The sequence below is a fragment of the Jatrophihabitans sp. genome, from assembly GCF_036388195.1.
In the GTDB taxonomy this organism is placed as follows: Bacteria; Actinomycetota; Actinomycetes; order Mycobacteriales; family Jatrophihabitantaceae; genus Jatrophihabitans_A.
In genome coordinates this window covers 1-45,133 of the sequence record NZ_DASVSG010000133.1, presented here as the reverse complement: position 1 = coordinate 45,133, position 45,133 = coordinate 1, and the positions used below count along the sequence as shown (strand labels likewise).

General features: G+C 70.3%; 39 protein-coding genes, 1 pseudogene and 1 riboswitch. Of the genes and pseudogenes, 23 read left to right on the top strand and 17 right to left on the bottom strand.

The features are described 5' to 3' along the window. The 3 genes from nadA to VF612_RS13630 all read left to right on the top strand — a co-directional run. Nucleotides 1-1,148 (top strand): quinolinate synthase NadA (gene nadA, locus VF612_RS13640; RefSeq protein ID WP_408660398.1); only part of this gene is annotated, 1,148 nt, incomplete at its 5' end. 47 nt (nt 1,149-1,195) lie between these two features. Beyond that, nucleotides 1,196-1,804 (top strand): DUF3043 domain-containing protein, encoded by a 609-nt coding sequence (locus VF612_RS13635; RefSeq protein WP_408660397.1) that lies wholly within the window; start codon nt 1,196-1,198, stop codon nt 1,802-1,804. Nucleotides 1,805-1,908: 104 nt separating this feature from the next. Then, nucleotides 1,909-2,283, top strand: a complete 375-nt coding sequence (locus VF612_RS13630) for a DUF2384 domain-containing protein (RefSeq protein WP_408660396.1) — start codon at nt 1,909-1,911, stop codon at nt 2,281-2,283. A 192-nt stretch (nt 2,284-2,475) separates the two neighbouring features. Here the strand turns inward: VF612_RS13630 and VF612_RS13625 are convergent, their stop codons facing one another. The 4 genes from VF612_RS13625 to VF612_RS13610 all read right to left on the bottom strand — a co-directional run bounded on the left by VF612_RS13625 (nt 2,476) and on the right by VF612_RS13610 (nt 4,405). Further along, complete coding sequence (locus tag VF612_RS13625) at nt 2,476-3,486, bottom strand: aldo/keto reductase family protein (RefSeq protein ID WP_408660395.1); 1,011 nt, start codon at nt 3,484-3,486, stop codon at nt 2,476-2,478. Between the two features lie 89 nt (nt 3,487-3,575). Then, nucleotides 3,576-3,914 (bottom strand): sigma-70 family RNA polymerase sigma factor, encoded by a 339-nt coding sequence (locus VF612_RS13620; RefSeq protein ID WP_408660394.1) that lies wholly within the window; start codon nt 3,912-3,914, stop codon nt 3,576-3,578. A gap of 12 nt (nt 3,915-3,926) precedes the next feature. Further along, a complete protein-coding gene (locus VF612_RS13615; RefSeq protein ID WP_408660393.1) occupies nt 3,927-4,163 on the bottom strand; it encodes a hypothetical protein in 237 nt (78 codons plus the stop codon). 53 nt (nt 4,164-4,216) lie between these two features. Next, nucleotides 4,217-4,405, bottom strand: coding sequence for a hypothetical protein (locus tag VF612_RS13610; RefSeq protein WP_408660392.1), 189 nt, complete (start codon nt 4,403-4,405; stop codon nt 4,217-4,219). Between the two features lie 206 nt (nt 4,406-4,611). Between VF612_RS13610 and VF612_RS13605 the strand changes: the two genes are divergently transcribed. The 3 genes from VF612_RS13605 to VF612_RS13595 are packed head-to-tail and all read left to right on the top strand — an operon-like array spanning nt 4,612 to nt 7,042. Continuing rightward, nucleotides 4,612-5,181 carry a bifunctional adenosylcobinamide kinase/adenosylcobinamide-phosphate guanylyltransferase gene (locus tag VF612_RS13605; protein WP_408660391.1) on the top strand — a complete coding sequence of 190 codons (570 nt, stop codon included), beginning with the start codon at nt 4,612-4,614 and terminating at the stop codon, nt 5,179-5,181. Next, the gene (gene cobT, locus VF612_RS13600; protein ID WP_408660390.1) at nt 5,178-6,254 is read left to right on the top strand and encodes a nicotinate-nucleotide--dimethylbenzimidazole phosphoribosyltransferase; all 1,077 of its coding nucleotides are present in this window, start codon (nt 5,178-5,180) and stop codon (nt 6,252-6,254) included. Before VF612_RS13605 ends, cobT begins: the two co-directional genes overlap by 4 nt. After that, entirely contained in the window at nt 6,251-7,042 is a 792-nt protein-coding gene (locus tag VF612_RS13595; RefSeq protein WP_408660389.1) for an adenosylcobinamide-GDP ribazoletransferase, read from the top strand. Before cobT ends, VF612_RS13595 begins: the two co-directional genes overlap by 4 nt. A 5-nt stretch (nt 7,043-7,047) precedes the next feature. Here the strand turns inward: VF612_RS13595 and gcvT are convergent, their stop codons facing one another. Further along, a complete protein-coding gene (gene gcvT, locus VF612_RS13590; RefSeq protein ID WP_408660388.1) occupies nt 7,048-8,157 on the bottom strand; it encodes a glycine cleavage system aminomethyltransferase GcvT in 1,110 nt (369 codons plus the stop codon). Between the two features lie 103 nt (nt 8,158-8,260). Between gcvT and VF612_RS13585 the strand changes: the two genes are divergently transcribed. From VF612_RS13585 to VF612_RS13565, 5 genes are all read left to right on the top strand, one after another. After that, on the top strand, nt 8,261-9,745 hold the full coding sequence (locus VF612_RS13585; RefSeq protein ID WP_408660387.1) for a leucyl aminopeptidase: 1,485 nt from the start codon (nt 8,261-8,263) through the stop codon (nt 9,743-9,745). A 218-nt stretch (nt 9,746-9,963) separates the two neighbouring features. After that, on the top strand, nt 9,964-11,367 hold the full coding sequence (gene lpdA / locus VF612_RS13580; RefSeq protein ID WP_408660386.1) for a dihydrolipoyl dehydrogenase: 1,404 nt from the start codon (nt 9,964-9,966) through the stop codon (nt 11,365-11,367). 62 nt (nt 11,368-11,429) lie between these two features. After that, nucleotides 11,430-13,223, top strand: coding sequence for a 2-oxoglutarate dehydrogenase, E2 component, dihydrolipoamide succinyltransferase (gene sucB / locus VF612_RS13575; protein ID WP_408660385.1), 1,794 nt, complete (start codon nt 11,430-11,432; stop codon nt 13,221-13,223). A 71-nt stretch (nt 13,224-13,294) separates the two neighbouring features. After that, a complete protein-coding gene (locus VF612_RS13570) occupies nt 13,295-14,197 on the top strand; it encodes a TIGR01777 family oxidoreductase (protein ID WP_408660384.1) in 903 nt (300 codons plus the stop codon). A 236-nt stretch (nt 14,198-14,433) separates the two neighbouring features. Further along, entirely contained in the window at nt 14,434-14,793 is a 360-nt protein-coding gene (locus VF612_RS13565; protein ID WP_408660383.1) for a hypothetical protein, read from the top strand. Between the two features lie 15 nt (nt 14,794-14,808). On the opposite strand, the gene VF612_RS13560 is transcribed toward VF612_RS13565, so the two are convergent. Then, complete coding sequence (locus tag VF612_RS13560) at nt 14,809-16,473, bottom strand: serine/threonine-protein kinase (protein ID WP_408660382.1); 1,665 nt, start codon at nt 16,471-16,473, stop codon at nt 14,809-14,811. Nucleotides 16,474-16,609: 136 nt separating this feature from the next. After that, nucleotides 16,610-18,829: an MMPL family transporter gene (locus VF612_RS13555; protein ID WP_408660381.1), complete on the bottom strand. Its 2,220-nt coding sequence runs from the start codon at nt 18,827-18,829 to the stop codon at nt 16,610-16,612. A gap of 226 nt (nt 18,830-19,055) precedes the next feature. On the opposite strand from VF612_RS13555, the gene lipB reads away from it, so the two are divergent. Both lipB and lipA read left to right on the top strand, forming a co-directional pair. Further along, nucleotides 19,056-19,703: a lipoyl(octanoyl) transferase LipB gene (gene lipB / locus VF612_RS13550; RefSeq protein ID WP_408660380.1), complete on the top strand. Its 648-nt coding sequence runs from the start codon at nt 19,056-19,058 to the stop codon at nt 19,701-19,703. Further along, entirely contained in the window at nt 19,636-20,661 is a 1,026-nt protein-coding gene (lipA, locus tag VF612_RS13545; protein WP_408660379.1) for a lipoyl synthase, read from the top strand. The genes lipB and lipA overlap by 68 nt, the downstream gene beginning before the upstream one ends. Before the next feature lie 119 nt (nt 20,662-20,780). Here the strand turns inward: lipA and VF612_RS13540 are convergent, their stop codons facing one another. Further along, on the bottom strand, nt 20,781-22,103 hold the full coding sequence (locus VF612_RS13540; protein WP_408660378.1) for a hypothetical protein: 1,323 nt from the start codon (nt 22,101-22,103) through the stop codon (nt 20,781-20,783). Between the two features lie 129 nt (nt 22,104-22,232). Between VF612_RS13540 and VF612_RS13535 the strand changes: the two genes are divergently transcribed. The 4 genes from VF612_RS13535 to VF612_RS13520 all read left to right on the top strand — a co-directional run bounded on the left by VF612_RS13535 (nt 22,233) and on the right by VF612_RS13520 (nt 26,547). Next, entirely contained in the window at nt 22,233-22,997 is a 765-nt protein-coding gene (locus VF612_RS13535) for a DUF4191 domain-containing protein (RefSeq protein ID WP_408660377.1), read from the top strand. A gap of 5 nt (nt 22,998-23,002) precedes the next feature. Next, nucleotides 23,003-23,440 carry an RDD family protein gene (locus VF612_RS13530; RefSeq protein ID WP_408660376.1) on the top strand — a complete coding sequence of 146 codons (438 nt, stop codon included), beginning with the start codon at nt 23,003-23,005 and terminating at the stop codon, nt 23,438-23,440. Between the two features lie 153 nt (nt 23,441-23,593). Continuing rightward, nucleotides 23,594-25,018, top strand: coding sequence for a type I glutamate--ammonia ligase (gene glnA, locus VF612_RS13525; RefSeq protein WP_408660375.1), 1,425 nt, complete (start codon nt 23,594-23,596; stop codon nt 25,016-25,018). A gap of 257 nt (nt 25,019-25,275) precedes the next feature. Further along, complete coding sequence (locus tag VF612_RS13520; RefSeq protein WP_408660374.1) at nt 25,276-26,547, top strand: MFS transporter; 1,272 nt, start codon at nt 25,276-25,278, stop codon at nt 26,545-26,547. Between the two features lie 10 nt (nt 26,548-26,557). On the opposite strand, the gene VF612_RS13515 is transcribed toward VF612_RS13520, so the two are convergent. The 5 genes from VF612_RS13515 to VF612_RS13495 all read right to left on the bottom strand — a co-directional run bounded on the left by VF612_RS13515 (nt 26,558) and on the right by VF612_RS13495 (nt 31,424). Continuing rightward, complete coding sequence (locus VF612_RS13515; protein WP_408660373.1) at nt 26,558-27,361, bottom strand: ABC transporter permease subunit; 804 nt, start codon at nt 27,359-27,361, stop codon at nt 26,558-26,560. After that, entirely contained in the window at nt 27,358-28,281 is a 924-nt protein-coding gene (locus VF612_RS13510; protein WP_408660372.1) for an ABC transporter ATP-binding protein, read from the bottom strand. The genes VF612_RS13515 and VF612_RS13510 overlap by 4 nt, the downstream gene beginning before the upstream one ends. Beyond that, nucleotides 28,278-28,508: a hypothetical protein gene (locus VF612_RS13505; RefSeq protein WP_408660371.1), complete on the bottom strand. Its 231-nt coding sequence runs from the start codon at nt 28,506-28,508 to the stop codon at nt 28,278-28,280. The genes VF612_RS13510 and VF612_RS13505 overlap by 4 nt, the downstream gene beginning before the upstream one ends. A 79-nt stretch (nt 28,509-28,587) precedes the next feature. Then, complete coding sequence (locus VF612_RS13500; protein ID WP_408660370.1) at nt 28,588-31,296, bottom strand: LuxR C-terminal-related transcriptional regulator; 2,709 nt, start codon at nt 31,294-31,296, stop codon at nt 28,588-28,590. Then, nucleotides 31,293-31,424, bottom strand: coding sequence for a hypothetical protein (locus tag VF612_RS13495; protein ID WP_408660369.1), 132 nt, complete (start codon nt 31,422-31,424; stop codon nt 31,293-31,295). Before VF612_RS13495 ends, VF612_RS13500 begins: the two co-directional genes overlap by 4 nt. A gap of 388 nt (nt 31,425-31,812) precedes the next feature. Between VF612_RS13495 and VF612_RS13490 the strand changes: the two genes are divergently transcribed. Further along, a complete protein-coding gene (locus VF612_RS13490) occupies nt 31,813-33,930 on the top strand; it encodes an MMPL family transporter (RefSeq protein ID WP_408660368.1) in 2,118 nt (705 codons plus the stop codon). Nucleotides 33,931-34,442: 512 nt separating this feature from the next. On the opposite strand, the gene VF612_RS13485 is transcribed toward VF612_RS13490, so the two are convergent. Both VF612_RS13485 and VF612_RS13480 read right to left on the bottom strand, forming a co-directional pair. Continuing rightward, complete coding sequence (locus VF612_RS13485; RefSeq protein ID WP_408660367.1) at nt 34,443-34,853, bottom strand: DUF4260 domain-containing protein; 411 nt, start codon at nt 34,851-34,853, stop codon at nt 34,443-34,445. Between the two features lie 647 nt (nt 34,854-35,500). Next, nucleotides 35,501-35,683 (bottom strand): annotated as a pseudogene (locus VF612_RS13480) (BldC family transcriptional regulator); the annotation flags it as partial. A gap of 277 nt (nt 35,684-35,960) precedes the next feature. On the opposite strand from VF612_RS13480, the gene VF612_RS13475 reads away from it, so the two are divergent. The 5 genes from VF612_RS13475 to VF612_RS13455 all read left to right on the top strand — a co-directional run bounded on the left by VF612_RS13475 (nt 35,961) and on the right by VF612_RS13455 (nt 42,799). Next, nucleotides 35,961-38,126: an MMPL family transporter gene (locus tag VF612_RS13475; RefSeq protein WP_408660366.1), complete on the top strand. Its 2,166-nt coding sequence runs from the start codon at nt 35,961-35,963 to the stop codon at nt 38,124-38,126. A gap of 37 nt (nt 38,127-38,163) precedes the next feature. Further along, complete coding sequence (locus VF612_RS13470) at nt 38,164-39,063, top strand: ABC transporter ATP-binding protein (RefSeq protein ID WP_408660365.1); 900 nt, start codon at nt 38,164-38,166, stop codon at nt 39,061-39,063. Beyond that, nucleotides 39,060-39,866 carry an ABC transporter permease gene (locus VF612_RS13465; RefSeq protein WP_408660364.1) on the top strand — a complete coding sequence of 269 codons (807 nt, stop codon included), beginning with the start codon at nt 39,060-39,062 and terminating at the stop codon, nt 39,864-39,866. Before VF612_RS13470 ends, VF612_RS13465 begins: the two co-directional genes overlap by 4 nt. 69 nt (nt 39,867-39,935) lie before the next feature. Then, complete coding sequence (locus VF612_RS13460) at nt 39,936-42,215, top strand: MMPL family transporter (RefSeq protein WP_408660363.1); 2,280 nt, start codon at nt 39,936-39,938, stop codon at nt 42,213-42,215. Between the two features lie 5 nt (nt 42,216-42,220). Then, nucleotides 42,221-42,799, top strand: coding sequence for a hypothetical protein (locus VF612_RS13455; RefSeq protein WP_408660362.1), 579 nt, complete (start codon nt 42,221-42,223; stop codon nt 42,797-42,799). A 187-nt stretch (nt 42,800-42,986) separates the two neighbouring features. On the opposite strand, the gene VF612_RS13450 is transcribed toward VF612_RS13455, so the two are convergent. Together VF612_RS13450 and VF612_RS13445 are read right to left on the bottom strand one after the other, a co-directional pair. After that, nucleotides 42,987-44,522 carry a glycosyl hydrolase gene (locus VF612_RS13450; protein ID WP_408660361.1) on the bottom strand — a complete coding sequence of 512 codons (1,536 nt, stop codon included), beginning with the start codon at nt 44,520-44,522 and terminating at the stop codon, nt 42,987-42,989. 135 nt (nt 44,523-44,657) lie between these two features. Next, nucleotides 44,658-44,797: riboswitch (cyclic di-AMP (ydaO/yuaA leader) on the bottom strand. Nucleotides 44,798-45,008: 211 nt separating this feature from the next. Then, on the bottom strand, nt 45,009-45,133 hold a 125-nt coding region (locus VF612_RS13445), incomplete at its 5' end, for an integrase core domain-containing protein (protein ID WP_408660399.1).

Below are 45,133 nucleotides of genomic sequence, written 5' to 3'. Positions count from 1 at the left end.
GCGGGGTGGACTGCCCCGGCGATCTCCCGCTGCCCAGCGATCCCGATCTGGTCGCCCGCGCGACCGCCGCCAAGGCCGCTCTGGGCTCCCGGGTCTTCGTACTCGGGCACCACTACCAGCGCGATGAGGTCATCCAGTTCGCCGACGTCACCGGCGACTCCTTCAAGCTCGCCCGGGACGCCGCGGCCCGCCCGGAAGCCGACTACATCGTCTTCTGCGGGGTGCACTTCATGGCCGAGTCGGCCGACATCCTGGCCGGGCCGCACCAGCGGGTGCTGCTGCCCGACCTCGCGGCCGGCTGCTCGATGGCCGACATGGCCCGCGACTTCCAGGTGCTTGACTGCTGGGACGCCCTCGCCGACGCGGGCATCGCCGAGCAGACCGTGCCGGTCACCTACATGAACTCCTCGGCCGCCATCAAGGCCTTCACCGGCGAGCACGGCGGGCTGGTCTGCACCTCGTCCAACGCCGAGCGGGCGCTGCGCTGGGCCTTCGATCAGAAACAGCGCAGCGCCACTGGGTCCGGTTCTGGCACCAAGGTCTTGTTCCTGCCAGACCAGCACCTCGGGCGCAACACCGCGGTCCGCCAGCTGGGCCTGAGCCTGGACGACTGCGTGGTCTACAACCCGCTCAAGCCCAACGGCGGCCTGAGCGTCGAGGAGCTGCGCCGGGCCCGGATGATCCTGTGGCGCGGGCACTGCTCGGTGCACGGCCGGTTCACCGCGACCCAGGTCGCCCAGGTGCGCGAGCGGGTGCCCGGTGTGCAGGTGCTGGTGCATCCGGAGTGCACCTACGAGGTGGTCAGCGCGGCGGATCTGGTCGGCTCCACCGAATTCATCATCCGGACGATCGAAGCGGCCCCGGCGGGCTCGGCGTGGGCGATCGGCACCGAGCTGAACCTGGTACGCCGGCTGGCCGAGGCGCATCCGGACAAGACCATCACGTTCCTGGAGTCCACGGTCTGCTACTGCGCCACCATGAACCGGATCGACCTGCCGCACCTGGTGCACTGCCTGGAGGCGCTGGTGCGCGGCGAGGTGGTCAACGAGATCATCGTCGAGCCGACGGTGGCCGCCCACGCCCGGCTCGCGCTGGACCGGATGCTGGCGCTGCCCGAGCTGCCTGCGGTGCCCGCGCCCAAGGCCTGACCTTCCGGATCCTCATCCATCCGGCCGCCCCGAACAGGAAGCCCACCGTGAAATTGCGTCGCAAGGAAGCCACCGCCGAGACCGTCGCCGAAGTGCCGGCCGTGCCGGAGCCCATGACCGGGCCCGCGTCGGCGCGCGCCCCGAAGGGACGTCCGACCCCCAAGCGCCGGACCAACTCCACGCCGCCACCGCCGGCTCCCAAGACCCGCAAGGAAGCCGCCGCCTGGCAGAAGCAGCAGGGCGGCAAGGCCAAGGTCGCCGGCCAGAAGAAGCTGTCGCCCACCGAGTACCGCGAGGCGATGAAGTCCGGTGACCCGCGGGTGCTGCCCCGCCGCGAACAGGGCCCGGTGCGCGCGCTGGCCCGCGACTGGGTCGACTCCCGCCGGATGGCGTCGAACTACCTGTTGCTGCTGTTCCCCCTGATGCTGATGGGGTACACCTACCCGCCGCTGCAGATCATCACCCTCGCGCTGTTCGCGCTGCTGCTGATCGAGTGGATCTACACCGGCTCGCGGATCCGCCAGCTCGCCCGGTCCCGCGGCCTGGAGGTCCGGGAATCGGCGATCGCGCTCGGCTTCTACGCGGGCAGCCGGGCCTACTTCCGACGCAGCTGGCGGCGGCCGCTACCCCGGGTGGAACTCGGCGACGAGATCTAAGACCGTCTGAGCTGCCGCGGGCTTGTGCTCGTAGAGGTACGAAGTTTGACACGCAGTCTCTTACGAACCAGAATATGTAGCATGGCCCGTAGGAGAAGCGCGAGATGAGCAAGGCCCGCCCCGCGCGCACGCAGGCGGCACAGGCGCCGGACGCGTTGACCTACCTGCGCATTGTCGATGACATCACCCGTTCTGGAATCACCCAAACCGAGCTCAGCCACGCCGTGGGGGCGAGCTTGCGGACGGTACAGAACTGGGCCGCAGGCAACGGCATACCGGCTGGCGCGAAGGTCCGGCGCCTCCTCGACGTCCAGTACATCGTCCGCGAGCTCCGCGAGGTCTACACCGAGGAAGGCGTCCAGATCTGGCTGCATGCCCGCAACCGGAACCTCGGCAGCCAGCGGCCCATCGAGCTGCTCGCCACCGGCCAGTACGACGAAGTCCTCGCCGAAGCCGAACGCGTCGCGGGAGCCATGTAGCCAGTGGACTCCCTCGCTGACCTCGTCGCCGCCTGCCCGCGAGCCGAGGTCAGCGGAACCTGGCAACGGCACGTCGCCGCGCGCCACGCGGTCCAGGCCCTTGACGGGCGGCGCGGCACCGGCCGGTGGAGCACGAAGGATGGATGTCCCGTTCTCTACCTCGGCCGTCCTACCGACTCGGCTGCCGCTCGCTCAGCTGGGACGGCGGGCCGGGGAGTTCTCGGCGGTCTTGGCCGGATCCCGCACCACCACGTCACCCAGCGCCTCGTCGATCCGCTTCATCGCCTCATCTCCGATGACGACGCCGGCAGCCTTGACGTTCTCCTGAACCTGCTCCGGCCGGGAGGCGCCGACCAGGGCGGCGGAGACGTTGTCGTTCTGCAGCACCCAGGCCACCGCCAGCTGGGCCATGGTCAGCTCCAGCTCCTCGGCGATCGGCTTGAGCGCCTGCACCCTGGTGAGCACGTCGTCGTTCATGAAGCGCCGGATCATGTCCGCGCCGCCGTTGGTGTCGGTGGCCCGCGAGCCCTCCGGCGGCTGCTGGCCGGGGATGTACTTGCCGCTCAGCACGCCCTGCGCGATCGGCGACCAGACGATCTGGCCGACGCCCAGCTCGCGGGAGGCCGGCACCACCTCGTCCTCGATGACCCGCCACAGCATCGAGTACTGCGGCTGGCTGGAGATCAGGCCGATGCCCAGCTCCTTCGCCAGCGCGTGACCGGCCCGCAGCTGGTCGGCGGTCCACTCGCTGACCCCGATGTAGAGCGCCTTGCCCGCCCGCACCACGTCCGCGAAGGCCTGCATGGTCTCTTCCAGCGGCGTCTCGGTGTCGAAGCGGTGCGCCTGGTACAGGTCGACGTAGTCGGTCTGCAGCCGGCTGAGCGAGCCGTCGATCGACTCCATGATGTGCTTGCGGGACAGCCCCGAGTCGTTCGGGCCCTTGGGCCCGGTCGGCCAGTACACCTTGGTGAAGATCTCCAGTGACTGCCGGCGCTCGCCCTTGAGCGCCTCGCCCAGCACTGTCTCGGCCTTGGTGTTGGCGTAGACGTCGGCGGTGTCGAAGGTGGTGATCCCGCAGTCCAGAGCGGCCTGGACGCACTGCTTGGCCACGTCGTTCTCCACCTGGGAGCGGTGGGTCAGCCAGTTGCCGTAGGTGACGGCCGAGATCTTGAGTCCGCTGTTTCCGAGGTATCGAAATTCCATGGTTTCGACATTAGGCCGTGAATCCGATCGCCGTTTCACTCGGGTGGCGGCGGGGCATCAGGAGGACTCCTGCCTCCCGCGCTGCTGGATCACCCGGCCCGACGTGCCGCATCAGGGTGAGGGCCGGCCTGGCGAACGTGGGAGCGCGCGGACTCCAGGTGAGCATCGAAGCGCTGCCGCGCTGCCTGCCGCGAGACGCCCAGCACATTGGCGATATCCGTCCAGGACCGCCCGCCTGCCTTCGCGTCGGCGACAGCGGTGATCAGGGACTGCTCGGCTGCCTCGATCGCCAGCAGCGCGACACCGATCTGCCGCAGATCCTTGCGATCGTCGACGGCGTCGCTGGGAAGGCTCGCCGGATCGGCGGCGTCCATCCAGGCGTCGCTCTCAGCGACCGCCTTGGCGATCTCCTCTTCCGAGCGTGCCATCTCATCACCCCTCTACAGCAACGGGTAGAACTTCTTGCGCAACTCCATGGCGTGGATGACGCATGGCGGTTCGTGCTCGGTGGCGTCGAGGATCACGATCTCCAGCAGGCGGCCCGTCCGGTCGGCGCCGATGATCAATTCGCGGTTGCTGCTCTGTCGTATCGCCCGAAACTGCATGCGGATCGCGTGACGCATGTCCGCGTCGGCGATCCCGTGCTTACGGGCTGCCTCAGCGACCTCGCACTCCACCTGACAACTTTACCTTGTCAAGGTAGGTCGACAACCGCACCTTGTCAATTGCCTCACTCCGACAGCGGCATCGGGCCGTAGACGCGCTCGCCGTCGTGCATCAGGCTGACCCCGGCCACCCCGGCTTCAGCGAGCGTCCGCCACGCCTCGCCCAGCCAGCTCTCGGCGTCGGACTGGCTCGGAAAGTCACCCGGCTGCTCGGCGTCCGGGCTGTCGGGCTCGTAGGTCCAGGTCCATGCCATCGTGTGCCACCCGTCTGCTCGGAGGACAGCCGGCTTGAGGGATGCGCTGCCCCGCTGTGCGATTTCTACCACCAGCCCCGTCGAACCGGCCGGTTGCTCGCCACTCACGCTAGCGTCCCGGCTGAGCCGCCCCGCCGGGGCTGTCCTAGGCTGCGGTCCTCAGCAGCAGGTCTGCGGTGAGCCTCCTCAGCGAAAGGTGTTTCCGATTGGCGGCGCGACGGCGGACCCTGGTGCTCGGCGGCGTGCGATCGGGCAAGTCGCGCTGGGCCGAGCAGCAGCTGGCCGGACAGGCCCGGGTCGACTACCTCGCCACCGCGGCCGAGCTCGATGACGCCGACTGGGCCCAGCGGATCGCCGAGCACCGGCAGCGCCGGCCCGCGCACTGGCGCACCGTCCAGACCCTGGACATCGCTGCTGCCCTGGCCGCGCCGGCAGCGGCGCTGCTGGTGGAGGATCTGGGCAACTGGCTGGCCCGCACCATCGACCGGACCGGCGGCTGGGACGGCGACCTGGCGGGCCTGCGCACCGCGGCTGCCGAGCTGGCCAGCGCCTGGCGCGAGTGTCCGGGACGGGTGGTGCTGGTGAGCAGCGAGGTCGGCAGTGGCATCCACCCGGAATCCAGGGCGGGCCGGATCTTCGCCGACGAGCTGGGCCGGCTGAACACCGAGCTGGCCGCCCACGCCGACGAGGTGGTGCTGGTGGTGGCCGGCCTGCCGCTGTGGCTGCGCAGGCCACCGGAGCAACACCCGGACGAGCAGTCAGGAGAACGGCTATGACCGCGAGCAGCGGAGTGCAGGCGGCGCTGGCCGGCATCGACTACCCCGACGGCGATGCCGCCCAGGCGGCCAGGCTCCGCCAGGACGAGCTGACCAAGCCGGCCGGCGCGCTCGGCGTGCTGGAGGAGCTGTCCATCTGGGCGTGCGGCGTGCAGGGGCAGTGCCCGCCGCACGCCTTCGAGCGCGCCCGGGTGGTGGTCTTCGCCGGGGACCACGGCATCACCGCGGCGGGAGTGTCGGCCTATCCGGCCGAGGTGACCGCGCAGATGGTGGCCAACATCGCCGCCGGCGGCGCGGCGGTCAACGTGCTGGCCCGGGCGGCCGGCGCCGGCGTCCGGGTGCTGGACCTGTCGGTGGCCGTCGACACCGACCCGGCGGCGTCGAAGTTCAAGGTCCGCCGCTCCAGCGGCCGGATCGACCGGGAGGACGCCCTCGCCATCGACGAGGCGGAGCGGGCGCTGGCCGCCGGCGTCGCCATCGCCGACGAGGAGATCGACAGCGGCGCGCAGTTGCTCATCGCCGGCGACCTGGGCATCGGCAACACCACCCCGGCGTCGGTGCTGGTCTCCGTCCTCACCGGCGTCGAGCCGATCAAGGTGGTGGGCCGGGGCACCGGCATCGACGACGCCGGCTGGATTCGCAAGTGCGCCGCGATCAGGGACGCCCGGCGCCGGGCCTGGCCGCACCGGGAGGACCTGGTCCGGCTGCTGGCGGCCGCCGGCGGCGCGGATCTGGCGGCGATGGCCGGCTTTCTGCTGCAGGCCGCGCACCGCCGGACGCCGGTGCTGCTGGACGGCCTGGTCGTCAGCGCCGCGGCGCTGGCCGCCCAGCTCGGCAACCCCCGGGTGGTGCACTGGCTGCAGGCGGCGCACCTGTCGGCAGAGCCCGCCCACGAGCTCGCCCTGAAGCGACTGGAGCTGACCCCGATCCTGCGGCTGGGGATGCGGCTCGGCGAGGGCACCGGAGCGCTGGTGGCCCTGCCGGTGCTGCGGGCCGGCGTGCTGAGCCTGGCCGAGATGGCCACCTTCGCCGAGGCCGCGGTGGCGACCCGCCAGCCTGGCCCCCTGGAATGACCGGTCGTCGGCCGGTGTCCGCCGGCCTGCGGCTGTCGCTGACCACGCTGACGGTGCTGCCGCTGCGGCCCGGCCCGGTGGATCGACGGACCGGGGCGCTGGCGATGGCGTGGGCGCCGGCGGTCGGGCTGGCGCTCGGCGCGGCGCTGGCCGCAGCGGCCTGGGGGCTGACCGGGCTGGGGCTCGCCCCGCTGCCGTGCGCCGCCGTCCTGGTGGTGCTGCTGGCGCTGCTGACCCGGGGCCTGCACCTGGACGGGCTCGCCGACACCTTCGACGCGCTGGGCTCCTACACCGCCGCCGACCGGGCGCTGGCCATCATGAAGTCACCGGAGACCGGGCCGCTCGGCGTAAGCGCCATCGCGGCGGTGCTGCTGGTGGACGCCGCTGCCCTGTCGGCGCTGGTGGCCCGGCACGGCTGGCTGCTGATCGCCGCCGCGGTGGCGGTGGGCCGGCTCGGCATCACGCTCTGCTGCGCGCGGCCGGTCCCGCCGGCCCGTCCGGACGGCCTCGGCGCGCTGGTGGCGGGCACCGTCCCGCTGGCGGGCTGCGCGGCCTGGGCGGTCGGGATGGTCGCGATCGGCGGGTTCGCCGGCCAGCTGGCGCCGGGCTCGGACTGGCCGTGGTCGCACTGGATCAGGGCGGGGCTGGCGGTGCTGCTGGCCGCCGGCGCGGTGCTGCTGCTGGCCCGGCAGTGCGTGCGCCGCTTCGGCGGCATCACCGGCGACGTGCTGGGAGCAGCGTGCGAGCTGGCGACCGCGGTGGCGCTGCTGGCGCTCAGCACCGCCTGACCCGGCTACCGGACGTGCGAGGGCACGAACGGCAGCTTCACCACCCGGGCGGCCAGCGTGCGTCCGCGAACCTCGATCGACACCTCGCCGGACTCGCCCAGGTCGGCTCCGGAATCGATCAGCGCCAGCGCGATGCCCTGCTTCAGGGTCGGTGAGAACGTCCCCGAAGTGGTCTGCCCGATCACGGCGCCGTTGCCGTCCAGGACGTTCATGTGCCCGCGCGGCACGCCGCGGTCGGTGACCAGCAGGCCGCGCAGCCGCCGGGCCGGGCCGGCCGCCTTCTCCGCCTGCAGCGCCTCGCGTCCCCAGAATGCCGGCTTCTGCCAGCCGACCGCCCACGAGGAGCCGGCCTGCACCGGGCTGATCTGGCGGGTCAGGTCCTGGCCGTGCAGCGGGTAGCCCATCTCGGTCCGCAGCGTGTCCCGTGCGCCCAGACCGGCCGGCATGCCGCCGAGGCCACGCGCGGCCTCGACCAGGGCGTCCCAGAGCGCGGGCGCGTCGTTCCAGGACGGGATCAGCTCGTAGCCGTGCTCGCCGGTGTAGCCGGTCCGGCAGACCCGCACCGGCCGGCCGTCGAAGTCGGTGTCGACGAAGCTGACGTAGTCGAGCTCCACCGGCAGGCGCAGCGCCTGCAACACCTCCGGCGACTTCGGGCCCTGCACCGCTAGCACCGCGAAGTCCTCGTGCTGGTTGGTCACCGTCACCCCGTCGGGCGCGGCGGCGGCCAGCAGCCCCACCACCTCGTCGGCATTGGCCGCGTTCGGCATCAGGAACACCTGCTCGTCGCTGACCAGGTAGCTGAAGACGTCGTCGATCACGCCGCCGTCCTCGGCGCAGCACAAGGTGTACTGGGCCTGGCCCGGGCCGATCTTGCCCAGGTCGGCGGTCAGGCAGGAGTTCACGAAGTCCCGGGCGCCGGGGCCGGCCACGGTGGCCTTGCCGAGATGGGAGACGTCGAAGATGCCCACCGCGGTCCGGACGGCGGTGTGCTCGTTGATCACGCCGCCGCCGGAGGCGCCGTACTCGATGGGCATCTGCCAGCCGCCGAAATCGGCCATCTTGGCTCGGAGATCGACGTGGCGGTCGTGCAACGGCGAACGGCGCAGCTCAGTCATGGCGCAACGGTACCGAGCCCGGCAGGCAGGCATGATCCATACCGGGTCAACCAGTGCCGGACGGGCTGGCCAGGCGCGGCAGCGGTTAACATAGAGTTACGGCATGGTTTCGGTTTCCTTGGTTGACAGCGCTGCGCCCCTGACAGCCGACGTGATCGTGGTGGCGACGGTCTCCACCGGGGACGGCGTAGCGCTTGCCGACGGCGCGGGCGCGGTCGATGCCGCGCTGGGCGGTGCCCTGCCGGATGCGCTGCGGGCCGTCGAGGCCACCGGCAAGGCCGACGAGGCGATCAAGATCCCGACGCTGGGCAGGGCCGGCGCGCCGCTGATCATCGCGTCCGGCCTCGGCAAGGCAGCGCCCGGCACGCTCGACCCCGAAGCGGTGCGGCGGGCCGTCGGAACAGCGCTGCGCGGCGTCCAGTCGGCCAGGCGGGTCGCGGTGGCGATCGGCTCCGGCTCCGACCCGGAGCTGGTGGGCGCGATCTGCGACGGCGCGCTGCTGGGCAGCTACCGGTTCACCAAGTACAAGCCCACCGCCCAGCAGAACGCGCTGCGCCGGGTCGACATCGCCGTCCCCGACCCGGCCCATGCCGGCGCCAGGGCCGCGATCCGGCGGTCCCGGATCGTCATCGACGCCGTCAACAACACCCGCGATCTGGTCAACACCCCCGCCAACCACCTGAACCCGGTGACCTTCGCCGCCTACGCCCGCGAGCAGGGCGAGGCGGCCGGGCTGGCCGTCGAGGTGCTCGACGAGCGAGCGCTCAAGCGCGGCGGCTTCGGGGGCATCCTCGCGGTCGGGGGCGGCTCCGGCACCCCGCCGAGGCTGGTCCGGTTGAGCTACGCGCCGGCCCGCAGCCGCGCCCGGGTGGCGCTGGTGGGCAAGGGGATCACCTTCGACACCGGCGGCCTGGACCTCAAGCAGGCCGCCATGGGGGACATGAAGTCCGACATGGCCGGGGCGGCGGCGGTCATCGAATCCGTCATCGCGGCGGCCAGGCTCAGGTTGCCGATCTCGGTCACCGCCACCGTCCCGATGGCGGAGAACGCCGTGTCCGGCTCGTCCTACCGGCCCTCCGACATCCTGGTGATGCGGGACGGGCGCACCGTCGAGGTGGACAACACCGATGCCGAGGGACGGCTGATCCTGGCCGACGCGATCCTGCGGGCCTGCGAGGACTCCCCCGACTACCTGATCGAGACGGCCACCCTGACCGGCGGCCAGGTGATAGCGCTGGGCCACGGGACCACCGGGGTGATGGGCAGCGACGCCTTCCGGGACCGGGTCGTGGCAGCCGGCTCCGCCGCCGGCGAGTCACTGTGGCCGATGCCCTTGCCGCCGCGGCTGCGCACCGTGCTGGAGTCCCCGGTGGCCGATGTGGTGAACCTGCCCAAGGACCGCGCGGCCTCGATGCTGGTGGCCGGCACGTTCCTGGCCGGCTTCGTCCCGGACGGGCTGGACTGGGTCCACCTGGACATCGCGGGGCCCGCGTTCCTGAAGTCGGCGTCGGGTTACAACCCCCAGGGCGGCACCGGCGCCATCGTCCGGACGATCGTGGCCAGCCTGACCGACCTCGCCGAGAACTGAGCCAGCAGGCTGAGCCGAGGCCCGAGCCGGAGCTGAGCTGAGAGCTGAGCCGCAGCCTGACCGGCCGGCCAGGACGGCACGCGGCCGGCAGCGCCCGCCCGGCTGCCCAGGTATCCAGGCGAAGTGACAAGATGGAACCCGGCTCGGCAGTGCGCCGGGCCGGCTGGACTCACTGGTGACGATCGGGGCAGCCAAGCCCCGAGCTGGGAGACATTTTCGTGGCAGCCGAAGGGGCCGGGAACAACGTCGACATCGTGATCCTCGGTGGTGGCAGCGGCGGTTATGCAGCCGCGCTGCGCGCCGCCGAGCTGGGCAAGTCGGTGGTGCTGATCGAGAAGGACAAGGTCGGCGGCACCTGCCTGCATCGTGGGTGTATCCCCACCAAGGCGTTGCTGCACGCCGGCGAGGTCGCCGACGCGGCCCGCGAGAGCTCGCAGTTCGGGGTGAACGCCACCTTCGACGGCATCGACATGGCCGGCGTCCACAAGTACATGGACGGGGTCATCTCCAAGAACTGGAAGGGCCTGCAGGGGCTCATCCGCAGCCGTGGCATCACCATCGTCGAGGGTGAGGGCCGGCTCACCGGCCCCAAGCAGGTGACCGTCGGCGACCAGACCTATACCGGGACCAACGTCGTCCTGGCCACCGGCTCGTACTCCAAGACGCTGCCCGGGCTGGAGCTGGACGGGCGGCGGGTCATCGCCAGCGAGCACGCGCTCGGCCTGGACCACGTGCCGGCCAGCGCGATCGTGCTCGGCGGCGGGGTGATCGGGGTCGAGTTCGCCAGCGCCTGGAAGTCCTTCGGCGCCGACGTGACCATCGTCGAGGCGCTGCCGCACCTGGTGCCGCTGGAGGACGAGGCCAACTCCAAGATGCTCGAGCGCGCCTTCCGGCGGCGCGGCATCGGTTTCAAGCTCGGCGCCCGGTTCGAGCGCGTCGAGCACACCGACAGCGGTGTGAAGGTGCACCTGGCCGACGGCTCGACGCTGGAGGCCGAGCTGCTGCTGGTGGCCGTCGGGCGCGGCCCCGTCTCGGCCGACCTCGGCTACGAGCAGGCCGGGGTGGCGATGGACCGCGGCTTCGTCACCGTCGACGAGTACTGCCGGACCAGCGTCGAGGGCGTCTACGCCGTCGGTGACCTGATCCCGACCCTGCAGCTGGCCCACGTCGGCTTCGCCGAGGGCATCCTGGTGGCCGAGCACATCGCCGGCCTGCCGGTGGTGCCGATCGACTACGCCGGCGTCCCGCGGATCACCTACTCCAGCCCGGAGGTCGCCGCCGTCGGGCTGACCGAGGCGCAGGCGGTCGAGAGGTTCGGCGCCGACAACGTCAAGACCGTCACCTACGACCTGTCCGGCAACGGCCGCAGCGCGATCCTGAACACCAAGGGCGCGGTGAAGCTGGTGGCCGAGAAGTCCGACGGAGCGGTGGGCCGGGTGCTGGGCGTGCACATCGTCGGCGACCGGGTCGGTGAGCTGATCGCCGAGGCGCAGCTGATCTACAACTGGGAGGCGCTGCCCAGCGAGGTCGCCCAGCTGATCCACCCGCATCCGACCCAGTCCGAGGCGATCGGCGAGGCTCACCTGCTGCTCGCCGGCAAGCCGCTGCACGTGCACGACTGACGAGCCGAAGACGGCGGGCCGGTGTCCGTCACGCCTTGATCCGACGATAGGAGCCAGAAGACATGCCGGTCTCAGTGACCATGCCGCGCCTCGGCGAGAGCGTGACCGAAGGAACCGTTACGCGCTGGCTGAAGCAGGAAGGCGATCAGGTAGCCGCGGACGAGCCGCTGCTGGAGGTGTCGACGGACAAGGTCGACACCGAGGTCCCTTCGCCGGCCTCCGGAATCCTGACCTCGATCAAGGTCGCCGAGGACGAGACGGTCGAGATCGGCGTCGAGCTGGCGGTCATCAGCGACGCCAGCGAGGCATCGAGCGGTTCCGGGCAGCAGTCCGAGGGCCAGGGTCAGGCGGACGGTGGCCAGACTGACCAGTCCGATGATCAGGACGAGGCTGCTCAGTCCGACGAGCAGGGCGAGGCTGCGCAGTCCGGCCAGGCTGACAGCGGCCAGGCTGAGACCGGCCAGGCCGAGGCTGAGAGCGCGCAGGCTGAGGCTGCCCGGGCGAAGCCCGCTGACGAGCAGACCACCGACGAGCAGGCTCCGGACGAGCCGATCAGCGAGGCCGCCCCCGAGGCCGGGTCGGCTGGCCCCTCCACCGAGCAACCGGCTCCGGCTGCCGCACCCACTCCTGCCCCGGCTGCTGCACCCGCTCCCGCAGCTCAGGCGCCCGCCGCAGCTCAGGCGCCCGCCGCAGCTCAGGCGCCGGCCGCCGCTCAAGCGCCCGCCGCCGCTCAGGCACCCGCCGCCGCTCAAGCGCCCGCCGCCGCTCAGGCACCCGCCGCTGCTCAAGCGCCGGGCGCGTCCGCGGACTCGGCTCCGGCGTCGGACTACTCGGGCCGGGAGACCAGCTCGCCCCCGCCCCCCGTCGATGACGACGAGGTCGCCGGCACCTACGTGACCCCGCTGGTCCGCAAGCTGGCGAGCGAGCACGGGGTCGACCTGAACTCGCTGACCGGCACCGGTGTGGGTGGCCGGATCCGCAAGTCCGACGTGCTGTCAGCGGCCCAGGCCGCTGCCGAGCGCCGGGCCGAGGCCGAGGCTGCTGCGGCAGCTCCGCCGGCCGCGGCAGCTGCTCCGGCCGCACCGGCTCCGGCGGCCGCCCAGACGGCGGCGCCCACCGTCGACAACGCGCTGCGGGGACAGACCGTCAAGCTGTCCCGGCTGCGCCAGGTGATCGCGGCACGGATGGTGGAATCGCTGCAGACATCGGCGCAGCTCACCACCGTGGTCGAGGTCGACATCACCCCGATCGCCCGGCTGCGCGAGGTGGCCAAGGCTGACTTCGAGAAGCGGGAGGGCGTCAAGCTGTCGTTCCTGCCGTTCTTCGCGGTGGCGGCGGTCGAAGCCCTCAAGGCCCACCCGAACGTGAACTGCTCGGTCGACACCGAGGCCGGCACGGTCACCTACCACGAGGCCGAGCACCTGGGCATCGCGGTGGACACCGAGCGCGGCCTGCTCGTTCCGGTGATCCACAATGCCGGTGATTTCAACCTGGCCGGCATCGCCCGCAAGATCGCCGACCTGGCCGAGCGCACCCGGACCAACAAGGTGTCCCCGGACGAGCTCGGCGGCGGGACCTTCACCCTGACCAACACCGGCAGCCGCGGCGCCCTGTTCGACACCCCGATCATCAACCAGCCCCAGGTCGCGATCCTGGGCACCGGCTCGGTGGTCAAGCGCCCGGTGGTGATCTCGGACCAGAAGCTCGGTGAGATCATCGCGATCCGGTCGATGGTGTACCTGGCGCTGTCCTATGACCACCGGATCGTCGACGGGGCCGACGCGGCCCGGTTCCTCACCACCATGAAGACCCGGCTGGAGGCCGGCGCCTTCGAACGCGCGCTCGGGCTGAGCTGACGCCGCGCCGGCCGGGGTCGTACCCGGCCGGCCATGGGGTGGGCGCCGAGCACTGACGGGGAGTGTGCGCTGTGAAGGTGGTCATCGCCGGGGCGTCCGGTTTCATCGGCAGGTCCCTGGTCATCGACCTGCGGGGCTGCGGGCACCAGGTGACCACCCTGGTGCGGCGCAGCCCGGTGTCGGAGTCCGAAGCCGAATGGCATCCCGACCGTGGCGAGCTGGATCCGGCGGCGCTGGCGGGGGCCGACGCGGTGATCAGCCTCTCCGGCGCGGGGATAGCTGACAAGCGGTGGACGCCGGCGTACCAGCAGGTGCTGGTGGAGAGCCGGTTGCAGCCCACCTCGACGATCGCCGGGGCTGTGGCGGGCATGTCCGCCGAGCTGCGGCCGAAGTCGTTCCTGTCCTCCTCGGCGATCGGCTACTACGGCGAGCGCGGGGACGAGCCGCTGACCGAGTCCGCCCCACCCGGCACGGGGTTTCTGGCCGACCTGGTGCGCCGTTGGGAAGCAGCCACCGAGCCCGCCTCCCAGGCCGGGGTGCGGGTAGTGACGCTGCGCACCGGGTTGGTGCTCAGCGCTGCCGGCGGATTGCTGAAGCGCATGGCGCCGCTGTTCAAGATGGGCGCCGGCGGAAAGCTCGGGTCCGGCCGGCAGTACCAGTCCTGGATCACCCTTGCCGACGAGATCGGCGCCATCCGGCACCTCCTCGCGACCGAGGAGGTGGACGGCCCGGTGAACCTGGTCGGGCCGGCCCCGGTCACCAACGCGCAGTTCACCGCCGAGCTGGCCCGGGCGCTGCACCGGCCGGCGTTGCTGCCGGCGCCGCCCTGGGGGCTCCGGCTGGCGCTGGGCGGGTTCGCCGAGGAGGGCGTGCTGGCCAGCCAGCGGGTGCTTCCGGAGAAGCTGACCAGCAGCGGCTACCGGTTCGAGCACGCCGATCTGCCGAGCGCGCTGGCCTGGTCCCTTACCCACTAGCGGTACGGCTCTCCCCCGGCTAGCGGTACGGCTCTCCCCCGGCCCAGGCCGGCATGATCCTGCGCTGGATCGCCTTGCCGTGCATCGGCAGACGCCCTTCTTGCCCCCCATAAACGCTTTTGCGGTGAATTCCGGCATCTTTCGCCATTGCTCGGAAAGCACTGAGAGGTGGATTCTTACGCAGCCTGCTGCCGAGCTGATTCCAGCCAGCATCCCAGTCCCTGCATGGAGGTCACATGTTCAACGCACGCCGCATTCGGTCGCTGATTGTCGCCGCTCTGGCTGTTCTGGGCCTTGGAGTCAGCAGCCCTGCTCCGGCTTTCGCCTCCACGCTCACCATCACCGGCCTCGGCTGCGAGACTGTGCTACAGGGCTTCTTCTGTGACGCTGACGTCAGTGGAGGTACCGGCGCCGGTACCTACACCTACACGTGGAACCAGAGCTACTACTCCCGCTCCGACTTTGCCAGCGGCTCGATGATCCACGTGTATTGCGAGAGGGGTACCAGCCGCACTGTCACCTTCACGGTGACCGATGGCAGCTACGCGACCGCTTCGAAGACCGTGTATGTGTACTGCTCGGGTTCCACCCCCTGACCCAGCAATAGCTCACTAGCGCGGGAGCACGGCCCCACCCGGCCGTTGTGAGGTGATCCGGAACTCAGCACCCACCCGCACCAGGCTCAGCGCCAGCCGGGTCGGAGCCGCGGGCAGGGTGCGGCTGCGCACCGTTCCGGCGCAGACCAGAGATGCTGGCGGTTGGCTGGCAGTGACCTGCAACTCCAGGCGCTGCGGGCTCGCGCTGGTGACGGCGATGTCCTGATACTCGGTTCGCAGCCCCGTTAGGCCGCAGCCGACCGGGATGCGCGTGCGAAGCTGGCCGAGATCCTGGGCCAGCAGGGTTGGTGACTCATAGATCGCCGCCAGCAACTCGGGACGGCCCCGCGCGAATGCTTCGGCGCGCAGGTCGGCCAGCTTGCGCAACACTGTTTCGGGATCGATCGGAGCCGGTGCGGTTGGCAGGGTGGATCGAGCAGGAGTGGCAGCCAGGCCGGGCACGGCAGGAGCCACAGGCGCTGCCGAGCTGGCCTGGGCGGCTGAGGTCGCCGGCGCTGCCGAGCTGGCATGGGCGGCTGAGGTCGCCGGCGGACCGGCGGCCAGGGTCGGCCGGCCATGGCTTCGCACGGCAACCAACGCCAGGACGGCGATGGCCGCGACCGCGACGCACAGGACCGCCACAACCAGGGGCGCCGTCGTCCGGGCTGCCGTCCGGGATGCCAGGCGATGCAGTAGCCGGCGCCGCGGTGCTGGCTCGGCGGGCTCGGGCCTGACCTGCAGCCGTGCCACATGGGTCAGATCGGCTGGCACGACACCCGCGGCAACCGGATCATGGCGCTCGGCTGAGTGCCGGCCGATGCCGGGCAGCACCCGGCCGGCGGCCAGCACCACCGGCGCGGACGGCACGCTGGCGCCCAGGTCCAACGCGAACTCGGCAGCCGAGCCTCTGCGGGACGGCTCCGGATCCAGCGCTCGGCTGACTACCGCGGCCATCGCGGCAGGGCAGCCCGCCAGCTTGCCGGGCAGGTCGTCGATCACGCCGGTGGCTGCCCGGTCCAGCACGGCGCGCAGGTCGGCGGGGTCAGCTGAGTGCCACGGCCCGGAACCGGTCAGGCAATGCAACGCCACGGCGGCGAGGGAGAACACGTCGCTGGCGGTACCCGCGGCGCCGCCGGCCGCAACCACCGGGTCCAGGTAGGCCGGGGTGCCCAGCGCCCGGTCGGGCTCGGCGTGCCCGATCAGCATCCTGGCGACCCCGAGGTCGGCCAACTTCGGCTGCCCGGCGGCGCTGAACAGGATGTTGCCCGCGCTGACGTCGCCGTGCAACACGCCCTCGCCATGCGCGAAGGCCAACGCGGCGGCGACCGGGCTCAGCGCCGCGGCGACCTCGGCCGGGCTGAGCCGGTCCCGGCGGCGCAGCAGCTGCGCCAGCGACCCGCCCTCGGCCAGCTCCATCACCAGCACCACCGCGGCCGGCGTCTGGACGTACCGGCGCAACCGGATCAGGCTGGGATGCTCCAGGGCGGTGAGCAACGCGGCCTCGCACCGAGCCGACCGGATCAGTTCGGCCGCCCGATCCGGATCGCCGTGTGCGGGCACGATGATCCGTTTCAGGGCCACCGCCTCGTCGGTGCCGGCAGCGCGGCCGGACCACACCTCGGCGTGGCTGCCGTAGCCGATGAGCTGATCGACCTGATAACCCGGAACGCTGAACGCCATCGGGCCACCGTAGGAGAAACGGCGGCTGCCTCGACAAAGTTATCCACAGGCGGCAGTCGCACCGGCGGCCGGGTGAAGCCAGACTCCGATGGCCCCACCCAGGCCGCCCCGCCAACCAGGCCGGATCAGCCCCGGATCAGTCCTCGGCGTTCGCCAGCTTGGACGGCCACCAGATCTTCTTGCCGATGTCGGCCGACAGCGCCGGCACCAGCACGCTGCGCACCAGGATGGTGTCCATCAGCACACCTACCGCGACGGCGAAGCCGAGTTCGGCCAGGAACACGATGGGCAGCACCCCGAGCACCGCGAACGTGGCGGCCAGCACCAGGCCTGCTGAGGTGATCACGCCCCCGGTCACCGTCAGCCCGCGGGAGATCCCCGCCCGGGTGCCGTGCTGAAGGCTCTCCTCCCTGATCCGGGTCATCAGGAAGATGTTGTAGTCGATCCCCAGCGCGACCAGGAACACGAAGGTGAACAGCGGGAAGGACGGGTCCGCGCCCGCGAAGTGGAACAGATGCTCGAACGCCAGCGCCGAGATTCCCAGCGCGGCGCCGAAGGAGAGCACCACCGTCAGGATGAGCAGCACCGGGGCGACGATCGACCGCAGCAACAGCGCCAGCACCACGAAGATGACCACCAGCACGATCGGGATGATCAGGTTGCGGTCATGCACCGAGGCGTTCTGGACGTCCAAGGTCGCCGCGGAAGCGCCCCCGACCATGGCATCGGCGCCCGCGACGCCATGGACGGCGTCCCGCAGCCGGTTCACCGTGTCATACGCGGCGCGTGAGTCGAAGGCGTCGGCCAGCGTCGCGGTCACGATCGTCCGGCCGTCGATCGGCTCGATCTGCAGCGCCGCCGGAGCGCAGCCCGCGGCGGGTGGCACGGCGCCGGACTTAGCCGCGGCGGCCAGCTTCGGGTAGTCGACCTGAACGCATACCGCGCCCGGCTTGGTGTCCACCCCGCGCACCTTCGAGACCGCGCCGATGACGGCGTCCACGGAGCCGGCGTTGGTGGTGATCACCGCGGGGGTGCTGGTGTCCTGGCCGAACTTGCTGACGTAGAGATCCTGGCCGATGACCGCGTCTGGGGTGTCGGTGAAACCCTCCGCGGTGTTCAGGCCCTGCGCGTTCAACGAGCCCAGGCCGATCAGGCAGATGCCCAACACCAGCACGACACCGATCCAGGCCGGCCGGCGGCTGCTGTCGACCTTGCTGGCCACCCGGGCCCAGAAACCGTGGCTGGCCAGGTCGACCTGCTGGTCGACCTTCGGCTTGCGGGGCCAGAACACCCAGCGGCCGGCCAGCGACAGCGCGACCGGCAGGAAGCTCATGGACAGGATCAGGGTGCAGGCGATGCTGATCGCGCCCACCGGGCCCAGGCTCTTGTCGGACTCCAGGCTGGAGAAGGTCAGGCACAGCAGGCCGAGGATGACGGTGACCGCCGAGGCCACGATCGCCGGCGCCGATCCGCGCCAGGCCCTGATCATCGCGTCGAAGCGGTTGGGATAGAAGTGCAATTCCTCGCGATAGCGCGCGGTCAGCAGCAGCGCGTAGTCGGTGCCGGCGCCGAGCACCAGCACCGGCATGATGCCCGCGCTCTGCCCGTTCAGGGTCACGACCTCGTGCTTGGCGAGGAAGTAGATGACGATCGAGGACAGGCCCAGGGCCAGCACCGCCGACAGGGTCGGAAAGATCCACAACACCGGGGAGCGGTAGACGAACAGCAGGATGACGATCACCACTGCCAGCGCGGCGAGCAGCAGCGTGCTGTCGGCCCCCGCGAAGGCGTCCGAGAACGCCAGGAAGAGCCCGGACTGCCCCGCCGGATAGGCCTTCAGGCCCGCAGGCAGGTCCGCTGTGGTGTCGTCGACGATCTGCTGCTCCAGCTTGGCGATCTTGTCGAACTGGACGTCCTTGCCGTCCTGCTTCTGCACCAGCGGGGTGAACACCGCGATCGTCGTGCCGTCGCTGGAGGTCTGCGGCGGGGTGAGCGCGTTGGTGTCGATGCCGGGGGTCCGGGCGACCGTCTCTGCCGCCTTGCTCGCCGCGGCCCGGTCCTCGGCGGTCAGCCCGCCGGGCCGGTGGAAGATCATGAAGCCCGGCACGTTCTCGATCTTGTTGAACTTGGCCGACTCGGCCAACACCTTGGTCGACTCCGCCGAAGCGGGCAGGTAGGAGGCGTTGTCATTCTTCTGGACCTCGGCCAGCTTGCCCTGGTACGAGCCGCCGGCGCCTCCGGCCAGGAACGCCAGGATCGCCACCGCGATCACCGAGAAGACCGGCAACCCCCGGGGCAGCTGGCGCTTCTTGCTCGTCGCCGGGGTGGTTTCCCGCGACGTGCTGACCTCGGTCATCGGATCTCCAGACACTTTGCCGGAACTCGTGAGCGAACACAGCCGGTCGAGGCCGGTTGTTCCGCGGCATCGTACTTGCGGAGGCCGGCTCGACCCGCTGCGCCATTCCTAGCCCAGGGCTCCGACAACACGCCAGCCGCCAACTTCGGCAGGTGTGAGCGCACGCACTAGCGCCGTTTCTGTCGCAGGGTCGGATTAGGGTGGTGATCGACGAGGAGATGATCAGGTGTCTGAGTTGAGAACCATCCGAGCCGGCTTGATGGACTACGAGCAGGCGTGGAAGTGGCAACGGCAGTTGCACGCCCAGCGGGTCGTCGGGGAGATCGACGACACCGCGCTGCTGCTCGAGCATCCGTCGGTCTACACCGCGGGCCGGCGCACCGAGGCGTGGGAGCGTCCGGTGGACGGCACCCCGGTGATCGACGTCGATCGGGGCGGCAAGATCACCTGGCACGGTCCCGGCCAGCTGGTGGGCTACCCGATCGTCGAGCTGCCCAATCCGGTCGATGTGGTGGCCTACGTCCGCCGGATGGAGGAGGTGCTGATCGAGGTGTGCGCCGAGCTGGGCGTGCGGGCCGGGCAGGTCGCCGGGCGCAGCGGCGTGTGGCTGCCGGCCGATGACCGCGGGCCGGAGCGCAAGATCGCCGCGATCGGCATCCGGGTCGCCCAGGGCGTCACGCTGCACGGCTTCTCGCTCAACTGCAATCCGGACCTCAGCTGGTTCGGCCGGATCGTGCCGTGCGGCATCGCCGACGCCGGGATCACCTCGCTGACCGCCGAGCTGGGTCGCGAGGTCAGCGTCGCCGATGCCCTGCCGGTGGTGGAGGCGCTGCTGCCGGGCCTGGTCGCCGCGTACGCTCGATCCCGTGACTGAACCCAGCGCGCCGCCCGCATCGGCACCCGCCGGGCGCAAGCTGCTGCGCATCGAGGCCCGCAACGCCCAGACCCCGATCGAGCGCAAGCCCGCCTGGATCAAGACCCGCGCGGTGATGGGCCCGCAGTACACCGAGCTGCGCCAGCTGGTGAAGAGCGAGGGCCTGCACACGGTGTGTCAGGAGGCCGGTTGCCCCAACATCTACGAGTGCTGGGAAGACCGCGAGGCCACCTTCCTGATCGGCGGTGACCAGTGCACCCGGCGGTGTGACTTCTGCCAGATCGACACCGGCAAGCCGGCGGCGCTGGACACCGACGAGCCGCGCCGGGTGGCCGAGAGCGTCCAGACGATGGGCCTGCGCTACGCCACCGTCACCGGCGTCGCCCGCGACGACCTGCCCGACGGCGGCGCGTGGCTGTACGCCGAGACGGTCCGCCGGATCCACAGCCTGAACCCGGGGACCGGCGTCGAGTTGCTGATCCCTGACTTCAACGCCGTTCCCGAGCAGCTGGCCGAGGTGTTCGGCTCCCGGCCGGAGGTGCTCGCGCACAACGTCGAGACGGTGCCCCGGGTCTTCAAGCGGATCCGGCCGGCCTTCACCTACGAGCGCTCGCTCAACGTGATCAGCGCTGCCCGGCAGGCCGGGCTGGTGACCAAGTCGAACCTGATCCTGGGCATGGGCGAGCAGCGGGCCGAGATCTCCCAGGCGCTGCAGGACCTGCACGACGCCGGCTGCGAACTGATCACCATCACCCAGTACCTCCGCCCGTCGCTGCGGCACCACCCGATCGACCGGTGGGTCAAGCCCGAGGAGTTCGTCGAGCTGCGCGAGGAGGCCGAGGAGATCGGCTTCGCCGGGGTGCTGAGCGGGCCGTTGGTGCGCTCGTCCTACCGCGCGGGGCGGCTCTACCAGCAGGCCATCGAAGCCCGCACGCTGAGCGCCGCCAGCTCAGGCTGACCCGGCCGATTCAGGCCCGCCGGTCCGACCCAGCACGCTCACGCTGCGACCCTGTCGACCCGGCAGCTCAGCCGACCCTGGTCGACCCGGCCGCCTATAGCCGGCCTCCGACACCGGTCTCAGCGTCGGCGGGCTGTGACGAGGGTCGCGCCGACCAGCGCCGACAAGGCGGCGGAGAAGACCAGCACCACCAGGGCGGCGTCCCTCTGGAACACTGGCACGCCGCTGTAATTGGCGCGTGCCTCCACCAGCCGGGAGATGCTGGGCTCCGGGCTGGGTGACGAGCTGGACGGAACGGCCGCGGCCGAGCTCGATGGCGGCGAGCTGGACGGCCCGGCGTTCGGCGGCTGGACGGCGCTGCTGCTGGGCCGGGGCGAGCGGCTCGGCGAGCTGCTTGCCGTCGGCCCGGGGATGCCACCGGCCGGTGAAGAGGCAGCCGGCGGAGCCGAGGTGGCCGGAGCCGAACTGGCCGGCGCCGAAGTCGGCGGCGCAGAGCTGGCCGGAGCCGAGGTGGCCGGCGCAGAGCTGGAAGGCGCAGAGCTGGAAGGCGCCGGCGAGGTGGGCTGTTGCGTGACCGTCGAGGTGGCCGGGGGCGGAGGCTGGCTGGGCGGCCGCGATGAGGTCGGCGTGACCGACACGCTCGGGGTCGGCCGGCTGGTGCTGGACGGGCCAGGGTTGCCGGTGCTGGCACAGCTGAGCCGGATGCTCTCCGAGGTGACCACCGCGCCGTCCAGGGCGATCACCCGGACCTCATACTTTGCGGGCTTGGTCACCACCTGGCGGAGCATGACCACCGACGTGCTCGGCTCGTCGAAGCTCATCAGGGTTCCCTCGGGCTCGGGACCGGCGAGCAGGCCGTCCTGACGCACCAGCAGCACGGTGTAGTCGATCTGCTCGATGCCGATCTTCTGCAGCCGCTCGTCCACCTCGTTGGGGTTGTCCAGGGTGACCTGGAGGCGGGCCTGCGATCCCGAGGCGCAGCTCTTGGCCACAACCTGCACGTCGGGCTCGTCCAGGCCGAAGTTGGTCGGCTTGATCCGGTGGCAGGTCTTCTGCAGCGGCAAGGTGAGCACGTCGGCCTCGGGCTGGTCGACCTGCCGGATGAAGACGTGATCGCCGTCCTGCGCCTGGCCGGCCAGCCGTACCTTGATCGGCTTGTCACCCAACGTCACCAGGGTGGGGCCGCCTTCGGGGAGGACGGCGTCGGGATCGGTCGGCTCCGGCCCGGCGAGGCCCACCTGCACCACCAGCTCGCGGTCGGCGAGGCGGTCGCGCTCCACGGCCTTGAGGCTCACCTCTACGAAGCTGTCCTCGCCGTGCTGGGCACAGCCGTACCGGGCGCTGGCGTGGATGTCGTAGCTGTCGAGGGTCGAGGCGGCGCTGGGCTGGGCGAGCAGTGCGAGACACGCGCCCAGCGCGGTCAGCAGCGAAGCTGCGACCACTCGCTCAGGACGTCGGATTCGCACTGTTTATTCACCCCCGTAGACCCCTGCAGCTAACATTCCTCTTACTGTAGCGGGTAATCCTTGACGCGGGTGAAACATCTTCTGCCGAACGCTTATCCTGTTGTCATGGCGCAATCGACCCGGGCGAAGCGGAACAGCAAGATCAAGCTGAGCAGGGCGGAGAAGAAGGCAGTCCGCGTTCAGCGCAGGCAATCCAGGCGCGCTTCGTTCAAGCAGATGCGCCAGGCGTTCACGCTGACCCGCAAGAGCGACTCCCGGCTCGTCCCGTACCTGATCATGGCGTTCGTGGGCGTCACGGCGGTGTTCTACCTGCTGGCGTCCTTGGTGACCGGCAGCGTCTGGCTGCCCATCCTGCCGGCGGTGCTCTTCGGGCTGCTGGCCGCGATGTTCCTGTTCTCCCGGCGCGCGCAGACCTCGGCCTACAAGCAGGCAGAGGGCCAGGCCGGCGCTGCCGCCTACGTCCTGGGCCAGTTGCGCGGCGACTGGCGCAAGACCGACGCCGTCGCCGGGACCCCGCAGCTGGACGCGGTGCACCGGCTGCTCGGCCGGCCCGGCGTGGTGCTGATCGGCGAGGGCGCCCCGCAGCGGGTCAAGCCGCTGCTGGCCCAGGAGAAGAAGCGGGTCGCCAGGCTGGCCGGCGACGCCCCCATCTACGACGTGGTGGTCGGGCGCGGTGAGGGCGAGGTGCCGCTGGCCAAGCTGAACACCCATCTGATGAAGCTGCCCCGCAACCTGTCCAAGGAGCAGGTGGTGGCCCTGGACCGGCGGCTGTCCGCCCTGGGCGCGCAGCGCGCCCCGCTCCCCCAGGGCCCGATGCCCGGCGGGGTCAAGCTGCGCAGCGTCCAGCGCGCGGCCCGCCGTCGCGGCTGACGTCCGTGCCGCCGGACGCCGAGTCCGCTGAGCGCTACCGCGGCCAGTCGCTGGGCCTGCCGCCGTCCGGGCCGGGGTCGCTGGCTCCCACCGGCCGGCGGATCGCGGCGTTCCTCCTCGATCTTGTGGCCGCCGGGCTGGTGGCGAGCCCGTTCGTCCACCGCCGGGACCTGCCCGGGCTGGCCGCGCACCTGCCGGGCCAGTGGAGCCTGATCCCGCTCGTCCTGGACTACCTCATCGGGTTGCTGCTGTTCGGCCGGTCCCTGGGCATGTACCTGACCGGGCTGCGGGTGATCCGGGTGGACGCCAGGCTCGCGATCGGGCCGATCCGGGCGCTGGTGCGCACCGCGTTGCTGGTGGCGCTGATTCCGGCGCTGGTCGCCGACCGGGACTTCCGGGGGCTGCACGACCGGCTGACCGCCACCGCGGTGATCGTCCACTGACGCACACCCCGCCCTGCCGTGCCAGCCCCGCTCGTGGGGCGTAACGTCGCGGAAACATTCGAGACACCCGGCAGCAATCGGACACCCTTAGCGTGGGCACCACGTTCTGTGATCTCCCCATCCCACCCGAGGCAGAGGACAAGGACCCGGCAGATGTTCAGCAGCCCAGACGAGATTCTCAACTTCATCAAGAACGAGGGCGTCGAGTTCATCGACGTGCGGTTCACCGACCTGCCCGGCGTGCAGCAGCACTTCAACGTGCCGGCGGCCGGCTTCACCCAGGATGCGTTCACCGACGGGCTGATGTTCGACGGCTCGTCCATCCGCGGCTTCGCCGCCATCCACAAGTCCGACCTGAAGCTGCTGCCGGACCCGGCCACCGCCTACGTCGACCCGTTCCGCGCCGCCAAGACGCTCAACCTGAACTTCTCGATCGTCGAGCCGCGGACCGGCGAGCCGTACGGCCGCGACCCGCGCCAGGTGGCGTCCAAGGCCGAGGAGTACCTCACCTCCACCGGCATCGCCGACACCGTCTACTTCGGCCCGGAGGCCGAGTTCTACATCTTCGACGAGGTCCGGTACGAGTCCAAGATCAACGGCTCGTGCTACTCGGTCGACTCGATCGAGGGCTCGTGGAACAGCAACCGGGCCGAGGAGGGCGGCAACCTCGGTTACAAGACCCGGATCAAGGGCGGCTACTTCCCGGTGTCGCCCTATGACCACTACGCCGACCTGCGCGACGAGATGAGCCAGGAGCTCATGAAGGCCGGCCTGCAGATCGAGCGGGCCCACCACGAGGTCGGCACCGCCGGCCAGGCCGAGATCAACTACCGGTTCGACACCCTGACCCACGCGGCCGACCAGATCCTGATGTTCAAGTACATCGTCAAGAACGTCGCCTGGCGCAACGGCAAGACCGCGACCTTCATGCCCAAGCCGCTGTTCGGCGACAACGGCTCGGGCATGCACTGCCACCAGTCGCTGTGGAAGGACGGCGAGCCGCTGTTCTATGACGAGACCGGTTACGCGGGCCTGTCCGACATCGCGCGCTACTACATCGGCGGGCTGCTGCACCACGCCCCGTCGCTGCTGGCCTTCACCAACCCGACGGTGAACTCCTACCACCGGCTGGTGCCCGGCTACGAGGCGCCGGTGAACCTGGTGTACTCGGCCGGCAACCGCTCGGCCTGCATCCGGGTGCCGATCACCGGGACCAGCCCGAAGGCCAAGCGCATCGAGTTCCGGGTGCCCGACCCGTCGGCCAACCCCTACCTCGCCTTCTCGGCGATGCTGATGGCCGGCGGGGACGGCATCCGCAACAAGATCGAGCCCGCCGACCCGAGCGACAAGGACCTCTACGAGCTGCCGCCGGACGAGGCCGCCTCGATCCCGCAGGTGCCGGGCTCGCTGGAGCGGGTGCTCGAGCACCTGGAGGCCGACAACGAGTACCTGCAGGAAGGCGGCGTGTTCACCGCCGAGCTGATCGAGAGCTGGATCGACTACAAGCGGACCAACGAGATCGACCCGGTACGGCTGCGGCCGCACCCGTACGAGTTCGAGCTGTACTACGACATCTAGTCACTTGTTCGCGTAGGGATCGGACTCATTCTGTACTCGAGGTGCCGAGATCTGAGAGCCTCCTATGCCGGGCGCGGCCATACCGAGGGGAGGCTCCGCGTTCGGTCGCGCTGCACCCTTCGCCCGACACGCTGGTCCTTGAGATCTCCGGGATGGTCCGGCCGAGGAGACACGGTCGCCACGTAGTCTGCTGTCTGGTCCTTGCGGTGCCCCTCGCGGGCGGTGGAGGGCGGGTCCGACTTGGGGGCGGATGTTCCATGGCTGCGCACGGAGCGTCCGAGATGGCGCTCCACGGGCACCAGAAACCCGCAGAACGGGTGGGCTGGGTGTTCATCGTTATGTACGCCGCGGCCTATCTCGCCACCAGTCTGCTCTTCATCGCTCCACTGCTGGTGACCCTGGCGCTCAAGGTCAACTCGCTGGTGGGCGCCGACCGGGCAGCCGCCAGGCTGTCGGTGGTCGCGGCGGCCGGGTCGCTGGTCGCTCTGGTGGCCAACCCGTTCTTCGGGAGGTTGAGTGACCGGACCACATCCCGGTGGGGGATGCGGCGCCCGTGGATCATGGTCGGTCTGGCGGGTGGGTCTGTCGGCATCCTGGTGGTGGCCCTTGCCCCTAACGTCTGGGTGATGCTGGTCGGCTGGTGCGTGGCGCAGCTGTTCGTCAACGCGGTGCTGGCCGCGATGGTGGCGGTACTGCCCGACCAGGTCCCGGTCGAGCAGCGGGGCACGGTGGCCGGCGTCCTCGGCGTCTGCCTGCCGAGCGCGTCGGTGGGCGGCGCCTACGTGGTCAAGGTCTTCACCGGAAACGAGCTGGCGATGTTCCTGGCTCCGTGCGCCATCGGCGGCTTCTTCATCGTCTTGTTCGCGGTGTACCTGGACGACCGCCGGCTCGCCCCGGCCGACAAGCCGCCGTGGTCGCTGCGGCAGCTCCTGGGCACCTACTACGTCTCTCCGCGCCGTCACCCCGACTTCGCGTGGGCGTTCGCCAGTCGATTCCTGTTCCTCCTTGCCTACGCGTTCCTGGTCACCTACCAGGCGTACTACCTCCTCGATCACCTGGGGAGCTCCGAGGACGAGGTCCCGCAGCAGATCTTCCTGGGCACGCTCATCCAGGCGGTGGTCGTCGTGGTTGCTTCGGCGGTCGGCGGTCGGCTCTCGGACCGCACCGGCCGCCGAAAGCCCTTCGTGGTAGGTGCTGCGGCTATGTATGGCCTCGCGTTGTTCATGATCGCGATGGCGGGCCACTTCGACGCGTTCCTCGTGGGGATGGCGGTCGCCGGCCTGGGATTCGGCCTGTACCTGGCCGTCGACCTCGCGCTCGTCGCGGACGTGTTGCCCGACACGGACGACACCGCGAAGGACCTGGGGGTGCTCAACATCGCCGGCGCGTTGCCGTTCTCCATCGGCCCGGTGTTGGCGCCACTGGTCTTGGCGATCGGCTCGGGCAGCTATCAGGTGCTGTACGCCGTCGCAGGGGTCTGTGCCTTCCTCGCGGCCGCGGCGATCCTGCCCGTCAGGAAGGTGCGGTGACCGCAAAGGCCTACTTGACCTCTGCTCGCACCACGAGCCGTAGACCCACGGCCAGGGGGACGAGGAGCCACACCGTGCCGGTTGCCGCCAGATGGGCCCACTGCTGGGCGGAAAGCGGACCCTCAAGCAGAGCACCCGTCGCGAAGTCGAAGTCCACCCACGGCTGCAGCTCGCGGAACCAGTCCTGCTTGGCGGCCAGGATCAGCGCCAAGGTCGGCAACAGGAACTGGTAGAGGAAGTAGGCCACGAGGGCCGCGGACGAGCTGCGCACGAGCACGCCGAGCATGAAGCCGACCAGCATGCCGAGCACGTTGGCCAGCTCGATCGTGAGCAGGTTGACGGTCGTCAGGTCCCACACCGGGTCCACTCCGGCGATGGCGGCGCCGGCGACGTTGCCGGCGGCGCCGATCGCGAAGGCGACCGGGGTGGCGACCAGTGCGATGGCGACTGACGCGAGCAGTTTTCCCGCGATGACCCGTGAGCGGTGCGGGACCAGGGTGAAGGTCGTCAGGCCGCTGCGCTGGCTCCACTCGGCGGTGACCGACAAGATCGCGATGATCGGCAGGATCAGCGACATCGGCACGCTGATCGCCGCGGTGAACGTGCCGTAGGTCAGGTCTTCTCGCTCGGCGAACAGGATCACCATGCCCGTCGTGGCCATGGACACCAACGCGATGCTGGCCATGGTCCAGAAGCCGGACCGGGTGTCGAGCATCTTGCGCAGCTCGGTCGACGTGATCCTCTCCAGGGGGATGCCTCGCGGAGCGGCTGGCTCAGTCACGGGGTGGGGCGCACGGTGCTGGAGGATGGTCATGCCAGTGCTCCTTCGGGCTCGTGGTGGGGCTGGGTGTCGCGCTGCGTGTCTGCGGTGAGCTGGAGGAACATCTCCTCCAAGCCGGTGCCGTCGGCGGGCCGCAGCTCGAGAACGGGTACGCCGGCCGCGAAGGCGGTGCGCCCGACCTGGTCGGCGTCGGCCTGGGCGAGCAGACCGTCGGTCCCGACGTACGACGACGTGACCCCGCGCGCGTCGAGGGCGGCAGCGAGGGTCCGAGGCTCGGTCGTGCGCACGACGGCGCCCGCCGAGGCAAGCAGGTTGGACTTGGCGCCCTGCGCGACGATGCGGCCGTTGCCGATCACGACGAGGTCATCGGCGATCACCTCGATCTCGTGGAGCAGGTGCGAGGAGAGCAGCACGGTGCCGCCACGGTCGGCGAAGTCCCGAAGCAGCCCACGCATCCACCGGATGCCGGCCGGGTCCAGCCCGTTGGCCGGCTCGTCGAGGATCAGCACGGAGGGGTCCCCGATCAGCGCAGTCGCGAGCCCGAGCCGTTGCCGCATGCCGAGGGAGTAGTCGCGCACGCGCCGCGACGACTCAGCCGGGGTCAGGCCGACCAGGGCGAGCACCTCGTCGACTCGGGCCTTCGGCAGGCCCATGAACCGTTGGGCGATGGTGAGGATCTCCCGGCCGGTGCGCCCAGCGTGCTGGGCGGAGGCGTCGAGCAGCACGCCGACCTCGAGACCGGGGTTGGGCAGGTCGACGTAGCGGCGGCCGGCGACGGTCGCGCTGCCGGTCGTGGCGTGCGTGAGCCCGACGATGATCCGCATCGTCGTGGACTTGCCGGCGCCGTTCGGTCCGAGGAATCCGGTCACCCGGCCGGGCCGGGCAGTGAAGCTGACGTGGTCGACGGCGGTGAACTCGCCGTACCTCCGGGTGACCGAGTCGAGGGCAATCATGAGGTCGCTCCTGTTCGGGTGTTGGTGACGGAGAGCAGCGGCAGCCCGAGGTCGCGCACCTTCTGGATCAGGCCGTACAGGGCGGCCTGATCGGTGACCTGCCCATGGATGAGCGTGCAGCCGTCACCGAGGGCGGTGATCTCCATGCCGTCGAACCAGGAGGACCAGCGCTCTGCCAGACGGCCTTGAATGCGGATCTCATAGGTTTCGGTCTCGCTCATGCTCATGCTCCGGAACGTACGAGCCGATGTGGGGAGCGCGGATCACCACAAGTGGTGAGCGAGGTGGTGGTCTTGCCGTGGGGGCTCAGCCCCGGGCACGTCCCAGCAGCCCCAGCTCGTCTGCCCGCCGGACGGCCTCGCGCCTGTTGCCGACGCCGAGCTTTGCGTAGATGTTCTTGGTGTGCGTGCGCACGGTGTTGAGCGACACGAAGAGGTGCCGGGCGATGTCGGGGCCGCTCAGCTCGCTCGCGAGGAGGCGCAGCACGCCCAGCTCGCGGTCGCTGAGCGGGTCGACCAGGACGTCCCGTCGCGTCGGTTCGAGGGGTGCTCGGTCCGCCGAGCCCGTCAGCCGAGCGGCGTACGACGTGGCGCCGCCCCTCTTGGCCATTGCGGACAGCAGGGGCGCCATCGCGGGACCCTCTCCGGTGAAGATGCGCACGTACCCCTCTGGCTCGCCCAGCTCGAGGGCGCGTGACAGAGCGGCCATTGCCGCCCCGGTATCGCCATCGCGTTGCCGCGCGAGGGCGAGGAGGACCAGGATCTCCAGGGCCGTGCCGTGCCGGCCACCGGCCTCGGCCGCGGTCAGCAACCTCTCGAGGAAGCCGGCGACGGCGCGGTCGCCCGTGCCGAGGAGTGCCCGCGCCAGCGTGACGTGCTCGAACTCGCGCAGGTAGTCGAGCTCGTCTGTCACCGCCAACCCTCGCTGGGTCGCCCAGGCGAGCGCCTGCTCGGGCCTTCCCTGCTTGATCCAGACGCGGGCCCGCATCGCGGTGACGGGTCGTACGTCGGGTGAGAAGTCGAGGTCGTAGACCCGCTCCGCCTCGTCGAGCATCGTGAGCGCGCCGACCAGGTCTCCCTCGGCCTCCCGGACGTCGGCCTCGGCGATGCGCCAGCGGTGTGGGTGCTTGGGCAGGCCCAGGTGCTCACCGAGCTCCTGGGCGAGGCGCAGATGCTCCTTGGCCCTGGCGAGGTCGCCCTGCTCGAGATGGACCAGGCACAGACCGACGTGCATGTCCGGCGTACCGCGCGGCGGTCCAGCGGGCTGACGCTCGGCGAGATCGAGTGCGTCGCGGTAGGTGCGCTCCGCGTCGCGCAGCCGGCCCATCGTGAGCTGGAGGTCGGCCAGTGTGACGGTGCAGCCCAAGATGTCGGCGACGTAGCCCTCGAGCCTGAACCGGCGGATGGTCTCGGCGTACGCGGACCCGGCGGTGGAGAGGTCACCCTGACGCCACGAGGCCAGACCCATGAGGGCGGTGGCCGCACCGAATCCCAGGTTGTCGTCGGGGGCCAGCACCGCCAGCGCCGCCCGGCAGTGCTCGATGGTGGCGCCCACGTCGTCGGCCATCAGGGCCAGGCCCGCTCGGTGGATCGTGACCCAGCCCGGGAGCCGCTGCCACTGCAATGGGTGGGCCGCGAGGAGTCCGGACGGGGACTCGCCTGCGGGCAGCGCCTGGGCAGCCTCCACCCACTCCTCCGCGAGGCGCAGACGCGGCTCGACACCGCGGGTCTCGCCGGTCGACATCAGCGCTCCGACATAGCCGTTCGCGAGCACGGGACGACGCGCGTAGACCTCGTCGGGCATCGCCTCCATCCAGCGCCGCAGCTGGGCCTCCCGCCGTTCCTTGGTCATCACCGGCAGGGCGGCCTCCACGAGTCCGGCGGCGCGGTCGACGTCCCCGGCTGCGAGGGCGTGCTCGACGGCCGCCGTCGTGTCGCCCTCCTCCTCGAACCACGCGCTGGCGCGGCAGTGCAGCTCGCGCGCCTCACCGGGCAGCTCGTCGAGGAGCCGCGCTTGGAGCATGTCGGCGAAGAGGTGGTGGTAGCGGTACCACCGTCGCTGGTCGTCGAGCGGCACGAGGAAGAGGTTGTCGCGGTCGAGTGCCTCCAGCATCGCCCGTCCGTCGGTCCGTCCCGTGACGGCGTCGGTCAGGGGTCCTGAGAGCCGGGACAGCACGGACGTCCGGAGGAGGAAGTCCCGCACCGCTTCAGGCTGCCGGTGGACCACCTCCTCGACGAGGTAGTCCACGACGTGACGGTCGTCGCCGGCGAAGCCGTGGATGAACCCGGCGAGGTCCTCGCGCCCCTGCAGCGACAGGGCCGCGAGCTGGAGTGCGGCGACCCAGCCCTCCGTCCGGCCCTCCAAGGTGCTCACCTCGGCGGCGGACAGCTCGAGGCCCATTCCGGCGAAGTACGCCGCGGTCTCCGGCTCGGTGAACCGCAGGTCGGCGGCACGTACCTCGGCCAGCTCGCCACGGGCTCGCAGCCGCGCCAGCGGCAGCGGCGGGTCCGATCGCGTGGCGATGACCAGGCGGAGCTGTGGCGGGAGGTGGTCGACCAGGAATGCCATGGCCTCGTGGATCGCCGGCGCGTGGACCACGTGGTAGTCGTCGAGCACGAGCACGACGTCCTCGTCCGAGGCGGCCAGGTCGTTGATGATGCTGGTCAACACAGTGGTGATGGGCGCGCCTCCGGGCGATTCCAGGAGTGCCTGCGCGGACGCGCCCACCCCCGGCGCCGCCGTACGGAGCGCGGCGAGCACGTAGGCCCAGTACGACGAGGGGTCGCTGTCACCGGAGTCCAGGGACAGCCAGGCCACGGCCGGGCGGTCCGGCCGTGGCGCCCCACCGAGGAGCGACTGGGCGAGCAACGTGGACTTCCCGAAGCCGGCCGGCGCGGAGACGAGGAGCACCGCTGGTGCAGCCGCCAACCGCTGGGCCAGGCGTGGCCGGTCGACGAGCTTCCGGGTCACCCGGGGCGGGTAGAGCTTGGTCTGCAGCAGTGGCTCGCTGGTCACCGCGCCGACTCCTCTCGCCGCGAGCGGACGCGCATCCGCTCCCCCGGCCGGCCCCACTCCTTGCGGATGCCCTTGAGCCGCGGGCGCACGAGGTCGAGGGCAGCCGCGATCGTGGCGTGGTCGGACACGGAGGTCATTTCACGCCGGATTCCCAAGAATGGCAACCATAGTTGTCGTCGGACGTCAGCGGCGCGCGCTGGGTCCATGAACGAGTACGACGTGGTGGTCGTCGGTGGCCGGCCTCTCTGCAGCGCTGGTCCTGGCGCGCAGGCGCCGCCTGATGCCGCAGTCGCACCGGCTTCGTGCGCGGCTCCTGACCAGCCGCTGATTCACCCGGTCGCTCACCACGTGTGGTGATGCCCGCTCACCACATCGGCGCCTAGGTTCACGGTCCATCAGTCATCCAGCGGATCTGCGAAAGGCACCACCATGAACAGGTTCACCCGCAGCATTGCCATGGCGAGTGCGAGGCACCCCCGGCGCACCATCGCGACCTGGGTCGTCTTCCTCGGCGCCGTGTTCGCCCTCGCCGGAAGCGGCGGCGGCGCCTTCATCGACGCATTCAGCGCCAAGGGCAGTCAGAGCGAACGCGCCATGCAGCTGCTCGCGGAAAAGTTCCCCGAGGCGACCCATGCCCAAGCTCTGGTCGTCTTCGCGGTCGACGACGGCGAGACGCTGCAGAGTCAGCAGCCGGTCGTCGACGAGGTTCTGGCCGACGTCGCCCAGGCAGACCATGTCGTGTCCGTGGCCGACCCCTTCTCGTCCGGGACCATCTCGGACGACGGCCGGGTCGGCTACGCAACGCTCACCCTGGACGTCACGCCGGGCGAGCTGGGCAAAGGGGGCTTCGTGCCGCTGACGGAGCTGGTCGACGCGTCAAACACCGCCGACCTCCGAGTCGAGCTCGGTGGTGACGCCGTGTTCCTCGACGCTCCCGACGAGACGTCGCCGTTGGAGGGCGTCGGGATCCTGATCGCGCTGCTCGTGCTGCTGGTGGCGTTCGGGACCGTCGTGGCGGCCGTGGTGCCGATCGGTCTCGCCCTCGTGGCGGTCGGCGCGGGCATCGGCGGCATCTTCGTGCTCGCCAGCATCATGGACGTCTCGCCGTCGGCGATCCCGATCGCGGGGATCGTCGGGCTGGGAGTCGGCATCGACTACGCCCTGTTCATTGTCGCCCGCTACCGGGAGAACCGCAGCGCCGGGCGGGACAACAGCACCGCCCTCGCCGACGCGATGTCCTCGTCCGGAGCGGCGGTCGTCTTCGCCGGTGGCACCGTGATCATCGCGATGGCGTCCCTCGCCTTCACCGGTCTTGGCGCCCTGACCTCCATCGGCCTGGCCACCGCCATCGTCGTCTTGAGCGCGGTCGCGGCCGCCACCACCTTGCTGCCCGCACTGCTCGGACTGCTCGGCGACCGCATCGACACTGGCCGGCTGGTTCGTCGTCACCGCCCCGCCAGGCGCGCCGAGGAGACCGCGTGGTGGCGTTTCGCCCACCGGGTCTCGGGACGGCCCTGGCCCTACCTGATCGGTGCCGTCTTCGCCCTGCTTGCCTTCGCCGCACCGGCCTTCGCCATGCAGACAGCTTGGCCTGCGGCCGGTGATGCTCCCCGCGACACGACGTACCGACAGGCCTACGACCTGCTGGACGAGGGCTTCGGGCCCGGGATCAACGGGCCGCTGGTGGTCGTCGTCGACCTCGAAGTCCCTGGCGTCAGCGCCGATGGAGTGTCTGCGCTGGCCGAGGACATCCGCACGAGCGGTCGTATCGCCTCGGTCACCGAGCCGCTGACCTCCGCGGACGGCAGCACCGTGGTCTTCGCGGCCATGCCGACGACGGGTCCCGCCGATCTGGAGACCTCCGTCGCCCTGGCCGCGGTCCGTGACGTGCTGCCCGACAACGTGTACGTCACCGGGCTCACCGCGATGACCACCGACCTCAACGGCCAGCTCTCCGACACCCTGCCCCTCTTCATGGGGGCAGTGCTGATCGCGTCGTTCCTGCTGCTGATGCTGGTCTTCCGATCCGTCGTGGTCCCGCTCAAGGCCGTGGTCATGAACATGCTCTCGATCGGCGCTGCCTACGGCGTCCTGGTGGCCGTCTTCCAGTGGGGCTGGGGCAGCAGCCTGATCGGCCTCGAAGGACCGACACCGATCACCTCGCTGATCATCGTGATCATGTTCCCCATCCTGTTCGGCCTCTCCATGGACTACGAGGTGTTCCTCATCTCGCGGATCCGCGAGGAGTACGAGCGGACCGGCGACAACACCGAATCGGTCGCCCGAGGCATGGCCGGGACAGGGCGGGTCATCACGTCCGCCGCCCTGATCATGATCGCCGTCTTCCTCGCCCTCGTCGCCAGCCCCGTGCCGTCGCTGAAGATGCTCGGCCTCGGGCTCGCCACGGCGATCCTCGTCGATGCCACCCTCGTCCGCATGGTCCTGGTGCCGGCCACCATGGCCCTGCTGGGCAAGGCCAACTGGTGGCTCCCCGGCTGGCTCGACAAGATCCTGCCGCACCTGACCGTCGAGGGCGCCGCCCATGACAGCCAGCCCGAGCGGGAAGTCGATGCGACCTACCGACCGGCGACCGGGGGCCGCATGTCGGACGAGGAAGAGCTCGTCTCCCCCTGAGAGCCGACCAGCCGGTACGCAGGCCCCCGCGCTTTCCAGGCGGGGGCCTGCGTGCCGCCGTCGTTGTGGCCCGCTTCCTTCTCGTGATCGCCCTCGGTCTGGGGCTGATGAAGGACTCCAGGTTGTGGTCGCTCTGGTCACGGGCGACCCGCCGCCGGTCGTCGCGCTGACCGGGCACCCGACCTCTCCGGTTCACATCCTGGACCTGGGCCTGGTCGTTCCCCTGATGCTGTTGCGTCCCGCTGGTTGCGCCAGCGCCGTCCGTGGGGGCTTGTCGCCGCCAGCGTGCTTCTCGTCAAGGGCGTCACGGTCGGCCTCGGCCTGCTCGCCGCGAATGCCTTCGCCGTCCTCGCAGGGACAACAACTGATGCCCGCTGAACGCGCTCTGGGTGGTCATCGCTGCCGGAAGCGCCTGGGCCCTTGTTGTGCTTCTCTGACATGTCCATGCGGCGCCGTCAGCCTGACCGAGCGTGCGAGCCGCCTAACGGGGTCACGGCGACCTTGCGGCGTTGTCAGCGCCCGATGCGTCCGAGGTGGGTGTCCTTGAAGTCGGTCTCGTACTTGAGGCCGTACCCCAAGGCCCGGTCCATCCCGATGTGGGCGAGCCACACCAGCGCGACTCCCTGCCACAGCGGCTGATCGGCAACGAACGCCAGAACGCCGAGCACCGCCGGCGCCGGGTAGGAATGGGCGAAGTTGTACAGCCTCGCGCCCGCCGTACTCGATTTCGCGTAGCCGACCATGAAGACGTCGGGGACGAACAGCAGCACGGGCACGAGCCACCAGGGCTGGTCCAGCCCGGCGAAGTATGCCGCGAGGGCGGCGGCCAGGAGAACCACTCCCTCCGACCGGAGGATCCGCAGCGGCATCCCGGAGACCGCAGGCGTCGACGTCAGGACTCTGTGCGGCGCCTCCAGCGTCATGTGCGGACACCCCATGGGTACAAGGCTTCTCGGGCCATCACGCGGTTCCGCTGAGCTAGGCGGCGGGCGGTCTCCAGCGCCAGGTCGGAAAGAGCCTGCGCCGCGGCGGCAGCCTCCCGCTCCAGGGAGAGGTCGAATGCAGCCACCATCACTGCGATGCGCGCCGCGGCCTCTGTGACTGCTTGAGCAACGCGCGCCGCGGCGAGGGCGCTGTCGACCGTAGCCGTGTCAGCGGCAGCTTGCACCGTTGCGGCCATGCGTACCGCGACGACTGAGGTCTGGGCCTCGGTGCCTGAGGAGCCGACGAGCCTCTTGGCCTGAGCCGCCGCCCCGGCGAGCCGCGCCGCTTGCGCTGTGCCCAGCGACCGCATCTCGGCAGCGGCCAGGGCTGCCTCGCTGGCAATCACCCGGGCAGCCTCAGCAGCAGCGAACGTCCTGGCATGACGAGCCTTCACCGCTGCCGATGCCGCCCGCTCCGCAGCGACCGCGACCGACGCAGCCGTCTCCAGCACGGCCTCTGCCGCTGCCTGGGCCTGTGTCTCCAGGACGATGGCAACCGCCTCGGCGACCACGGCATCAGCTGCGACGGAGCCGACGTCGCGCGCGGCAGGCATGACCCGAGACTCCCGGAAGGGGTCCTGACCCAGAACCTCGAACATGAGCGCTTGAACGTCGGAGCTCCGGAATCGCCGATGCCCACCCGGGGTGCGCGTGGAGGCAATCCTGCCTTTCGTCGCCCAGCGGCTGACGGTCTTCGGGTCGACGAAGACCAGGGCCGCTACGTCCCCAGGGGTGAGGAGATGCTCGTTAGGTGCCTTCTGTGCGGCCATGGAACTCTCCTAGGTGGTAGCGACCCCCTCGCTCCGCACCCGGAACGCCATGGGAGATCTGTCGCCACTGTTTCAGAGAGTAGCCCCACATTCCCCGTTGCCCTGCGGCCACGGTGACTCGGCGAAGGTTGTCCGACAAGGTCGTCCCCTTTCGGGCTCAAGCGGTCCTGTTCAGGCGTTCCGCCGTCCCCGCGCTGCTCGTAGCGTCAACAGCGGGCACCTTGTCTCGCCGCGACACCGCGTCAGCCCCAGTGTGCTCCCCTACTAGGAGTTCCTCATGGAGCGCTTCGCCCGCCTCGTCATGCATCACCGCCGGATAGTCAGCGCCATCTGGTTGACGCTCTTCATCGGCGGCATGGTGTCGGTCAGCCCGTTGGGTGATCGGTGGTCGCTGGACTTCTCCCTGCCAGGACAACCGGGCGACAACGCCGAACAGCAGCTCATCGACACCTACGGCGTGAGCACCTTCGACTCCTATCTCGCCGTCGTGACAGTGCCGCAAGGCGAGACGGTCGAGGGGAACAGGGCCGCTGTGGCCGGTGTGATCAGCGCTGGAGTCGCGGCTGTTCCAGACGTGCAGCTTCGCGTGGTGGACTACGCCAGCACCAACGACCCGGGCTTCGTGACCGACGACGGCCGCACGACGTACGCCTTGATCCAGGCTCCGGTCCCGGTGACGTTCGGTCCCTACATCGAGACCCAGCTCGACCCCGCGCTGACCGAGGCAGCCCGGGCCGCCGGCTTCGAGAGCGGCCTGACCTCCTACGGGCTGCTGTCGGCGGGCGGTGACCAGGAAAGCTCGAGCGTCCTGATCGAGACCCTGATCGCCGCCGCCGGCGCGCTGCTGGTGCTGCTCTTCGTGTACGCGTCGTTCCTGGCACTGCTGCCGCTGCTCATCGCCGGGGTGTCGATCCTGGTCACGTTCATGCTCGTGCTCGGGCTCACGACGTTCACCGATGTCAGCATCATCGTCATGTTCCTCGTCGCGCTGATCGGGCTCGGGGTCGCCATCGACTACTCGCTGATCCTGGTGTCACGGTGGCGGGAGGAACGCGCGCACGGCCGCAGCAACGAGGAAGCGGTCGTCGTCGCGATGAAGACGGCCGGGCACGCCGTCATGGCCTCGGGCGTCACCGTGGCGATCAGCCTGCTGGCGCTGCTGATCCTGCCGGTGCCGGCCCTGCGCAGCATGGGCGTCGCCGGGATGCTGATCCCGCTGGTCAGCGTGGCTGTGGTGCTCACCCTGCTCCCGGCGCTGCTGTCCAGCGTCGGCCCGCGCATCGACTACCCCCGCATCCGCAAGGAAGGCGCCGCCTCCCGTGGTTGGTCGGCCTGGGCACGGCTGATCGTCAGGCACCGCGTCATCGCCACCGCGACGGCGCTGATGGTGCTGGGCCTCCTCATCGCGCCCGTGTTCAGCCTCAAGATCGGGCCGGGCTCCAGCTTGGAGTCCCTCGCGCAGAACGGCCCCCGCTTCGACACGCTCCAGACGCTGACAGACGGCGGCGTCGGCGCGGGGATCATCACCCCCATCGAGGTGCTCGTCCCCGCCAGTGACGCCACCGCGGCTGCCCAGGCAGCCCGCAGCGTCGACGGCGTCCAGCTGGCCGTGGTGGGCACCACCAGCGGCGACAGCGCCGTCATCGACGTGTTCCCGAGCCAGCCGACGCTCGACAGCGATACCTCGACGGTCGTCAGCGACATCCGGGCAGCCGTCGAATCCGCGGTGAGCGACCAGGTCGGCATCACCGGCCTCGGTCCCACCATCGTGGACTACTTCAGCGCGGTCTACGACAATTTCCCCTATGTGCTGGCGATGATCGCCCTCATCACCTTCGTGCTGCTGATCCGTACCTTCCGGTCGGTGCTGCTGCCGCTCAAGGCTGTGCTCGTCAACCTGCTCTCCCTGGCCGCCGTGTTCGGATCGGTCGTGTTCTTCTGGCAGCTCGGCCACGGCTCCGACGTTCTCTTCGACGTCGCTCCCACCGGCGCGATCAACTTCTGGCTCCCAGTCGTGATCTTCGCGTTCCTGTTCGGGTTGTCGATGGACTACGAGGTCTTCATCCTGACCCGGATGCGGGAGGAGTACGACCGCACCGGCGACACCAGCATGGCCGTCATCACCGGGATCGGCCGTACCGGCCGGCTCGTCACGTCCGCCGCCCTGATCCTGTTCTTCTCCTTCTCGGCCATCGCGACCTCGCCCGGGACCGACACCAAGGTGCTCGGAACCGCCCTGGGGGTCGGCATCCTCATCGACGCCACCATCGTCCGAGCCCTGCTGGTGCCCGCCCTGGTCAGCCTGTTCGGCCGGTGGAACTGGTGGCTGCCCGGCTGGCTCGCACGTGCCCTGTTCGTCGAGCCTTCGCCGCTCCACCCCGTCCGCATCGTGCCACCCGAAGCGCTGCCGAATCCGGGCAAGCTGCCGGTCGGCGTCAACTAAAAGCCACTCAGGCCCGAAACCCCGACAGGAAGTCCGCATGATCGCCATCAAAGGACTGAGCAAGCAGTACGGCACGACCCTCGCCGTCGATGACGTCAGCTTCACCGCCAGGCCGGGTCGGGTGACGGGCTTCCTGGGGCCGAACGGCGCCGGGAAGTCGACCACCCTGCGGATCATGGTCGGGCTCACCCGTCCCGACGCCGGGAGCGCCACGATCTCTGGGCGCCACTATGTGGATCTCCCCAACCCGGGACTCGAGGTCGGCGTGCTCCTGGACGCCTCCGCCCAGCACGCCGGACGCACCGGCCGGGAGATCCTCACCCTGGCCCAGCAGTTCATGGGTGTTCAGCGAAGCCGCGTCGAGGACCTGCTCGAGACCGTCAGCCTGACATCGGCTGAGGCATCGCGTCGGGTCGGTGACTACTCACTCGGGATGCGCCAACGGCTCGGGATCGCAACCGCGCTGATGGGGGACCCCGAGGTGCTGATCCTCGACGAACCCGCCAACGGGCTCGACCCGGCCGGCATCCGCTGGATGCGTGACCTGCTCCGCGGCTACGCCGACCGCGGCGGCACCGTCCTGCTGTCCTCGCACCTGCTTCACGAGATCGAGGTCATCGCCGACGACATCGTGATGATCGGCCTCGGCCGGATCGTCTCCATGGGCACCAAGAGCGCGCTGCTGCACGAAGCCGGCACCGTGGTCCGAGCCGTCGACCTCCTGGCGGTCGCGCTCGCGCTGACCGCGAACGGGCTGACCGCGGTCCCCTCCGACGGCGGGGCGCTGCGCACCGACGCGGACGCCGCCCGGGTCGGGGAGATCGCCCTGGAGGCCGGCATCGCGCTCACCGAGCTGCGGGCCGCCACCGGCGCCGGCCTGGAAGAGATGTTCCTCGAGCTGACCGCCGCCACCCAACGTGAAGGAGTGCCGGCATGACCATCATCGCAGCAGTCCCCGACCGCGCCTTCCGCACGGCCACGCCCCGCCCGATACCCCTGACTCGCATCACGGGGGTCGAGCTCCGCAAGATGTTCGACACCCGCTCCGGGTTCTGGTTGATCGCCAGCATCGCGATCACTTCGCTCCTGGCCGCCGGTGGCGTCATCCTCTGGGCCCCGGACGGCGAACTCACCTACTCCACCTTCGCGACCGCCATCCGCTTCCCGGTCGTCATCATCCTGCCGTTGATCGCGATCCTCGCGGTGACCAGCGAATGGAGCCAGCGCACCGGGCTCACCACCTTCACCCTGGTCCCGCACCGGAGCCGGATCATCACCGCGAAGGCGATCTCCTCGGTTGCGATCGCCATCGCCGCGATGGTGCTGGCCTTCGCGGTCGGTGCGGTCGGCAACCTGCTCGGCGCTGCCATAACCGGCAGCACCCTGGTGTGGGACGTGACGCTGACCCAGTGCCTGTACTACGTCCTCGGCATGGTGCTGAGCCTGCTGACCGGCTTCATGCTCGGGGTGCTCATCCGCTCCTCGACCGGGGCCATCGTGGCCTACTTCATCCTGACGTTCCTGGTGCCCACGGTGTTCAGCCTGCTGGCTGAGAGCCAGCAGTGGTTCCACGACCTGCAGCCGTGGGTGGACATCCAGTTCGCCCAGGCGGGTTTGTTCGTCTTCGCCCAGTCCCTCACCGGTCAGGAGTGGGCCCACATCGCCGTCACGGGCGTCACCTGGCTGCTCATCCCGCTACTCGTCGGCCTCCGCCTGGTGATGAGGTCGGAGGTCAAGTAGCGACCGGCACGCCGCCCGGCCCGCGATATGGGATCAGCCACGTGCTCTATCGAACGAGAGGAAAGCGCCATGTACCGAGGACGTTCCCTGGGCGGTAGCGGCCCGCGCCCGCGCGCCACGTCGGGCCCCCAACGACTGGCCCGGGCAGCAGCGGTACACCCGTGGCGAGTCGTAGCCGCGTGGGCGCTCGTCCTGGCCGCGTCCGTCGTAGCCATCGGGACCCTGATCGGTTCGGCGTTCACCTCCGACGGCAGCATCACCACCAATCCCGACTCGATGAAGGCCCAGCAGGTCCTCGCCGACAACTTCTCCCAGGCTGACCGGACCGACGACGCCATCATCATCCACTCCGCCCAGTTGACCAGCGAGGACCCACAGTTCCGCGGCTTCGTCGCCGACCTTCGATCGGCGGTCGAAGCCACCGGCGCTGCGCAGACGGTTCGGGACCCCTACGCGGCAAACGGGTTCGGCATCTCCGAGGACGGGCACGCGGCAGTGGTCACCCTCGTCCTCGGGCACGACCCCGAAGCCGGCATCGTGAGGGTTCTCGACGAGGTTCGCGCCGCCGACGCCGACGCCACGTTCGTCGTCGACATCACCGGCGCCAACACCTTGGACCACGATTTCACCAAGCTCTCGGAGTCCGACCTCACCAACGGGGAACTGAAGTTCGGCCTGCCGGCCGCGCTCATCGTGCTGGTCCTGGTCTTCGGAGCGCTGGTGGCCGCGTTCCTGCCCATGAGCATCGCGATCATCTCCATCGTCGTCACCGTGGCAATCTCCTCGGTGCTCGGACAGGTCACGCCCCTGTCGTTCTTCATCGTCAACATGATCACCGCGATGGGACTCGCCCTCGGCATCGACTACAGCCTGTTCGTGCTGTCCCGGTACCGGGAGGAGCGACAGGCCGGTCGCGACAAGATCGACGCCATCGTCGCCACCGGTGGCACCAGCAGCAAGGCGGTGCTCTTCTCCGGCACCTCCTTCGTCGTGGCCCTTCTCGGGCTGCTCCTGGTCCCGGACACCATTTTGCGCAGCCTCGCACTCGGCGCGATCATCGTCGGCGTTGTCACCATGGCCGCTGCCGTCACCCTGCTGCCGGCCCTGCTGTCCCTGCTCGGCGACCGGGTCAACGCCCTTCGGCTGCCCCTGGTCGGGCGGGACCACCCCGCCGAGAGCCCGTTCTGGACGCGAGCTGTGGATGCCGTCGTCCGCCGCCCGGCGACCTTCCTCGCCGCCGGCGTGATCATCCTCCTCGCGGCGGCCTTCCCCGTGCTGGGCCTGTCCACGGGTACGTCCGGGGTCAGCTCGCTACCCGACAGCTCCTACGCCAAGGCCGGCGCCCTCGCCCTCGAGCGGAGCTTCCCAGGCACGTCGACGACCGACCCGGCGCAGGTGGTCATCTCCGGGAACGTCACCTCCACTGAGGTCACCGCAGCGATCGAACGGTTCAAGGCCTCGGTCGTCGATGACCCGGACTTCGGGCCCTGGGATCAGCAGGTGGCCGAGAACGGCCAGGTCGCGGTGATCAGCGTGCCGCTGATCGGTGACCCGGACAACGCTCAGGCACGCCGGGGACTCGACCGGCTGCGCACGGACCTGGTGCCCGCCGCGTTCGACGGCACCGACAGCAGCGTCCTGGTCGGCGGCGCCACCGCCGAGAACGTCGACTACTCCGACGTCATCAACAAGTGGCTGCCCCTCGTCCTCGCCTTCGTCCTCGGGCTGAGCTTCCTGCTGCTGACCCTGGTGTTCCGTTCCCTGGTCCTCTCCGCGACCGCCGTGGTCCTGAACCTGCTCTCGGTCGGCGCGGCGTACGGCCTGCTCGTCCTGGTGTTCCAGCACGGGATCGGGGCCGGCCTGCTCGGCCTGCAGCAGGTCGAACGCGTCGAAGCCTGGGTGCCGATATTCCTGTTCTCGGTGCTGTTCGCGCTCTCGATGGACTACCACGTCTTCCTGCTCAGCAGGATCCGGGAACGCTACGCAGAGACCGGGGACACCAACCAGGCCGTCGTGCACGGCATCGCCGCCACCGGACGGATCATCACCGGCGCTGCGCTGATCATCGTGGTCGTCTTCGCCGGCTTCGCGGCCGGCCAGCTGGTCATGTTCCAGCAGATGGGGTTCGGCGTAGCCGTCGCCCTGCTTGTCGACGCCACCCTCATCCGGATGGTCGTCGTGCCCGCCGCGATGGCGCTCCTCGGACGCTGGAACTGGTACCTGCCCAGCTGGCTGAGCTGGTTGCCCGAGCTGCACGTCGAGGGCGATCCCGACCCCGCGCCCACTGCCGGCGGCAGCCACGGACACCCCCGACCGATCCGGCCGGCGACCGTCGTCCTGAGGAGCTGAACCTCATGACCGACTCCACCCGGCACACCGACACACGCACCTGGCTGCTCTGGCTCGTCGGCGCGCTCGCCTTCCCCATCGCCGGACTGGCCGGCACCGCCATCGTCGGCCGGGTGGATGACGCAGGCAGCGCGCTGATCGGTGGGACGCTCACCGGGCTCGTCCTGGGCGCCGGACAGGCGCTGGTGAGTCGTCGCCGACTCGACCCGCGGCGATGGGTACCGGCCACCGCGGCAGGGATGGGCGCCGGTCTGCTGCTGGGCGCCTGGACCGTCGACTACGGCACCTCCCTGGCCGATCTCATCCTCATGGGCGCCCTCACCGGTCTGGTCCTCGGCCCGGCCCAGGCGCTCGCCCTCCCCCGCCAGGCGAATCACGGCTGGAGCTGGGCGGTCGCGATACCGGCGATGTGGGCACTCGGCTGGACCGCCACCACGCTGGGCGGCATTCACGTCGAGGAGCAGTTCACCATCTTCGGCATGTACGGCGCCCTGACCTTCACGGCGGTCTCCGGGGCACTCCTGCATCGGCTGCTGCCCTACCACGACACCGTCCAGGCTCCCGTGGCCATGGCCCACGTCTGACTCCGGCTACGCAGCTCTGCGGCGACAGCGGACTTGTCGGTCCCGGCAATCCCCGTCACAAGCACGCGCGTCCCGAGCGGTTAGGCGCCGCTCTGCCCAGGGCGCGCCGGCAGGAGCTCTCGCTGTCCGAACGCGCCGGCGCCCCGGGACTCGGTAGTCCCGGGGCGCCGGCATAGCCATGAAACGGTCACCACCGCGTGTGGAACCACGCGTCCTTGCCGGCCGTCCCGAAGGCCGTGACGGACGCCGAGTCGCCCAGGGCTCCCCAGCTACCGCTGTTGAAGTAGCCGAGCGAGACCAGGCCGGGGTAGAGGCGGGCCTGGCTCGGGATGGCCTTCAGCCAGTCCGGCCGGCGGGGGTCGGCGATGCAGCCGTACTCACCCAGGCCGAAGGGCAGCTTCTTGGCGGTCACGTCGACCGGGTCCAGCAGCCCGCCTCGGATGGAGTTGTAGAAGGGCGCGACCATCTGGCCGAAGCTGCGCCAGTTGGTCGCCTTGTGGTTGTAGGGATCCCACATGATGACGTTGACGTAGTTGGGGCCGGGCCAGAGCTGCTGCAGGGACCAGGCCTTGCTGGGGTCCGTCGCGGTCCAGCCCGAGACCGTCCAGGCCCACAGCACGTTGGTGACGCCCCGGGCGCGGAACCGGTCGACGATGTACCGGTACGCCGCCGCGAACTCTGCTCGGGTGCCGGCGGCTGCCCGGATCTTGGCGGTGCCGCCGATGTCGGGGCGGTCGTCCATCTCGGGGTCGATGTCGACGATGAACTTGGCCGACGGGGTGGCCTTGACCTTGTTCGCCACCGCGTCGAGGTAGCGGTCGAGCGAGCCGCTGGTGACCTGCCGGTAGGTCCAGGTCTTCTGGGCGTTGCCGCTGCGATCGTAGGACGACGCCCCCGGCGCCGGCTGCAGGGCCGAGTCGTAACCGCCGTCGTAGGACACCATCTCCCAACCGATGTGAATGGTCCGGCCCGCGGCGGCCTGCGAGAGCATCCCCGATGTCGGCCACATGTTGTTGGTGGCGTCGAAGTCCTTGAAGTGGTGGATCAGGTCGAACTTGCGCCCGATCTTGGTCTCCATGGAGGTGGGGTCCGCACCACCCGACCCGTAGTAGCCGAACAGCGCGCCGGTGCCCTGCGCCGGCAACACCCCGGAGACGGTGGGGCTGGGAGGGGGCGGAGGAGCGGGAGTCGTCGTGGTCGCCAGCGGCGCGACGCTGACGTCGTCGACGAGGAAGGACTTGCCGGCGCCGAGGTCCCAGGCGAGGGCGTTCACATCGATGCTCGCCCCGGACTTGGCGGCCACCACGTCCAGCGTGAGCTGGTGCCAGGCCGTGTCGGTGGCCCAGTGGTAGCTCTGCTTGCTCGACAACAGCACGTTGCTGGCGTCGAACTGGAGCAGGCGCAGCACCAGGGAGGTGTTGGCCTGGCTCGCGCGCAGCCAGGCCGTCGCCCGGTAGGTCAGACCCGCGGTCGTGCTCGGAACGCTGTTCGGCGAGTCGTTCAGGACCGTGGTGGCCGCGGCGGCCGACGTGTTGGACACCCGGGCGGCGTAGCTGCCGGTGTGCCCGCCCGCGACCCGGGCCAGCGCCACGGGAGCTGAGCCGTCGTCCTTCGGGGTGGCGATCCAACCGGTGGTGCTGGTCTCGAAGGTCCCGTTCGAGACCTCCTCGCCGGCCGAGGCGGTCGAACCCAGGACGACATTGCTGGCGATGACGGCGGTCACGCAGGTCAGCGCGGCCATTCCTATGCGAAGGCCCTGGCGCCAGCCCGTGGCGGACGGCTTGGACCGATGGATTGTGTGGTCTGCCCGGTGCGCGGGCCTGTGCAGTGCTGTCATGGGGGCATGACGGAGCAAGGGAGATCCTCTCCTCACGCCTGCGGGGTGAGCTGTCGGGTTCGGGCGGGAGGTGCCCGGCCGCAATCACGCGGCTTCACCCCTAGGTCGCGCTAGCGACCGTCATCCATGGTTCCCCCGCCCCTGCCGAGCGTGTTCGAAAGCCTGGTCGCGTGCGGGGCAGGATTCGGCGAACCGCACGGACAGCGCCAACGGGTGGGCGCGGGCCTCAACTTAGAGGTTGCTCTCAGGACACGGCAAGTGACGCACGGCAACTTGAGGGGAAGTTGAGACGATCCTGACCTCGGCCCAACCTGCCCGGGCCGCACTCTGCCGCCGCGAGGGTTCGCTCCAACGGCTAGATGTACTCGGCCATCAGGTTGGTAGCCGGCTGACGGGTGGGTGCCCTGCGAGTGCGCTGTGGCGTCGGTCAGTGTTGTAGTGCTCGAGCCAGGGTGCAAGGGCGGCGGTGCGTTGGTCGTTGCTGGTGAAGATTTGCC

Excerpts from the sequence above, each read along its gene's own strand:
- VF612_RS13630 (WP_408660396.1), top strand. The coding sequence starts at position 1,909 with ATGAGCAAGGCCCGCCCCGCGCGCACGCAGGCGGCACAGGCGCCGGAC.
- VF612_RS13625 (WP_408660395.1), bottom strand. The coding sequence starts at position 3,486 with ATGGAATTTCGATACCTCGGAAACAGCGGACTCAAGATCTCGGCCGTC.
- VF612_RS13620 (WP_408660394.1), bottom strand. The coding sequence starts at position 3,914 with ATGGCACGCTCGGAAGAGGAGATCGCCAAGGCGGTCGCTGAGAGCGAC.
- VF612_RS13610 (WP_408660392.1), bottom strand. The coding sequence starts at position 4,405 with ATGGCATGGACCTGGACCTACGAGCCCGACAGCCCGGACGCCGAGCAG.
- cobT (WP_408660390.1), top strand. The coding sequence starts at position 5,178 with ATGACCGCGAGCAGCGGAGTGCAGGCGGCGCTGGCCGGCATCGACTAC.
- VF612_RS13595 (WP_408660389.1), top strand. The coding sequence starts at position 6,251 with ATGACCGGTCGTCGGCCGGTGTCCGCCGGCCTGCGGCTGTCGCTGACC.
- gcvT (WP_408660388.1), bottom strand. The coding sequence starts at position 8,157 with ATGACTGAGCTGCGCCGTTCGCCGTTGCACGACCGCCACGTCGATCTC.
- VF612_RS13585 (WP_408660387.1), top strand. The coding sequence starts at position 8,261 with ATGGTTTCGGTTTCCTTGGTTGACAGCGCTGCGCCCCTGACAGCCGAC.
- sucB (WP_408660385.1), top strand. The coding sequence starts at position 11,430 with ATGCCGGTCTCAGTGACCATGCCGCGCCTCGGCGAGAGCGTGACCGAA.
- VF612_RS13565 (WP_408660383.1), top strand. The coding sequence starts at position 14,434 with ATGTTCAACGCACGCCGCATTCGGTCGCTGATTGTCGCCGCTCTGGCT.
- VF612_RS13560 (WP_408660382.1), bottom strand. The coding sequence starts at position 16,473 with ATGGCGTTCAGCGTTCCGGGTTATCAGGTCGATCAGCTCATCGGCTAC.
- VF612_RS13555 (WP_408660381.1), bottom strand. The coding sequence starts at position 18,829 with ATGACCGAGGTCAGCACGTCGCGGGAAACCACCCCGGCGACGAGCAAG.
- lipA (WP_408660379.1), top strand. The coding sequence starts at position 19,636 with ATGCCCTGCCGGTGGTGGAGGCGCTGCTGCCGGGCCTGGTCGCCGCGT.
- VF612_RS13535 (WP_408660377.1), top strand. The coding sequence starts at position 22,233 with ATGGCGCAATCGACCCGGGCGAAGCGGAACAGCAAGATCAAGCTGAGC.
- glnA (WP_408660375.1), top strand. The coding sequence starts at position 23,594 with ATGTTCAGCAGCCCAGACGAGATTCTCAACTTCATCAAGAACGAGGGC.
- VF612_RS13520 (WP_408660374.1), top strand. The coding sequence starts at position 25,276 with ATGGCTGCGCACGGAGCGTCCGAGATGGCGCTCCACGGGCACCAGAAA.
- VF612_RS13515 (WP_408660373.1), bottom strand. The coding sequence starts at position 27,361 with ATGACCATCCTCCAGCACCGTGCGCCCCACCCCGTGACTGAGCCAGCC.
- VF612_RS13510 (WP_408660372.1), bottom strand. The coding sequence starts at position 28,281 with ATGATTGCCCTCGACTCGGTCACCCGGAGGTACGGCGAGTTCACCGCC.
- VF612_RS13505 (WP_408660371.1), bottom strand. The coding sequence starts at position 28,508 with ATGAGCATGAGCGAGACCGAAACCTATGAGATCCGCATTCAAGGCCGT.
- VF612_RS13485 (WP_408660367.1), bottom strand. The coding sequence starts at position 34,853 with ATGACGCTGGAGGCGCCGCACAGAGTCCTGACGTCGACGCCTGCGGTC.
- VF612_RS13475 (WP_408660366.1), top strand. The coding sequence starts at position 35,961 with ATGGAGCGCTTCGCCCGCCTCGTCATGCATCACCGCCGGATAGTCAGC.
- VF612_RS13470 (WP_408660365.1), top strand. The coding sequence starts at position 38,164 with ATGATCGCCATCAAAGGACTGAGCAAGCAGTACGGCACGACCCTCGCC.
- VF612_RS13465 (WP_408660364.1), top strand. The coding sequence starts at position 39,060 with ATGACCATCATCGCAGCAGTCCCCGACCGCGCCTTCCGCACGGCCACG.
- VF612_RS13460 (WP_408660363.1), top strand. The coding sequence starts at position 39,936 with ATGTACCGAGGACGTTCCCTGGGCGGTAGCGGCCCGCGCCCGCGCGCC.
- VF612_RS13455 (WP_408660362.1), top strand. The coding sequence starts at position 42,221 with ATGACCGACTCCACCCGGCACACCGACACACGCACCTGGCTGCTCTGG.